This is a genomic window from Bradyrhizobium sp. HKCCYLRH3061, from assembly GCF_051168015.1.
Lineage (GTDB): Bacteria > Pseudomonadota > Alphaproteobacteria > Rhizobiales > Xanthobacteraceae > Bradyrhizobium.
The window spans coordinates 55,779-112,227 of record NZ_JBNPUE010000017.1; the positions used below are offsets into that span (position 1 = coordinate 55,779).

The following is a 56,449-nucleotide window of genomic DNA, read 5'->3' on the forward strand; positions in this document are numbered from 1 at the left end:
CCGGCTGGGAGCAGCTCGGCCTGGTCGAAAGCGGGCGTCAGAAGATCGTCCTGCGCGAGCCGCACAAGATCGTGCTGCTGGCGCAGCAGGGCGCCGGCGATGCGGCCGCATCGCGTAGCTGATCACGCGCAGGCACACAGCGCCGAGAGGAACGCGTCGGGATCGACGCCATGCTCGTGGCAGGCATCCGCGACGTTGTGAAAGCAGGCGATCGGGCAACCGACGCAACGCATCTGGAAAGCAAGAAAGACGCCGATGGTCTCCGGGCTTCGCCGCATGACATCGTCGACCAGTTCATCGAAGGAGATTGGCATGCGCGCCTCCATTCCAAGTCCAGCGCGAATGGTAGCGGGCATGCCGTTGGCGGTCTTTGTCGCGGCACAAGCACCGCGGCACCTCGACGGTCAGACCGCCCGGCTGTGCAGCTGCTTCGACGCGTCGAGATGCGCATCGAACGCCGCGGCGACACTGCGCACCAGGAACCGGGAATGCTCGGTCACCGCGAGCGCACCGCCGTTGAGCTCGACCACACCGTCGGAGATCAACGATTGCAGCCGCGGCGCCGATCTCAGCATGTCGTCGGTGTCCGTGCCATGGCGGGTGCAGATGACATCGAGGTCCACGCCGTAGTCGCACATGATGCGCTCGATGATGTCGGCCCGCAGGCGGTCGTCATCGGTCAGTCCATAGCCTTTCACGGTCGCGAGGCTGCCGGAGGCGATCTGCTGCTCATAGGCCCGGACCTGCGGCGCGTTCTGGACATAACCTTGCGGCAGCTGCCCGATCGCCGAGGCCCCGAAGCCGAGCAGCAGATCATTTGCATCGGTCGTATAGCCCTGGAAATTGCGATGCAGCCGGCCTTCGCGGAACGCGATGGTCATGGGATCCGTGGGCAAGGCGAAATGATCGAGCCCGATCTGCACGTAGCCTGCGTCCTTCAGCGCGTCAGCGATCGCGCAGGCCTGATCGTAGCGTTCCAGGCTGTCCGGCAACGCCGAGTCCTGAATCTTGCGCTGGTGCGTCTTGAACGATGGCACATGAGCGTAGCCGAACACGGAGAGCCGGTCGGGGCGCAGGTCGATGGCGCGCCGGACGGTGTCGAGACACGACTCAACGCTCTGATGCGGCAGTCCGTAGATCAGGTCGAAGTTGATGCCGGCAACGCCGGCCTGACGCAATCCGTTCGTCGCCGCCGCGGTCTGCTCGAAGCTCTGCACCCGGTTGATGGCCTGCTGCACCCGCGGATCGAAGCTCTGCACGCCCAGGCTGGCCCGATTGACCCCGCTCACCCCCAGCGCCGCGATCATCTCCGGCGTCAGCGTGCGCGGATCTATCTCGATGGCGATCTCCGCCGACGGCAGCACGAAAAAGGAATGGCGCAGCGATCCGACGAGATCGACAAAGGACTCCGGCGCCATGATGGTGGGCGTGCCGCCGCCGAAATGAATGTGCCCGACCTGCAGCCGCCGGCCGATCTGGCGCGCCACCATGTCGACCTCGCAACGCAGCGCCGATTCGTAGACCGCAATGGGCTCGTCGCGCTTGGCGACCATGGTGTTGCAACCGCAATACCAGCACATCGAGCGACAGAACGGCACATGCAGGTACAACGATGCCGTCGCGCTCGCTGGTATCGCGCGCAACCATTCTGCGTAGGTGGACGGGCCGACCGCGGCGGAGAAATGAGGCGCCGTAGGATAGCTGGTGTAGCGCGGGAGGCGCTCCTGTCCGTAGCATGCTGCAAGATCTGGTCTCATGTCCTGCCTGTCACCTGAGCGTATCGACCTGGGGTTGGGAGCTTCTTGACACAAGGCAAGAGGGACGGCCTTGAGCTTTCTCAAGGCGCGGCCGGCAGATACCCCGTTGGAACAGTAGAACGCCGGTGATCACCGCGAACTTTGCGCTTCCTCAAAGTGGCCGGCTCATTTCACGTCATTATTGATTCACCGACGATTCGAGGAAACCGCAATGGAAGCCCTGCAACTGCTGCTCCGTTCATTTGCTTTCCTCGCCGGCATCCGCGGCCATATCCCCCAGTCCGACGGCTTTGAATCGTTCCGCGACGAGTCGGGGCCAACGGGCCTGCTTGGCAACATCGCCATGTTCATGACCACGGTGTTTTGTATCGCGGCGGCAGTCGCCTTCGTCGTGTTGTTGGCGGTGCGCTGGCTGAGCTGATGAGTTCGGAAGCACATCGTCGGTCCAGAGTCCTGCTCTGAAGCAGCGCATCATGGCGCCCGCGATTCTCGTGCCGTGTGGACAAACGGATAGATCGCGTCTTATCGCGTAGTCGCGCGAGACAGCCTGCCCGCTTTGCTCCGCACCCTGTCCGGCCTCCCAAGAAACTGCGCGCCGATGCAACTCATTAGCGCTCTGCGCGGGTACAGTCGCGCCAATCTCGCTCGAAATCCGCCGTCTGATTCCGCAATTGCGAAGTTGCTTGTTGCAGCACAAACAAGCCGAGTTCCAACGGGAGCATGCTGATTGCGGCACTACAACAGATCCAATGAAGGAGCGATCCATGTTGACCCGCCGCACCGCCATGTTCAGTGCAGCCATCGCCGCGATGATGATTGCGGCTCCCGCTGTTGCCGAGGACCTCAAGCTGCCGCGCCAGAAGGTCGATCTGGTGGCTCCGCCGTTCGTGCATGCGCACGAGCAGGCGACCAAGCAGGGACCCAAGATCATGGAGTTCAAGCTCGTGGTCCAGGAGAAGAAGATGGTGATCGACGAGAAGGGCACCACCTTCCAGGCCATGACGTTCAACGGCTCGATGCCAGGCCCGCTGATGGTGGTCCATGAGGGCGACTATGTCGAGGTGACCCTGGTCAATCCCGCGACCAACAGCATGCCGCATAATATCGACTTCCACTCCGCGACCGGAGCGCTGGGCGGCGGCGCGCTGACCCTGGTCAATCCGGGCGAGCAGGTCGTGCTACGCTGGAAGGCGACGCGGACCGGCGTGTTCGTCTATCACTGCGCCCCGGGCGGGCCGATGATCCCCTGGCATGTCGTCTCCGGCATGAACGGCGCCGTGATGGTGCTGCCGCGCGACGGTCTCAATGACGGCCGCGGACACGCGCTGCGCTATGATCGCATCTACTACATCGGCGAGCAGGACCTCTACGTCCCGCGCGACGACAAGGGAAACTTCAAGTCCTACGACTCGCCCGGCGAAGCCTATAGCGACACCGAGGAGGTCATGCGCAAGCTCACGCCGACCCATGTGGTGTTCAACGGCAAGGCCGGCGCGCTCACCGGAAAGAATGCGCTCACGGCCAATGTCGGCGAGAACGTTCTGATCGTGCACTCGCAGGCGAATCGCGATAGTCGTCCGCATCTGATCGGCGGCCACGGCGACTATGTCTGGGAGACCGGAAAATTTTCGAACGCGCCGGAGACCGGGCTCGAGACCTGGTTCATCCGCGGCGGCTCGGCGGGCGCCGCGCTCTACAAATTCCTGCAGCCCGGCATCTACGCCTACGTCACCCACAACCTGATCGAGGCGGCCAATCTCGGCGCGACCGCCCATTTCAAGGTCGAAGGCAAGTGGAATGACGACCTGATGACGCAGGTCAAAGCCCCGGCGGACATTCCGACCGGCACGACGAACTGATCGGCCCAGGGGGGCCGGCGTATCCGGCCCCCACTCTCCTGAGTGTGCTGCCATGCTGCTCGCTTTCAAGATCAAGCTCACCATCGCCTGCGTCGTCGGATTGGCTGGCCCGACCGCAATGGCACCGATCCTTGCAGATCTGCCAAACCGCGCTGCGGGCCTCGACGGCCCTGCCCTCACCGAGATCGCACCCGGTGCGATCGCCTACCGCGACTCTGGTGACCATCTCCGCAGCGGGCGGCAGGCCGAAGCTCCCATCACGACGGTCCGCTTTGATCATCCGCTGACGATCATGACGAACCAGGTCAGTGCCGCAGACTACCACGCCTGCGTCCAAGCGCATGCGTGCCGCGCGCTCGATCGCAACGTTCCCATCGTCATCGATCGCCCGGCCGTGCAGGTGAGTTGGCACGACGCGGTGGCCTACGCTGAATGGCTCTCACGCCGGACCGGCCACAGCTATCGTCTGCCGACCGATACCGAGTGGGCCTATGCGGCGGGCAGCCGCTTCAAGGACGATGGCGTCTCGATCGACGACGCCGATCCCTCGCGGCGCTGGATTGCCCGCTACGAACGGGAAGCCGCCCTGCAAGAGGACTCCGAGACGCGCGGCTTCGGCGGCTTCGGCATCAATGAGCACGGCGTTGCTGACTTGGCGGGCAATGTCTGGGAATGGACCTCGACCTGCTTCACACGCAAGATGCAGGATAGTGCAGGTCGCGTCACCAAGACCGTCAGCAATTGCGGCGTGCGGCTGGCCGAAGGCGCGCATCGAGCCTACGTGACCGACTTCATCCGCGACGCGCGCGCCGGCGGCTGCGCCTCCGGCACGCCACCTGCCAATCTCGGCTTCCGCCTGGTCCGCGAACAGCCTTCATGGAGCCGCAGCCTGACGCAGCGCCTCAGCCGGCTCCTCGGCGCCATTCGCGCATGACGCGGCATGCTCAGCCTCAAGCACGCTCGACAGCAGCCGACGCCGGTGCCGGATCGGCGGTGCCCTGACACTGGCACAAATGACAGTCATACAAAATCAACTTTCGGTTGCGAGATGTAAGCTACAAACGTTAGACAATTTCCGTTGAGAGACGCGATGAGCGGACCAGGAGGCGAGTGTGAATTCTCGACATCCGCCGGTCTTCTTCACGTCCGACCTGCATGGTTACGGAATTGGCAACACCAGCTGGTTCGACGACGATTCGCCTCGCGCACTGGCTGGACGCTGCCTCATCGACGCGCTCGAATATCTGCGGACATCGCCTAAGTTCGCCGCCAAGGACTGGCATGTGGTGAATGCGGGCGCGGCGCGTCTCGTGCACCAATGTCTCACGGACGGCGCGCTGGCGCGCAAGGATATTCTGGATCGTGTGGCTCCCGCCATCGAACAGGTTTGCGCACGGATCGTCGCGAGCCGCCAATATCGCATTCCGTTCTATGGCGACGACTTCTGGGACTGGGCCAGTGTCGTCGACGGCTTGTTCGAGGTACAGCAGGTTTCGGTGACCGCGGCCCAGGTGGCAAGACGCGAGCTCGACCAGTTTCGCAGGACGGTCCACATCCGCATGCCCAGCGGTCTCTCGGTCGGCGACCCCGAGCACGAATGGTTCGGACCGGCGATCGCAACACGCGCCTATCGGCTGCTGGATTCCCGCGCATCGGGAATGGATCCCGACCTGCGCAACGAGTTGCAGGCACAATCGCTCGAACGCATCGAGCGCGGCAGGTATCGCGGGAGGCAGGTGACCCCGTGGCAATCGAGCTGGCACTACGGTCAGGTCGTCGGCGAATTTCAGCGTGCCGCCAGCGAGCAGGCCGCCGAGCTGGCTGATTTTGCCTGGCTCGCTGTTCCGCTCGAACTTGGCAAGCGCGCCCAGGTTCTCGCGCGCATCCTGCAAGGAGCCTACGCCGTCAAGGACCGCAGAACCGTCCTGCAGGCCTTGGAGGAGCTCTACCGTTGCGAGACACCCGGCCGCCCGCTCGGCCAGGGCGTGATCGGCGCCGGCATCGAGGCCTCTCTGGATGTGCTGGAAGCGCTGTGGCAGCAGCTCGACGGTCGGGAGAAGGCCAGCATCAACGCGATGCTCGACGCGCTGCGATTTCTCCATGCCAAAGCCAACACGATCGGTTTCGTGGTCGAAACGCCGGAGGATATCGAAGCCCTGGTCCAGGCCATGGGCCCGGACACACTGATTGAACAGCGCAACGCAGCGCGCGCCATCATCAGGCATTCCTGCTTCCATGCGGTCGTGTGCCTCGGCCGATCGATGGCCGAGGTGGCGAGCGCGGCCGCAGTGGCCATCGAAGAGCATGGGGCGCAGTGGCTGATCATGCCGGGACGGGCCGAAGCACTGGGCCCAGATCTCCCGCATGTCTCCCGCGGCCCGCGATTCGTCGGCGCCGGCCCCGGTGATCTCGTCATCGCCACCTCGGTCGCGCCCTTCCGGATTCAAACCAAGCTGCGCGACGCGCTCAGCATTGCCGAGCCGCCTTCGGTCGATGACAGCGGAATGATCATCCCGGCCGATCCCGAGCTTTGCCGCCTCGCGCACGAGGCCGTGGGTGGCATGCTGGATGACATCGGCGTGTTCTTCGAAGGAATGACAGTGACGTGCGATGACGACGGCACGGATGCCGAGATCTCGGCAGCGTTTCCAGGCGCGCTTGCGACGGATCACATGGCCTATGCGATGGGGCTGATCTGCCTCAGCCGCAGTGTGCCATGCCTCGTCATTCAGGCGCTGGCGGAGACCGCGCCGCCCGCTGCTGCGGGCCCGCCACGGCATGCGGCATGCCGGCTTGCCGTCAAGGTCGCGGAGATGCTGTGCCGGCGCTGGTAGTCGCGCCCTCAGGCATTCTTGAGCGCGACCCGGAACTCGGCTTCGGTCTTGGCCTTGACCTCGTCGAGCGTCACGCCATCGGCGAGCTCGATCAGGGCCATGCCGTCATTGCCGTGCTTGTCGATCGTGAACACCGCCAGATCGGTCACCACCATGTCGACCACGCGCTCGCCGGTCAGCGGCAAGGTGCACTGCTTGAGCAGCTTCGGGCCGTCCTTGGCGCTGTGCTCCATGACCACGACCACGCGCTTGACGCCGGCGACGAGATCCATCGCGCCGCCCATGCCCTTCACCATCTTGCCGGGGATCATCCAGTTGGCGAGATCTCCGTTCTGGGCGACCTGCATGGCGCCGAGGATCGACAGGTCGATGTGTCCGCCGCGGACCATGGCGAAGGATTCAGCTGACGAGAAATAGCTGGTGATCGGCAGCTCGGTGACGGTCTGCTTGCCGGCATTGATGAGGTCGGGATCCTCCTCGCCCTCATAGGGGAACGGACCCATGCCGAGCATGCCGTTCTCGCTCTGCAGCGCGACGTCGACGCCCGGCGGAATGAAGTTGGAGACCAGCGTCGGAATGCCGATGCCGAGATTGACGTAGTAGCCGTCCCGCAGCTCCTTGGCGGCGCGCGCCGCCATCTGCTCTCGCGTCCAGGCCATCAGACTTCCTCCCCGGCTGCAGCGGCGGCTTCACGTTTGCGCACGGTGCGTTGCTCGATGCGCTTCAGTTCGGTTCCGACCTGGATAATGCGCTTGACGAAGATGCCGGGCGTATGAATGTGGTCGGGATCGATCTGGCCGGCCGGCAGCAGATGCTCGACCTCCGCGACTGTCACCCTGGCCGCAGTGGCCATCATCGGATTGAAGTTGCGCGCGGTCTTGCGGTAGACGAGGTTGCCGGCGGTGTCGCCCTTCCAGGCGTGCACGATCGCCAGATCGGCGAACAGGCCGCGCTCCATCAGATATTTCTCGCCGTCGAACTCCCGCACCTCCTTGCCCTCCGCGACCAGCGTGCCGACGCCGGTCTTGGTGAAGAAGGCCGGGATGCCGGCGCCACCGGCGCGGATGCGCTCGGCCAGGGTGCCCTGCGGGCAGAATTCGAGCTCCAGCTCGCCGGCCAGATATTGCTGGGCAAACAGCTTATTCTCGCCGACATAGGACGAGATCATCTTCTTGATCTGCCGTGTCTCCAGCAGCCGGCTGAGGCCGATGCCGTCCACCCCGGCATTGTTGGAGATGACGGTGAGGTCCTTCACCCCGGACTCGCGAATGGCGTCGGACAGGGTTTCTGCGATGCCACAAAGACCGAACCCACCCGACATGATGGTCATGCCGTCCTTGAGGAGGCCAGCAAGGGCGGATTTGGCGTCCGGATAGACCTTGTTCATACGGAAATGACCTGATGCAGAGCGGCGACCGCGCGGATATCGACCGGATTATTAGGCGAAATCTTCGCAATGCGTCAATGATGCCTTCCCAACGCGCACATCCTGCTTTAGCTGTGGCGCCAGCCTGCGCCTCCGGGGCGATCCGGAGTCAGGAATATCAGGGATCCGCCGCAATCCGGCCACACCGGCGGCGTGGCCTTGAAAGCGTCAAGAAAGCGCATCAAGTTGTTGATGTTGGCAGGGGTTTTCGGCGCACCCTGCCCATCCCGCGCAACCAGCGATCCGACGATCCCAGGACATGTCCGTGACCATGGCCCAAGGAATGAGGCGCCTCGGCACACCGATCGCGGTGCTGCTGGGCATCGCGTTCGTGGCCCTGCTGGCGAGCTCCTGGCTGGTCAATCGCGAGGCACTGCGGCAGGCGGTGGAGCACCAGATCCGCGCCGTGACCGGGCTCGAGCTCGTCGTCAACGGACATATCGACGTCTCCTTGTTTCCGGGCAGCTACGTCTCGTTCCACGATGTCGGCCTGAAGGGCAGCGGCACCGAGGATCCGGCCCTGCGCGTCGACGTGCTGACCGCCAATCTGCAATTGCTGCCGCTGCTGTTGCAGCGGTTCGAAATCGCCGATGTCATGATGCTGCGGCCGCAGATCAACGTCACCCGCGAGGCCGACGGCAACAGCAACTGGACTCCCTTCATCGAGACCATCGCGCGCACGATGCGTCCGGGGCCCGACAGCCAGATGTCGTTCTCCGAGATCCGCATCCAGGACGGCATCCTGGTCTACGAGGACACCGAACACCATGCTTCCGAGCGGCTCGACGATATTGATCTGTCGCTCGCCTGGCCGTCGATCTCGCGCTCGTTCGCGGCGACCGGGCAGTTCGATTGGCGCGGCCAGCGCATCGAGGGCTCCATCAGCGTCAGCGACTTCCTGGCTGCGCTGTCGGGGGACCGGTCGGGCTTGAAGATGCGTCTCGCCAGCCCGCCACTGAAGGTCGCCTTCGATGGCACGGTCGCGAACCGCACCAGCGCGCTGATGGAAGGCACGTTGACCGTGGACAGCCCGTCGCTCCGCGATGCGCTGCGCTGGACGGGGCAGACGCCGCTCGGCGGCGGCGGCTTCGGGCGCTTCGCCTTGCGTGCCCGCGCCAACGTGGTCGGCGCCTCGGTCGCCCTCACCAATGTCAACGTCGAGCTCGACGGCAACACCGCCGAAGGCGTGATGACCTACGCCAATAACGGCCGGCAGACGCTGCAGGCGACGCTGGCGGCCGACGCGCTCGACTTCACCCCCTACATCTCGACAGTCCGGCTGCTGGCCAATGGTGCGCGCGACTGGAACCGGCAACTGTTCGACCTCAAGGCCTTGTCCACCACCGACCTCGACATGCGGCTATCGGCCGCAAAAGTCACGGTCGGCTCCTCGAAAATCGGACGCACGGCCTTCGGCGCCAACCTGCGCAACGGCGTGCTCGCCCTCTCGGTCGGCGAGGCTCAGATGTATGGCGGCATCGTGCGCGGCTCGTTCGGAATCGCCCGGGCCGACACCGTGGCCGACGTGAAGGCTGAGCTGCAATTCAACGATGTCGATCTACAGGCCTGCGCCAACGAGATGTTCGGCGTGTCGTCGCTGTCGGGACGCGGCAATCTCAACGTCTCGCTGACGGCTTCGGGCTCGAGCCCGTTCGGGCTCGCCCAGTCGCTCGACGGCAGCGCCAATTTGCAGGGCCGCGATGGCGCGATCTCCGGCTTCAACGTCGAGCAGCTCCTGAAGCGCCTCGAGCGCAGCCCGCTGTCGCGCGGCGGCAGCTTCCGCTCCGGCTCGACGCCTTACGATTCGCTGACGATCGCGGTCAAATTCTCCGAGGGCATCGCGACCGCGGAGGACATCCGCGTCGAGAGCCCGACCGCGCGCATCACGATGACCGGTACGGCCTCGGTGCCGACACGGGAATACGATTTCAAGGGCGTCGCGAGCCTGCTGTCGTCAGGCAATGGCAGCAACGGCTTCGAACTGCCTTTCGTCGTCCAGGGCCCCTGGGAAGATCCACTGATCTTTCCCGATCCGGAAAGCCTGATCCGCCGCGCCCCGGCCGCCGCCCCTCTGCTCGATGCAGTCAAGGACCGCAAGACGAGGGATGCGGTGCGCTCGGTGCTGGAACGATTCACTGGCGGCGGATTGCGCCCGGCCCAGCCGGACAATGCGCCGCAGGCTGACGCGCCGACGGGCGGCACTCCCACCAAGCAGAACTGACCAACTCGGCTTGCTTCGCGTGCCGAGACGCGGCCGCCGCCACGACCTATGTCTGATATATTACTTCTGGATCACGTCGGGTCCCTGGGCTAGTGTCCCGCCACAACCGATCGAGCAAGATCGGCGGATCAGGGAGAGACATGTGAAATCCAGGGGAATGGGTGCGCTTTCAATCGCAGTAGCCGCCGGGCTTTTTTGCGCTGCAGCACCAGCTATCGCTCAGGACACCATCACGATCTGGTGGAGCAAGGGCTTCTACAAGTCCGAGGACGATGCGCTGCTCAACGTCGTCAAGAAGTTCGAGGCCAAGACCGGCATCAAGGTCGAGCTGTCGCAATACGCAATCCAGGACATGATTCCGAAGACGGTCGCCGCGCTCGATTCCGGCACCGTGCCCGACGTAGCCTATGCGGACACCTACGACGTTCAGGCGCAGGGTAAGTGGGCCTACGAAGGCAAGCTCGAGGATCTCACCGACATCCTGGAGCCGATGAAGTCGGCGTTCGCTCCGAACACGCTCGAGACCGCCTACCTCTACAACAACGTCGCCAAGAAGAAGGCCTATTACGGCTTCCCGCTGAAGCAGCAGAGCATGCACGTCCAGATCTGGGGCGACATGCTGGGCAAGGCCGGCTTCAAGCAGAGCGACATCCCGACCAAGTGGGAAGACTATTGGACGTTCTGGTGCGACAAGGTGCAGCCGGCGATCCGCAAGGCGACCGGCCAGCGCATCTACGGCGTCGGCCAGCCGATGGGCGTAGAATCCACCGACTCGTTCCAGTCGTTCTACACCTTCATGGACGCCTACAACGTCAAGCTGGTCGACGACGATGGCAAGCTCTTGGTCGACGATCCCAAGGTGCGCGACGGTCTCGTCAAGGCGATGAAGGATTATACCGACACCTACATCAAGGGCTGCACGCCGCCCTCGTCCACGACGTGGAAGGATCCGGACAACAACGTCGCCTTCCACAACAAGACGATCGTGATGACCCACAATTTCACGATCTCGATCGCGGCCAAGTGGTTCGAGGACTCCACCAACCCGGCGCTGACACCCGAGCAGCGCGCGGCCGGCAAGAAGGCCTATGAGGAGGACATCATCACCGCGTCCTTCCCCAACAAGCCCGACGGCACGCCGATCAAGTACCGCTCCGACGTCAAGACCGGCCTGATCTTCGCCAATGCGCCGCACAAGGCGCAGGCCAAGGAGTTCATCAAGTTCCTGATGCAGGAGGAGAACCTCGGTCCCTACGTCGAGGGCGCGCTGGGCCGCTGGTTCCCGGTGACGACCGCCGGCCAGAAGAGCCCGTTCTGGCAGGCCGACCGCCATCGCAAGGCCGTGTACACCCAGTTCACCGGCGGCACCACGCCGTTCGACTTCACCAAGAACTACAAGTTCACGATCCTCAACAATGAGAACGTCTGGGCGAAGGCGATGAACCGCGTTGTCAGCGAGAAGGTGCCGGTCGAGAAGGCCGTCGACGAGCTGATCGCGCGGCTCAAGGAGGTCGCCGGCTAGTCTCTCGCCTCGCGAGGCACTGGCGAGATCCTGACAAGACACCAAATCCCGGCCGCAGCGCATGCGGCCGGGATGGCTTATAGGCGGGAAGAGACGACCCGGGAAAAACGACCATGGCGATCACGCTCTCAGCTTCCGATTCCGCGATCGTGGAGGCACCGCGCCCGGTGCTGCTGACACCGTCACAGGTGTGGGGCATCGTCATGCTTACCCCCTATCTGCTCGTCTTCCTCGCCTTCGTCGTCTATCCCGTCGGCTACGGCCTGTGGCTCGCCCGGGAGCCGGCCAGCTATGTCGCGCTGTATAACGATCCCATCTTCGCGCGCGCCGCCGTCAACACGCTGATCTTCCTTCTGGTCGGCATCAATCTGAAGATGGTGGTCGCGCTGTTCCTGTCCGGCTTCTTCATTCAGCAGCGCGGCTGGATCAAATGGCTGTCGGTCATCTTCATCCTGCCCTGGGCGGTGCCTTCGATCCCGACCATCCTGTCGGTGCGCTTCATGCTCAATCCCGAATGGGGCGTGGTGAACCAGCTGATCTTCAAGTTCACCGGCGATGACGGCCCGAACTGGCTGAACGATCCGACCGTTGCGCTGTCGATGGCGATCGGCATGCACATCTGGAAGTCGCTGCCGTTCTGGACGCTGATCCTGATGACGGGTCGGCTCGCGATCTCGCAGGACCTGTTCGAGGCGGCCGAGGTCGATGGCGCCACCTGGTGGCAGAAGTTCCGCTTCATCACCTGGCCGTCGATGCAGACGCTCTACATCACCTGCACGCTGCTCTCGATGATCTGGACGCTCGGCGACTTCAACAGCGTCTATCTCCTGACCGGCGGCGGTCCCGCCGATCTCACCCACGTGTTGTCGACACTCGGCATCCGCTATCTCCGGCTCGATCAGCTCAGCCTTGCCATGGCCTCGATCGTCTGCGCGATGCCGCTGGTGCTGCCCCTGGTCTATTTCATGATGAAGCGGTTGTCGCGATGAAGCTCCCCACCCTCCGCGAGGTCGGCACCGAGGCCCGGCTGCTGCTGATCGGCATTCCCGTCTTCATCTGGACGATGATTCCGATCTACCACATGTTCCTGTTCGCGATCTCGCCGAAGGAGGACGCGTTCTCGGGGAAGCTGTGGCCGGATCATCCGACGCTGCACAACTTCTCGATCGTGTTCCACCAGCAGCACTACTTCCTACGCGACTTCTGGATCCAGTTCGGCAACTCCGTCCTCATTGCCGCCGCCGTCGGCGCGCTGACCCTGGTGATCGCGACCTGCGCGGCTTACGCCATTTCGCGCCTGCGCGTACCCGGCAGCCGCGTGGTGATGAACCTTGCGCTGTTCACCTATTTCATCCCGGCCGCGTTCCTCGCGGTGCCGATGTATCGCACCATGGGCAAATACGGCCTTCTCAACAACGACTGGTCGCTGATCCTGGCGATGGTGACGATCGCCTCGCCCTATGCGATCTGGGTGCTGAAGCAGGCCTCCGACAAGCTGCCGGTCGAGCTGGATGAGGCCGCCGTGATGGATGGCGCCAGCCCGCTGCAGATCTTCCGCCTCGTCTATGTGCCGTTGATGATGCCCTCGCTGGTCGCGATCGGCACCTACGCCGTGCTGCTGGCCTGGAACGAGTACCTCTACGCGTTCCTGCTGCTGTCGAACGACAAGGATATCACGCTGCCCGTGGCGCTCGGCAACTTCCTGGCCGCCGACGATTCGCCGTGGGAGCTGCTGATGACCACCGGCTTCATCTACGCGTTGCCGCCCGCCGCGGTCTACTATGCCTTCAAGCGCTATATGGTGGGCGGGCTGACCGCGGGCGCCGTGAAGTCGTGACGGAGCGATGAGGGTCGGATTTCGTCAGGGACGGTTCGCCGACGCATCGCGGGCGAACTGGGATGGCGACGGGCCGCGACCGATCGACTGGTTCGCCTGGTACCCGGTCGCCGACGACGCCGAGGAGACGGCGCTCCCGCTCGCACCGTGGCCGCAGGGCTGGTTCAATGCGGGACCAGCGGCATTCAATGCGCCGCTCGCTGAAGGCGCGGACGCCTGTCCTCTCGTCGTGTACTCGCACGGCACCGGCTGCAACGGCCTGCAGTTCGAATGGCTGGCGCGCGAGCTAGCGGCCCGCGGCTTTGTCGCGGTCGCCGTCAATCATCATGGCAACAGCAACGCCGAGCCCTACCGCGCAGAGGGCTTCCTCTGCTCATGGGAACGCCCGCGCGACGTGTCCTTGCTGATCGACCACATCGTCGCTCATCCCGATTTCGAAGGCCGCATCAACCTCGACCGCATCTCCGCCGTCGGCTATTCGCTCGGCGGCGTCACCGCCACCGCCTTGCTCGGCGGCATCATGCTCCGCTCGCCGTTCGAGCCAGGCGCCAATCTGGGCCGCGGACCGCGCGAGTTTCCCGATCTCATCGATCATCTGCCGAGATTGATGGAGAAGAGCCAGATCTTCCGCGACTCCTGGGCGCGGATGTCGGCCTCCTATCGCGATCCCCGCATCAAGGCGGCGCTGCTGCTGGCGCCGGGCCGATCAGTGCAGGGTTTCTCCGACGAGAGCGTGACCGCGATCAGCATACCCACACGCATCATGGTCGGCGGTGGGGATGCCTTGCTGCCATCCGCGCGCTGGCTGTATGAGCGGCTCAGCGGCAGCACCTTTGATGTCGTTGCCCACGAGGCCGGCCACTATGTGTTCCTGCCGAAGAGCACCGAGCTCGGACGCAGTGCCGACCCGGCGTGCTGCGTCGATCCGCCGTCGGTTGACCGCGGCGCGATCCACCGCACGGTTGTGGCCGCCGCGTTGCAGCTGTTCGGCGCCTGAGCGACGCTGTCACAGCATTCTCCGTCATTGCGAGCCCCGCGAGGCAATCCAGAGTCATTGCGCGGCCCTGGATTGCTTCGCTACGCTCGCAACGACGGAGACTACAGCGGCGCGGCACTCTCGCCGCGGTCGCTCGACAGCTTCGACGCCAGCGAAGCGACAACGATCACCACCGCAATCAGGTCGATCACCAGCGTGCAGATCGCGTTGATCTCCGGCTTCACCCCGAGCCGTACTTCCGAATAGATCCGGATCGGCAACGTCGCCGAGCCCGGTCCGGTGGTGAAGCTCGCGATCACGAGATCGTCGAGCGACAGCGTGAAGGCGAGCATCCAGCCAGCGATCACCGCAGGGGCGATCAGCGGCAAGGTGACCATCACGAACGCGCGCAGCGGATCGCAGCCGAGATCCATCGCGGCCTCCTCCAGGCTGCGGTCGAGCGACACCAGACGCGACTGCACGACGACAGCGACGAAGCACATCGTGAGGGTCGTGTGGGCGATCGTCACCGTCCAGAAGCCGCGCTCGGCCTCCAGCGCCACGAACAGCAGCAGCAGCGACAGGCCGGTGATCACCTCGGGCATCACCAGCGGCGCATACAGCATGCCGGAGAACAGCATGCGGCCGCGAAAGCCCTGGCCGCGCGACAGCGCCACCGCGGCCAGCGTCCCCAGCACCGTCGCCGCCGTCGCCGCGGTGGCGCCGACACGCAGGCTCATCCAGGCCGCATCGATCATGGCACGGTCGTTGAAGAACTCGTGATACCAGCGCAGCGACCAGCCGCCCCACACCGTCACCAGCCGCGAGGCGTTGAACGAGTAGATCACCAGGATCAGAATGGGCAGATACAGGAACGCCAGCCCGAGCGTCAGCGAGGCGACATTGAAGCGAGAAAGGCGGGAGGCTTTAGGCATGAGCGCCTCCTCCGTCGTCCCGGGCGAAGCTTTCTCCGTTCTCTCCCCCCTTGTGGGGGAGGGTCAGGGAGGGCGGCCCCCAGCAAAGACTGCCGATGCGGACCCCTACCACCAACCCCTGCCCGCAAGGGGGAGGGGAGCGAGAGAGCGTGCCTCGCTGCACTCCAGCCATCATCACCGGCTCTCCTCCAGCTGCCGGCGTTGCAGCCGGTCGTAGAGCAGGAGCGGGAGCAGCAGGACGGCGAGCAGCACCACGGCGATGCTGGAGGCCACCGGCCAATCCTTGTTGGTAAAGAACTCGAGCCAGAGCGTCTGGCCGATCATCAACGATTTCGAGCCGGCGAGAAGGTCGGGAATGACAAACTCGCCGACGATCGGGATGAAGCACAGCAGCGCGCCGGCGCCGACTCCCGGCAGCGACAGTGGAAACGTCACCAGCCAGAAGGTCTCGCGCGGCGAGGCGCCGAGATCGGCAGCGGCCTCCTCCAGCGCCGGCTCCAGCTTCGTCAGCGTCGCAAACAGCGGCAGGATCATGAACGGCAGATAGGAATAGACGATACCGACATACATGGCGCTGTCGGTCGACAACCACACCACCGGCGCCGAGACCAGATGCAGCGCGAGCAGCACCTGGTTCAACAGCCCGTCATGCTGGAGGATGTTGACCCAGGCATAGATGCGGATCAGGAACGAGGTCCAGAACGGCACGATCACAAGCATCATCGCGACGCCCTGCCAGCGCCTCGGCAGCCGCGCCATGCCATAGGCGACGGGATAGCCGATCAGCAGCAGGATGGCCGTCGACGTCGCCGCGACGACGACGCTGCGCAGATAGGACGCGAGATACAGGTCGTCCGACAGCAGCAGACGGAAATTGTCGAGCGACAGCGCCGCAAATGCATCCCGGAGCGACGACAAACCATCAGCCAGCGAGAACACCGGCGTATAGGGCGGCTGCGCGATCGCAGTCTGCGACAGGCTGATCTTGGCGACGAAGGCGAACGGCACCAGGAAGAACAGCACCATCCAGACGTAGGGCGCGATCGCCGCGAAGCGGGCCGGACGCGAGAAGATGCGGCGCGCGCTCATCGCTCCAGCACCACACAATCATCGGGCGTGAACCAGGCCACGACGCGCTGGTTCAGCCCATAGCCGTCGGCATCGAGCCGGGCCGTGTTGGCCTGCGAGGCATGCAGGACAGCACCGCCGTCGAGCTGGATCTTGTACGCGGTCTTGCCGCCGAGATAGCTCGCATCGGAAATGGTCCCCTCGACACAGTTGATCGCGGCGGCATCGCCGGCCGGCCGGCGAAGCGCGAGACGGATCTTCTCGGGACGGATCGCGACCGCAACCCTGCTCTCGCTGACGGGAGTGACGGGCTGTGCCGCAGCGAGCTCGCCGGCCGAGGCAGTCGTGATCCGCAGCCGGTGCGGCTCCCGCGCGATCACCTCGCCCTCGAACAGGTTGATGTCGCCGACGAACTCCGCGACCCACCGCGACACGGGCTCTTCATACAGCCGGCGCGGTGCAGCGACCTGTTCGAGCCGTCCCGCGTTCATCACCCCGATGCGGCTCGCCACCGTCATCGCCTCTTCCTGATCGTGGGTGACGATGATGAAGGTCATGCCGAGCTTGCGCTGCAGCTCCATCAGCTCGAACTGCGTGCTCTCGCGGAGCTTCTTGTCGAGCGCCGCCATCGGCTCATCCAGCAGCAGCACCTGCGGCCGGCGCGCCAGCGAGCGCGCCAAGGCGACGCGCTGCTTCTGGCCCCCGGACAGTTGATCGGGCTTGCGCTTCTCCAGGCCTTCGAGCCGGACCAGCGCCACCATCTCGGCGACACGGGTGGCGATCTCGGCGCGCAGCGTGCCGGCACGCTTCAGGCCGAAGGCGATGTTGTCGCGCACGTTCAGATGCGGGAACAGCGCGTAGTTCTGGAACATCATGTTGACGGGCCGCTGATGCGGCAGCACCTGCGCGATGTCCTCCCCCGACAGCAGAATGCGTCCTTCGTCCGGCGTCTCGAAGCCGGCCAGCATGCGCAACAGCGTGGTCTTGCCGCAGCCGCTGGGGCCGAGCAGCGCGAAGAATTCGCCGGCACGGATGTCGAGCGAGACGCCATCGACGGCGCGGAAGCTGCCGAAGGTCTTGACGACGTTCTCGATCCGCAGGAGCGGCGGCTGAGGATCGGGGCGCGGATCCGGCGGTGGTGATGCTGCCGGCGCCTCGGCGGGTGCTGGATTTTCGATCTCGTCAGCCATGTCCCGATCTAATCACCCTGCCCGGCCACAACGTCGGGCCAGTCGGCAAGCTAGCCGCCCACGGATTGCAGCTCAACCGCACGGACCGGACTATCCCCGCTCGCGTCAGCCGCCTGCGGCGTGCTCCGGCCGCAGGTCGCAATGGCCATGAACGCGGCGAGCGCATCGCGTTCGGCGACGGGAAGCGTCAGGCCCAGCTTTGTCCGCCGCCACAGCACGTCGTCGGGAAACCGCGCCCATTCGCGCGTCATGAGGTAGCGGACCTCCGCCTCGGTCAGCTGCGGCCCGAACGCCTGTCCGAGATCGTCCCGGCATCTCGCCTCGCCGAGGATCTTCGCCAGACGGGTGCCATAGGCGCCGACCAGCCGCCGGGCCTCGGCTTCTCCGAGAAAGCGCCAGCGGTCCCGTGCGTCATCGACGAGATCCTCGAACCGGTCCCAGGCGAAGTCGCCTCCAGGAAGCGGCGCGCTTGCAGTCCAGCGTGGCGACATTGGATAAAAGCGCCCGAGCCGGGAGACCGCCTGCTCGGCCCGGTGCCGGACCGTCGTGACGTCGCCGCCGCACATCGTCAGCAGCGGCGCCTTGGCGGGCTCCCTGGCGCGTCCGGCATCGAGGCACACGACCGTTTCCAACCGTCCGCTGTCGGCGGCGCGCAGCACCATCATGTTGGCGCCGGCCACGCTCCGGACCACGTCCGCAGGCTGAATGTCCGAGCGGAAATAGCGGTTCGCCGCCTTGCAGAGATAAGCCACGTCTGCCGCAGGCACCGCCACCACGGCTGGGTCGCCCTTGAAGCCGTGGGCCACCGTGCCGATCAGGGTGAAATCCTGCTCGTAGGGCTGGGCAAAGATCAGCCGTCCATCCGAATTCTGAAACACGTAGACCGCTTCGACATCGAACAGCCGCGGCACGATGATCTGGCTGACCTGCCGCACGGTGACCCACGGCAGCGGCTGACGCAGCACGGTTTCCGCCGTCGAGACGCTCCACGCGCCGGTGGCGTTGGCGAGCGCGCGCGAGGTGACGATGCGGCGATGGCCGCGGTCGATGATGGCGAGGCGCCATATTTGGTCGCGGTCGGCCCGCACGCAGCGGGCGCCGGTCCGGATCTCTGCGCCGCGCTCGGCGGCATCCATCGCGGTCAGGACCACCAGGCGGGAATCGTCGACCACGCAATCGGAATAGTCGAATGCCGTCCCGATCGGACGCTTCAAGGCATCGCCGACCGGATGATGCGTGACATCGAGCGCCGACGCGGCCGGCAGCCGGTTGCGCGCAGCGAGGCGATCGTAGAGCCAGAGCCCTGCGCGCAACTGCCATGGCGGCCGCTCATCGGCGTGAGCCGGAATCGCAAAACGGATCGGCCGCACAAGATGCGGCGCGACCGTGAGCCAGACGTCGCGCTCGGCAAGCGCGCGACGCACGCGCAGAAAGCCGCGGCGCTCCAGCGCCGCGAGGTCCCCGTGCACCAGCCGCGACGTGGCCGACGAGGCGCCGCCGCCGAGATCGCCCTGCTCGACCAGGATCACGCGCAAACCGCGGCCAGCCGCATCACGCGCCAGGCTGACGCCGTTCAGACCTCCGCCGATGATCGCCAGATCGTAGTCCGCCATACGCAAGGTCTTCGAGCGTGCCAGGACGAACGATCGTAGACCGGCGGAAATGATTCTCGTAGCGACCCAACTGTTACGAGTGCGGATAAATTCGCGCTGTTGCGCAACAGCCTCTGACCGGACTGCCAGGTCAGCCGGTCTTGCGAACGGACGCGACGTCGTCGTCGTCGTGAGCGCGACCGACAATGCCGTCATATTTGTCGATCGGCAGGGGCTTGCCGAGCAGATAGCCCTGAACCGAGTCGCAGCCCTGCTCGGCGAGGAAGCCGAGCTGCTCCGGCGTCTCGACGCCTTCCGCCACGATCGACATGTTCATGCCGTGACCCAGACCGATGACCGCACGAATGATCGCCGCCGATTGCGGGTTGCGGCCGATATTCATGACGAAGGCGCGGTCGATCTTGATCTTGTCGAACGGGAACGCCTGAAGGTAGCTCAGCGACGAGTAGCCGCTGCCGAAATCGTCCATCGAGACGCGAACGCCGAGCGCCTTCAGCCGGCGCAGCAGCGCGACACCGCGATCGAAATCCTCGATCAGCACACCCTCGGTGATCTCCAGCTCGAGCCTGCCGGGCGCGAGCCCCGTCTCGATCAGGATCGAGTGGACCAGCGCAACGAGGTCGCCATGGACGAACTGCGCCGGAGACAGGTTGACCGCGACCTGCAGCGGCTTCGGCCACGACGCCGCCTCGCGGCAGGCCTCGCGCAGGATCCACTCGCCCATCTCGACGATGAGGCCGCTCTCTTCCGCGAGCGGAATGAAGTCGCTCGGCGGCACGAACCCCCGGACCGGGTGCTGCCAGCGCGCCAGCGCTTCGAAGCCGATGATCTCGCTGGCGTCGACCGTGCGGCCGGAGACGGCCTGCGGCTGGAAGTACAGCGACAGTTCGCCATGCTTGATCGCGACAGACAGTTCCTGATGCAGAACGCGGCGGTCGCGAATCTGCTGATCCATTTCAGGCTCGTAGAAGGTGATGCTGCCGCGCGATTTGGCCTTGGCGCGGAACAGAGCGGCACCCGCATTGGCGAGCAGCGACGCCGGATCCGAACCATTGTGCGGGAACACCGAGATGCCCGTCGTCAGCGCGGTGCGGATCGACTTGCCCTCGATCTGGAAGTCCACCGCGATCGCCGCCGCCAATTGCTCGGCCAGGGCCCTGCCCGTTTCCGGTTGCTTGCCGTCGATGATCAGCCCGAACTCGTCGCCCGAGAGACGGGCAACGACGCCGCCCCGGGCAACGGCATGGACACGACGGGCGACCTCGATCAACAGCTTGTCGCCGATGGCGTGGCCGAAGACGTCGTTGACGTCCTTCAGGCCCTTGAGATCGACGTTCAGGACCGCGAACTCCTCGTCCGTATCCGCGCAGGCCTCGATCATCTGGCTCAGGGCCTGCAGGAACGCGGCGCGGTTAGGCAGATCGGTCAGGCCGTCGTGATAGGCCATGTGCGCCATCCGCGATTCGGTCTGGCGCCGATCGGTGACGTCCTCATAGGTCTTGATCAGATATTGCGGCTGGCCGGTCTCGCCCAGCACGGTTGCCCGCCGCGTCAGGAACAGCCGCAGGCCGTCCTTGGTCGAGATCGGATGTTCCTCAGTCAGAAGGCCGCGCTTCTTGATGGCGGCTTCGTCGCGCGCCGTGATCAGTCTGGCCTCGCGCGGATTGAAGATGTCGGCGGTGGTCAGGCCGGTGGCGTCCTCGCGCTTGCGGTTGAGGATGATCTCGGCGCTGCGGTTGGCGAGCAGATAGCGGCCGTCGCTGACGCTCTCGACGATGAGCGAAACCGGAATGTTGTCGACGACCAGTTCCAGGAACTTCTTGCTGTTCTCCAGCTCGCGGCTCAGCGATCGCCGCTCCGTGGCATCGTCGAACAGCGCGATGAGGAATTGCGGTTCGTTCTTGTCGTTGCGTGCAACGACCCGGTGGGCGTCCAGGATGCGCTTCTCGTCACCGCGTTGAACCACGAGTTCGCTGCAATAGGTGGTGCCGGGCGCCAGCATCGCTTCGCGATCGGCAGCCGCGATGTCGGCCGCGGTCTCGTCGCCGAACAGGTCGCTCGGGCGCCGTCCGATGATCTGATCCCGCGGCACCTGCGCGAACTGCTCGAACGCCCGGTTGGCGAAGATGTAGCGGCCGTCCTCGATGTTCTTGGCGGCGACGCAGACGGGAACCTGATCGACCACCGATTCCAGGAACTGCTTGGTCGAGGCGAGCTCGCGCTCCAGCCGGTGCTGCACCGTACAGTCTTCATGGATGCCGATCGATCCGCCGGTCGGAAGACGGAACATCTGGGCGCGCACCACACGTCCGCCGGGCAGCTCGGTCAGGCACCCGTCCGGCTGCCGCGCCTGGCGCGCATAGTCCTCGACCGTCAGATTGAGCAGGCCACGCTGCCGCCGCAACTCGACCAGATCCCGGCCGGTGCAGCCGGGCGGAATGTCGGCCCGGCTCATGCCGTAGATCTCGAGGAAGCGGTGGTTGTAGAAGACGACACGGTTGGCGGCGTCCGTCAGCATCAGCCCCTGGCTCAGATTGTTGAGCGCCGAGCTGATGAAAACGTTACGCCGCAGTTGTGCCCGCTTGGCGCGCCGCAAGGCCGAATGGATCCAGATCACGACCGACGCGAGGAAGGCGCAGACGACAACGCCGGCGATCAACACCTTCCAGAGCACGTCCGGCTCGATGGTGCCCAGGTAGCCGGAGGGCGAGAAATCGGATGAAGCGGCCCAGGCGCGCGTCGGCGCAGCCGCCCACGCTGCCATGGCGGCCACCGAGGCCGCAACGACACGCGCAGAAAACGCGTTTCGGTCGCTCGCCTGCCAATTCTTGCCAGCCATCAATCACCCGCGGTATTCGGCGACAGTATCTGGCTTCACCTATTGGGATCGGGTAAACGGGTTCCGCAAACTTCGAAAAAGACGAAGCAAATTTGGTCAATGGCCGCCCTATAATGAATGGTTTGCTAAGGGCAGGCGCACTCCGGACTGAAGTTCCACCCACCAGGGATTGCAGCGAGACATGACTTCCCCCAATCGTCTCAGGACTATGCATGGATAAAGTGGATTGCGTGGTCGTTGGCGCCGGCGTCGTCGGACTTGCCGTCGCCCGTCAATTGGCGCGGGCCGGACGCGAGGTCATCGTTCTCGAGGCGGCCGAGGGCATCGGAACCGTCACGTCGTCTCGCAATAGCGAAGTGATCCACGCCGGCATCTATTACAAGGCCGGGAGCCTGATGGCCCGCTTCTGCGTGGCCGGCAAGCGCATGCTTTACCGCTATTGCGACGAGCATGGCGTGCCCTACCGCAATTGCGGGAAGCTGATCGTTGCGACCAATCCAGCAGAGACCGAGAAGCTGCAGGGCATCCGCGCGCACGCCGAAGCCAATGGTGTCGAAGGGATGCGGCTGCTGTCCGGGTCCGAAGCGCTGGCGCTGGAGCCGGCCCTGGCCTGCCAGGCCGCGCTGCTGTCGCCATCCACCGGCATCCTCGACAGCCATGCCTTCATGCTGTCGCTGCGCGGCGAGATCGAGGACGCCGGCGGTGCCTTCGCCTTCCACACGCCGTTGCTGCGGGCCAAGGCGACGGGGGGATCGATCGAGGTCGATGCGGGCGGCGCGCAACCGATGACGCTGAGCTGCCGGCTGCTGGTGAACGCCGCCGGCCTCGACGCGCCCGAGCTGGCGCGGCTGATCGACGGCATGCCGTCGCCGCTGGTGCCGATGACCTATCTCGCCAAGGGCAACTATTTCAGCTGCAGCGCCCGGGCACCGTTCAGCCGGCTCATCTACCCGGTGCCGGAACCAGGCGGCCTCGGCGTGCACCTCACGCTCGACATGGCAGGCCAAGCCAGATTCGGCCCCGACGTCGAGTGGATCGACCGGATCGACTATACGGTCGATCCGGCGCGCGCCGAGCGCTTCTACCCGGCGATCCGCAAGTACTGGCCGTCGCTGCCGGATGGGGCGCTGATGCCGAGCTATTCGGGCATCAGGCCGAAGATCGTACCGCCGGCCGTGGCGTCGCAGGATTTCGTCATTCAGGGCCCCCGCGATCACGGGGTGCCCGGACTCATCAATCTGTTCGGAATTGAATCGCCTGGATTGACGTCATCGCTGGCGATTGCGGCTCACGTCCGCGATCTCGCCTTGAGCTGAAGACCCCGATATCGGGATGAACGGCGTGTGGCGATAGCGGGAGACAACGCAGGCAGATGCGCTCGCGTCATCGTCTATCGCAACTAAGTCTATCGCAACTAAGTCTATCGCAACTAATTTGATTGAAGTTGCGTCTGGGATGGACAGTCACCATCCCAGGCGCACGGTCTTACGATCGGATGGTACGGCGGGTGATGGTCACATGTCAGTGAAGTGTTTCGCTGGTTACCTGTCTCAAGCGCTCGATCTCGTCCTTCACCATCAGTTTGCGTCGCTTCAGTTCGGCAATTCGCAGGTCGTCCGTCGATGGATGCAGGAGAGCTTCATGCAATTCGCTTTCAAGAACTTTATGCTTACGCTCCAGTTCAACGAGATGCGCCTGAATGGCCATTCGAAACCTCCTCGGTAGGTGAACCTGAGATTCGACCAGGGCTAATGAGTGTACACAAGTCGCTTGACCTGTCGATGGGGCCAAAAGACCGCACATGCAAATTTGAGCGCCGTGTGTAACGAACCGTGAGCAGATCCGGACGAATCTAACGCCGGTGCCAACCTGAAATTCACGGGACAGCTGCACGGATCTTGAGGGGCGCGGCTTGCTTATCAGCTTCGCAGGCGCAATATTTGCGCCCGCCTTCGCAAGGCTTTCCACTTCCTTCCGCTTTTTTGCTATCATAAATCATGGCTGACCAAGACGAGCGCGAACTGCAGGCCGAACTCGCGCGCCTGCAGCAGGAGCACCGCGATCTCGACGCGGCGATCGACGCTTTGCATCAATCGCCCGCCCCCGATTTGTTGCGGCTGCAACGACTGAAGAAGCGGAAGCTTCTGCTACGCGATCGGATCGCCTTCATCGAAGACCAGATCACGCCCGACATTATCGCCTGAGGCGAAGCGTCAGCACGCCTGACCGTATGCACACAGGCAATATGCATCAGCGGTGCAGGATATGCCGAGGCGCCTTGACAAACAGAACAAAAAGAGAACAATCAAGTCATCCCTCGTCCCCTGACGACAACAAGGATGGTTGTGATGCCCGCCTCCTTCTCCCCACAGGATCGGCTCTACGAACAGGCCTGTGACCAGGCCATCGCGATGTGCGACGGCAATCTGCGCTCCACGATCAAGGCGCTGATCATGGCGAACGAGTATCTCGAGCTGGAGCTGCAGGAGCTGCGGGCCGCGATCTCCTGCGGCTGCGTGCCCAACACCGCTTCGGACGGTCCGGAGAGCAATGCGGCCTGAGCCCTGCCTGAGTTTTACCTGAGTCCTCGGGCCGTCGAGACTCTCCGGACGATTGCCACCGCGCTCGCTCGCAGCTTCGACGAAGGCCGGGAGGTGCGTGCAATGCCTGATATCACCTATTATGTCGCCATGCCGTTCAGACGGGACGAGGCAGGGATGCTGGTCGCAGGCGCGGCCGAGGAATGCCAGAGTTCGTCCGCAGCGCTGCGTCGTGCCGAAGCGATGTCGCGCCTGCCGGACAACATCGGCGCCATTGCCTTCAGCCGCAGCGGCGATCCCTTGATGGGGGAATTCAGCGACGCCCGGCTGCTGCACAAGTTCGGCGAATTGCCCGACGATCTCGGCGAGTTGTGAGCGCCGTGCACCACAAGCTCTGTCATCGGCGCGGATGGCCCGGGAGCGTCACCGCTGGTCGCCCGACCGGGCCGTTGCGTGCGCTGGGCTCTCGTACCTTCGCTGGGCCTTGCGCATGTACATCGCGCGGTCGGCTTCCTCCAGCGCACGCACCGGGTTGACGCGCTTGTCGAGCAGAGCAATCCCGGCCGACGCGCCGGCACGCACGGTCTGATCGCCGAAGGTGAAGGTCAGGCTGTCGATGGCCTGCTCCAGTTCCGCCGCCTTGGCATGTGCGTCCGCCGCGCTGAGATGCCAGAGCAGCACGCCGAACTCGTCGCCGCCGAGCCGGCCGATCACGTCGGAGGATCGGACATGCTCGCTGAGGACACGCGCAACCGCCTTCAGGACCTCGTCACCAGCGGCATGGCCGAACGTATCATTTATCGGTTTCAGCCGATCGACGTCGAGCACGACCAGGGCACCGGTCGCGTCATAGCGCTTGATGAAGGCGATCGAACGATGGAGCTCGCGGGCGAAGCCGCGACGATTGAAGATGTCGAGCAGGAAGTCGCGCTCAGCGGAGGCCGTCAGCTCGGCGATCCGGGCCTGTGCTGTCGCCAACTCGGCATTGAGGCGTCGGATCGTCTGTCGCGCGCCTGCCGGTACGGAACCGGGTTCAGGAGCCCGCGCGCGCCGCGAAGGCCGATGACGGTACCGGGTTCTTCGCTTCCCGGCTCGCCACGCGGCCGCCATGCGCTTCTTTTTCATCGGACACCTGCCGCGCCACCGTTTGGGCTTGCCGGGCTTGACCAAGACAGGATAGTCCATTCGGACCTTCATGCCATGGCTTGCCGCTGTCAGGACCGATCCTATACTCCGGCCCATGCTGATGGATTCCCGAGAAGAATTGAGGTCATGACCGCCCCGATCGCCATCATCATGGGAAGCCAGTCGGACTGGGATACCATGCGCCATGCCGCCGAAACGCTCGAAGCCCTGGGCGTGAGCTACGACGCCCGGATCGTCTCGGCGCACCGCACCCCGGACCGGCTGTATGCTTTCGCCAAGGGTGCCAAGGCGGCGGGCTACAAGGTCGTGATCGCCGGTGCCGGCGGCGCCGCCCATCTGCCGGGCATGACGGCCTCGCTCACGGAACTGCCCGTGTTCGGCGTCCCCGTCGAGTCGAAGGCGCTGTCGGGGGTCGATTCGCTGTATTCCATCGTCCAGATGCCGGCCGGAATTCCGGTCGGAACGCTCGCCATCGGCAAATCCGGCGCCATTAACGCAGCGCTGCTGGCGGCCAGCGTGCTCGCTCTCTCGGATTCCGCGCTCGCCGGCCGCCTGTCGGCCTGGCGGCAGGCGCAGACCAATGCGATCGCCGAACGTCCGGAGGGCACGGCGTGACCGGCTCCAATCGGGTGAAGCTCAAGCCCGGCGACACCATCGGTATTCTCGGCGGCGGCCAGCTCGGCCGCATGCTGGCGCTGGCTGCGGCGCGGCTCGGGCTGCGCTGCCAGGTGTTCTCGCCGGACCCGGACTCGCCCGCCTTCGACGTCGTGCTGAACGCCACCTGCGCTGAATATGCCGACGTCGAGGCGCTCGAGCTGTTCGCCAATGACGTCGACGTCGTCACCTACGAGTTCGAGAACGTCCCGTCGGCGGCCGCGATGGTGCTGGCGGCAAGGCGCCCGGTGCTGCCGAGCCGCTCTGCGCTGGAGACGACGCAGGATCGGCTGATCGAGAAGGATTTCGTCACCTCGCTCGGTATCCGCACGGCGAACTATGCCGACGTGTCCTCACTCGCCACGTTGCGCGAAGCAGCCTTTCGGATCGGCCTGCCGGCCGTGCTGAAGACACGGCGGTTCGGCTATGACGGCAAGGGCCAGATCAAGATCCGCCAGGGTGACGATCTCGATCGGATCTGGGCCGAGCTCGGCACCAAATCGGCGATCCTCGAGGCGTTCGTTCCGTTCGAGCGCGAGATCTCGGTCGTAGCGGCCCGCGCGGCCGATGGCCAGGTCGAGTGCTTCGACGTCACCGAGAACGAGCATCGCGATCACATCCTGAAGGTGTCGCGGGCGCCAGCCCGCATCCCCGATCCGCTCGCCGACGAGGCCCGGGACATTGCCAGCCGGATCGCCACCGCCCTCGATTACGTCGGGGTGCTCGCCGTGGAGATGTTCGTGGTATCCGATGGACCTGCGCCCGGCGTCCTGGTCAATGAAATTGCCCCCCGGGTGCACAATTCCGGCCACTGGACCCTTGACGGTGCCTCGATTTCCCAGTTCGAACAGCACATCCGCGCGATCGCAGGTTGGCCGCTCGGCAAGCCGCTGCGCCACGGCCACGTCACGATGACGAACCTGATCGGGGACGAGATCGACACCTACGAGCAGTGGCTCACGGTTCCCGGCGCCACCGTGCACCTTTACGGCAAGGGCGCCGCCCGCCCTGGCCGCAAGATGGGGCATGTGACCCAGGTCTCGCCCCTGCCGCCGAGGCAGGGCTGAAATAAACCGCTCGGGCGCGTTAAACTTGCGGTCAAGAGCCCGTCAGCGGGTGGACAGCGACGGTGTCCTCTGATACACGGGCGCCCTCAAGGTTAAGGGCGCGGCCATTTGCCAGCCCTGACTTCACCAGATTTCAAACCGATAGACTGAGAAAGAGGATGCCGCGTGCAGGTTCTCGTTCGCGATAACAATGTCGATCAAGCCCTCAAGGCGCTCAAGAAGAAGATGCAGCGTGAGGGCATTTTCCGCGAGATGAAGCTTCGCGGCCATTACGAGAAGCCGTCCGAGAAGAAAGCCCGCGAGAAGGCCGAAGCCGTGCGCCGTGCGCGCAAGCTGGCCCGCAAGAAGCTGCAGCGTGAAGGCCTGCTGCCGATGAAGCCGAAGCCGGTGTTTGGCGCTGGCCCCGGCGGTGACCGTGGTGCTGGTCGTGGTCCGGGCGCAGGTGCCCGTCCCGGCGCGCCGCGCTGATCTGGCCCGATAGATCTGACGTCGTCTGAAGCGCGGGCCTCTGGCTCGCGTTTTTGTTTTGGGCACCTCATTTTGATTTCGCGCCTCCCTGCCATCCGGCGTCCGGATCCAGCCGCGGTGTGCCCGCCCGTCGCTACGATGCAGAGCACGGCACGCCCCAAAGAAAAAGCGGCGGACCAGCAGGCCCGCCGCTCGATCTCGTTCGAGAGCAATGCCGATCAATTATTTCGGCAGCACCGAGTGGAACACCGATTTCGCCGCCGACATCATGTCCTGCGCCACGTTGGACATCTGGTCCTTGATCGAAGGATCGGACTTGTCGGCACGCAGGTCGAGCGGACGCAACTGCTGGACGGGGATCTCCGCGGGCGGCGTCGGGCGCCCGTCCGGCTGCAATGATCCCGTGTAGGTCGGGCTCGAGGCCGACGGCATGATGAAACCCTGCTCGGCCGGAGGCGCGGAGACCGTCACCGGAGGCGGCAGCGGACGAACCGGCGACACCTGAGGTAACGCGGTTGCGACGCGCGGCGCCTCGCCAGCCCCGCGGGCTGCATCGGTCGACGGCTTCTCGGCAGCCGCCTTGCCGGCACCTTCGCTCGCGCGCAACCGCTCGATCGCCGCGCGGGCAAGATCGGCAGCATCCCGGCGATCTTCCTGCTGGGTCGCTGGGGCCTCGGCCGAAGTGCCACGCACGATCAGCTTTTCCTTCGACGATGCAGGATGGCGCGAGGCCTGCGGATCGGCCGGGAGGCTCGCCGTTTCGGTCGGCTTCACTTCGACGGCCTTCTCGGCGGCCTTGTCGGCCAGCGACTTCTCCGACACGCCCTTGGCCTTGATGCCGGGAGCGGGAATGCTGGAGACCTCGTTCGACGTTTCCGCCGGCTTGGCGTCAGACTTGGGATCGGCCTTCGCGTCCAGCTTGGCAGGGTCGGTCCCCTTGCCCGTGGATTTCGGAGCGTCGCTCTTTGAGCCTGTGAGCTTGGCATAAGCAGCCGAGGCCACCGCCGCCATGGTCGATGGCGGCGAGTCGGGCTTGGTGTTGATGTAGTGATTGACGATGTAGGCCCCGATGATGGTGGCAACCACCGACGGGATGATCTCCATGGCGAACTTTGTGAGATATTTCAGCATGCTGACCACTCCCGCGCGGTATTTGCGGGAACTTTGAGGCACAATTAAGGGACCATCCCACACCTTCCGGAGCTCGCGGACTGCACTCCGTGCAGCCGCGACCGCCGAAAAGTCGTTTCCTGAAACCCTTCGAACCGGAGCCGTGCAGCAATCCGAGGGTGTTGCCACAGCTTCCGGATCGCCGGCTCAAGATACCACAATCAGCGGCATCCCGGTAAACAATTGGTTACGGCTTCAATTCAACTTCGAGGAAAACGATCTCGGAACCGGTCTCGTTCAGCACATCGTGTTCGACCCCGGCCTTTCGGAAATAGGATTTGCCGACCGCGAGCTGCGCCTTCGAGCGCTCGCCGGACGGCGCCACGATCGTCATCTCACCCGCGGTGACCGGCACGATCACGTAATCCATCTCATGAACATGGCGCCCCGTGGCACTGCCGGGCAATAGCCGCCACTCCGTGACGCGGACTTCGGGCGTATCGACCTGGACGTCGGACTGGGCGCTGAGCATGCTGGATCTCTTGAATCAGGGGACGACGAGCAGAAACAGGAATATCGCGAACACCACCATGTGCACCAGCCCGAACAGGATGTTCGTCCGTCCGGTGCCGAAGGTCAGCATGCTCAGGACGAAGGTCAGGACCAGCAGCACTATTCCCTGCGGGTCCAGCCCGAGGACGAGCTGCTTGTCGAGCACATGGGCGGCGACCGCCACTGCCGGGATGGTCAGCCCTATGGTGGCGAGCGAGGAGCCAAGCGCGAGATTGATGCTCTTCTGCAGGTCGTTGGCGCGGGCGGCCGAGAGGGCGGCGACACTCTCCGGCAGCAGGATCAACAGCGCCACGAGCACGCCTGCGACCGCCTGCGGCGCACCCGTTGCGGCAACGCCGGCGTCGACCACCAGCGAGAACTTCTTGGCAAGCAGGACCACAGCGAGCAGCGCGACCAGCAGCAGCCCGACACTGAGCAACAGCTTCGCGCGCGGCAGCCGGACATCGTCATCGGCGAACCCCACCGAGTTCCCGACGAAATAATCCCGATGGCGGGTGGTCTGCGTATACAGGAACACCGCGTAGAGAAGGATCGTCACGACGCTGACGAAGGCGATCTGCACGGCAGAATACACCGGACCTGGCGACGTCAAGGTATAATTCGGCAGCACCAGCGTGATGGTTGCCATCGTGAACAGTACGCTGAGATACAGATTGGCACCGGAGACCAGCACGTCCTGCTCGCGATAACGCAGGCCGCCGATGAAGATGCAGATGCCGGCCAGGCCGTTGCACACGATCATGACCACCGCAAACACGGTGTCGCGGGCCAGCGCCGGCGCAGCCTTGTCGCCGAGCATGATGGTGGCGATCAGCGCCACCTCGATCACCGTCACCGCCAGGGTCAGGAGCAGCGTGCCGAACGGCTCGCCGATCTCATGCGCGATCACCTCGGCATGGTGCACGGCCGCGAACACCGTGCCGAACAGGACCACCAGCAGCACCGCGGCGAAGACCACGCCAGCGGCCGAAGGCGTGAAGTCATAATGCGTCGCCGTGACGATCGTGACCAGCGCGACCGCCAAGCCGGGAAAGATCACCGATGATGCGGGCGTTGCGCCCTTCACGCTCATGATTCGCGTCCTTCGATCCGTTCTGTCCGACTATGCGCGACAGCGAGGCGATCGTCACGCGGTCCGGCCGTGACAGGGTCTCAACCAGGACGGTCTCTGAAGGTGCCGTCGATCAGGTCAATGCGGACTGAGCAGCGGATGAATCGGAAGCACGGTCAGCAGCACGAACAGCGGAATGAGGACGGCACCTGCCCGCAGCATGTAGCCGAAGAAGCTCGGCATCTGGATGCCCCGCTCATTGGCGATCGCTGCGACCATGAAGTTCGGCGCATTTCCGATATAGGTCAGCGCGCCCATGTAGACTGCGCCCATCGAGATCGCCGCCAGCGTTCCCGAGAGCTCGCCCATCAGCACCTTGGGATCGCCGCCCGCCAATTCGAAGAACAAGAGATAGGTCGGGGCATTGTCGAGGAAGGCCGACATCAGCCCGGTGGACCAGAAATAGGCGACCTCCCGCGGCGCGCCGGCGGGTGTCGTCACGGCATCCAACAGCCAGCCGAAAGAGCCACTGCGACCCGCATTCAGCATGGCGATGACCGGAACGATCGCGGTGAAGATCGCCGCGAACAGCTTGGCGACCTCTCGGATCGGCTCCCAGTTGAACCCGTTCGCCTCGCGGTGCTCGTCCGGCGTAAGCCAGAGCGACAGGCCGGCGATCGCCACGAGGACGGCATCGCGCACGAGATTCTGAAGCTCGACATGCGTGCCGAAGACGTCGAAGGAGATGCCCGGCTTCCAGGTCGCCGATACCAGCGTGTTGACGACGATGGCCGCGATCAGGACGACGTTGATGAGCCCGCGAACACGAACCGGCTCGCTCGTGCCATCCGTGCTCGAAGGCTTCTCGGCACGGAAGCGCCATGCGTCGATCGCGGCAAAGATCACGAGCAACAGGCCGGCGACGATCGCGGTCTGCAGCCAGAGGTGTTGCGTCGTCCAGAAGAAGTCGACGCCACGCAGAAAGCCGACGAACAGTGGCGGATCGCCGAGCGGGCTCAGTGCACCACCGACATTGGCGGCCAGAATGATGAAGAAGATCAGCACGTGCACATTATGCGGCCGGCTCAGATTGGCGCGGATCAGGGGACGCACCAGGATCATCGCGGCGCCCGTCGTGCCGACGACGCTCGCGATGATCGTGCCGAGCGCCAGGATGGCGGTGTTGGTCGCGGGCGTGCCCTTGATGTCGCCGGTCACCAGGATGCCGCCGGCGACCGTATAGAGGGCGAACAGCAGCACGATGAAGCTGAGATATTCGGCGAGCAGCGCGTGGACGAAGGCAGCGAGCGCCGTGCCAAGCCCTGCATTCCAGGTCAACGCCGCCAACGCCACCAAGGCCCATGCCGCGGCGATCTTTCCGTAGTGATGATGCCAGAACCTGGCAAACAGCAACGGCCCGAGCGCGATCGACAACAGCAGTCCCGCGAATGGCAGTGCGAACGGCCAGGTCATCGCCACGCCGTTCAGCCCGGCGGCATGCGCCTGCACCGGCAGGCTCCCAAAGAGCAGGACGATCCCGAGGAGAGCCGGCCACCGCGATCGATGGACGTTACAAGCCGTCGATGAAGCTCTTGGCCGTCTCAGTCGCACCGAAAAGATCCAGGTCATTATGTCCGCCGTTGGGAAACCGTACGAAGCGCTTGGGGTCATGCGCAAGTGCGAACAATCGTTCCCCGAAGCGGATCGAAATCGCCGGATCCCTTTCGCCATGCATGATCAGGAGCGGCACACGCACATCGGCGATGCGCCGATCGGAATGGAAGCTGTCGAGCATCAGCAGACTGACCGGAACCACCTTCAGCATCTCCGACGCGACATCGACCGTGGATGTATAGGGCGCTTCGAGGATCAGCTTGGCGACCGGATGCTCCGCGGCGATCGCGGTGGCCACGCCGCTGCCGAGGGAAAAACCCCAGGCCACGATCCGTCCCGACTCGTAGCGCTGTGTCGTGAACGCATAGGCGACTGCGGCATCTTGCAGCAGCCCGTGCTCACTGGGACTGCCGCTGGACCCCGCATAGCCGCGATAGGACAGCGCAACGAGACCGGTGCCGTCGGCCGTGAGCGCCTTGAAGCGCGACACCGCGCCCGCGAGAAAATCGCCATTGCCCGGGAAGTACAGAACGACCTTGTGGCCAGGCTTCGCCGGCACATGCCAGACGATGACCCTCTCGCCATCGACCGAGGTCAGCACGTGCTCCTCAGCCTGAGGAAACCCGGCTGCAGCCGGTGCCGTGCGGCCCACCGGCGGAATGGGGAACAGCACTGCACGCTGGCGGACGAATAGGGCCGCAAGCACGATGCCGTAGACCGCCGCCACGACGATCAGGAGCCATTTCAGAAACGTCATGGCTCCCGATGCCGCCGGCTACATGCCCTTGACGATGTTCTCGGTCATCTTCTTGGCGTCGCCGAGCAGCATCATCGTGTTGTCGCGGTAGAACAGCGGATTGTCGATGCCGGCATAGCCCGACGCCAGCGAGCGCTTGATGAACATCACGGTGCCGGCCTTCCAGACCTGCAGCACCGGCATGCCGTAGATCGGCGAGGACTTGTCCTCCTCGGCCGCCGGATTGGTGACGTCGTTGGCGCCGATCACGAAGGCGACGTCGGCCTGGGCGAATTCCGAGTTGATGTCCTCGAGCTCGAACACCTCGTCATAGGGAACGTTGGCTTCGGCGAGCAGCACGTTCATGTGGCCGGGCATGCGGCCAGCGACCGGATGAATCGCGTATTTCACCTCGACGCCTTCCTTCTTCAGCGTGTCGGCCATCTCGCGCAGCGCGTGCTGCGCCTGGGCGACCGCCATGCCGTAGCCGGGCACGATGATCACCTTCGAGGCGTTCTTCATGATGAAGGCGGCATCGTCGGCCGAGCCGAGCTTGGCCGGCTTCTGCTCGCCGGTGCCACCGCCGGCCGCTGCGGTCTCACCGCCGAAGCCGCCGAGGATGACCGAGATGAAGGACCGGTTCATCGCATGGCACATGATGTAGGACAGGATCGCACCGGACGAGCCGACCAATGCGCCGGTGATGATCAGCGCCGAATTACCGAGCGTGAAGCCGATGCCCGCGGCCGCCCAGCCGGAGTAGGAGTTCAGCATCGAGATCACGACCGGCATGTCGGCGCCGCCGATCGGGATGATCATGAGCACGCCGAGCGCCAGCGCCAGCAGCGTCACCATCAGGAAGTCGAAGCCGCCGCCCGTCATCACCAGGCGGACCACGAAGAAGACCAGCGCCACGGCGAGCGCGATGTTGATGATGTGACGCGCCGGCAGGATGATCGGCGCGCCGCTCATCCGCGCGGACAGCTTGAGGAAGGCAATGACCGAGCCGGTGAAGGTCAGCGCGCCGATGGCGACGCCGAGCGACATCTCGACCAGGCTCTGCGGATGGATGTTGCCGGGCGTGCCGATGTCGAACGCTTCCGGCGCGAAGAACGCGCCGGCGGCGACCAGCACCGCGGCCATGCCGACCAGCGAGTGGAAGGCGGCGACGAGCTCGGGCATCGACGTCATCGGCACCCGGCGCGCAATCACCGCACCGATGCCGCCGCCGATCGCAACGCCGAGGATCACGAGGATCCAGGCGATCGCATCCGCCGGTGGATGCCCAGCCAGCGTGGTGGCGACCGCAATCGCCATGCCGGCCATGCCGAAGAAGTTGCCTTGCCGGCTGGAGGCCGGGCTCGACAGCCCGCGAAGAGACAGGATGAACAGCACACCTGCCACGAGATAAAGGAGTGCCGACAGATTGGCGTTCATTGCAGATGCCCCGTTGTGCCTGTCATCCCGCGTCGTGCGGCGTTGTTACTTGGACTTCTTCTTGTACATCGCCAGCATGCGCTGGGTGACGAGGAAGCCGCCGAAGATGTTCACGCAGGCGAAGATCAGCGCGATGAAGCCGAACGCTCGCGCCAGACCACTGCCGCTCGACAGCATGGGAACGCCGACCGCCAGCAGCGCGCCGACAACGATCACCGAGGAGATCGCATTGGTCACCGACATCAGCGGCGTGTGCAGGGCCGGCGTCACCGACCACACCACGAAGTAGCCGACGAACACCGCCAGCACGAAGATCGACAGCCGGAAGACGAAGGGGTCGACGGCTTGGACGACATGTTCCATGGCTCTGCTCCTTAGGCCTTCGGCTGGAAGTTCGGGTGGACGATGGCGCCATCCTTTGTCAAAGCCGTGGCCTTGACCAGCTCGTCGTCCCAGTTCACCGCCAGTGTCTTTTCCTTCTTGTCGATCATCGTCTCGATGAAGGAGAACAGGTTGCGGGCGTAGAGGCCGGAGGCGGACGCTGCGACCCGGCCGGCGAGATTGGGGTAGCCGATGATCTTGACGCCGTCGATCTCGACGGTCTCGCCGAGCTTGACGCCCTCGACATTGCCGCCACGCTCGACCGCAAGGTCGACCAGGACCGAGCCAGGGCGCATCGACTTCACCATCTCCATGGTGACGAGGCGCGGCGCCGGACGGCCGGGAATCAGCGCAGTGGTGATGATGACGTCCTGCTTCTTGATGTGTTCCGCCGTCAGCGCCGCCTGCTTGGCCTGGTACTCCTTGGACATCTCCTTGGCATAGCCACCGGCCGTCTGCGCGTTCTTGAACTCCTCGTCCTCGACCGCCAGGAATTTGGCGCCGAGGCTCTCCACCTGCTCCTTGGTGGCGGGGCGCACGTCGGTGGCGGAGACCATGGCGCCGAGCCGGCGCGCGGTTGCGATGGCCTGCAGACCGGCGACGCCGACGCCCATCACGAAGACCTTGGTCGCCGGCACGGTGCCGGCCGCGGTCATCATCATCGGGAAGGCGCGACCGAACGCCTCGGCGCCCTCGATCACGGCGCGGTAGCCGGCGAGGTTCGCCTGGCTCGACAGCACGTCCATCACCTGGGCGCGGGTGATGCGCGGCATCAGTTCCATCGCGAACGAGGCAATGCCGGCATCGGCCATCGCCTTGAGCGCGGCATCGTTGCCGTAGGGATCCATGATCGCGAACACCAAGGCGCCGCGCCGATAGTTGGCGAGCTCGGAGGCTTCCGGCCGCTTCACCTTGATGATGATGTCGGCGTCCTTCAGCGCGTCGGTGCTGACGGTTGCGCCTGCCGCCGTGAATTCCGAATCCGGCAGGCCGGACTTGATGCCGGCGCCGGGCTCGACCGCGATCTCGGCACCCAACGCCTTGAACTTCTTCACCGTGTCGGGAGAGGCGGCGACCCGCGGCTCCAACGGGTCGATTTCCTTGGCGACGGCAATCTTCATGAGGCCTCCGGCGCGAATGCGCGCGCGAGCTTAAAAGGGCGGGACGTCCATGGCTTCAGCATGACGGCGGATCGGCCCGGCCAGTCAGCTGAAGGCCCGCCGGCGGAGATGCCGGCGGGCCCATAGCGACATTAAGCGAGGAAAATAGCCATCAAGATGACGATGAGAGCGACGCTGATCGTGCCGTACTTCACCAGCTTGATGAAGCCCTCATAGGTGGCCTCATGCGCCACGTAGTCGTTGCCGTCAGCCGTCGAGTAGGCGATCTCGCCATGGTTTGCCATCGGGGTCCCCCAAAGAAAAATTGCTTTGTTAAGGTCGCATACCTCAAAGCCGATGCAAGGGCAACGGCTGGCATGCAAGGCGAATTTATCGGTTTTTCCGATCGGGCTATTGGCCAGGCCAATTGTCACGGATCCAGCGCGTCAGGCTGGCCTCGCTAACCTCGCCGGCGGCGAGGGCGAGGATCATGGCAGTTGCCTGCGCTGGGTCGGGCGCGAACGCGATTTCGTTTCTGCGCAGAAACGTCATCATCGCCATGAACGCGATGCGCTTGTTGCCGTCGACGAAGGCGTGGTTCTTGGCGAGCCCGAATGCGTAGGCCGCGGCAAGCTCCGGCAGCGTCGCCTGCCCATAGCTCCATTTGTTGACCGGACGCTCCAACGCCGACCGCAGCATTCCTTGTTCGCGCAGTCCTGGCGCGCCGCCGAAGCGGCGCAACTGACGGGCGTGAATCGCGATCGCCTGCTCGTAGGTGATCCAAAGCGGCTCTTGCTGGTCGCTCATTTGGCGAGCGCGGCAAGGGTGTCGCGGTACTCGTCCATAATGTCGTCGGCGATCTCCATCGTCCGCTCGAAATCCGGATCGTAGGGGAGCGCCTGGAATCCGCCCCCGGGCAGTTCCACGATATGCAATTGCTGGCCGCGCTTGAGATCGAGCCGCTGCATCAACTCGCGCGGCAGCAACAGGCCATCGGAATTGCCGATCTTCTTGATCTCGATCTTCATGGTGAGGTCCGGTAGCGAGAAAGGGGCGTGTTATACAGACGTATAACGCGCCCCTTTCTGCCGTTCAACAAATGTTTAACAGCCCTACCCCATCGCCTCCAGCTCGTCGATCATGCCGGCGATGACCGACAGGCCGCCGTCCCAGAACCTGGGGTCCTTGGCGTCCAGTCCGAATGGGGCGAGCAGCTCCGAATAGTGCTTCGTTCCGCCGGCGGACAGCATCGCCAGATAGCGCTCGGCGAAGCCGTCGGCGGCGTGCTCATAGACGGCATAGAGCGAGTTCACGAGGCAGTCGCCGAACGCATAGGCGTAGACGTAGAACGGCGAATGGATGAAGTGCGGGATATACATCCAGAAGTTCTCGTAGCCCGGCTTGATCTCGATCGCCTCGCCGAGGCTCTCGGTCTGCACCGAGAGCCAGATCTGGCCGAGCCGCTCCGCGGTCAGTTCGCCATTCTTGCGCTCGGTATGAACCGCGCGCTCGAACGAATAGAACGCGATCTGCCGCACCACCGTGTTGATCATGTCCTCGACCTTGCCGGCGAGCAGCGCCTGGCGCTGCTTGGCATCCTTGGTCTCCGACAATAGCCGCTTGAAGGTCAGCATCTCGCCGAACACGCTCGCGGTCTCGGCGAGCGTCAGCGGCGTCGGCGCCATCAGCGCGCCGTTCCTGGCCGCCAGCACCTGGTGCACGCCATGGCCGAGCTCATGCGCGAGCGTCATCACGTCGCGCGGCTTGCCCTGGTAGTTCATCAGCACATAGGGATGCGCCGAGGGCGTGGTCGGATGCGAGAACGCGCCCGGCGCCTTGCCCGGGCGCACCGGCGCATCGATCCAGCTGTGATCGAAGAAGCGCTGGGCGATGTCGGCCATCTCCGGCGAGAAGCCGCGATAGGCCGTCAGCACCATGCTCTTCGCCTCCGGCCACGCGATGGTGGCATTGGCGGCGAACGGCAGCGGCGCGTTGCGGTCCCAATGCGCGAGCTTCTTCTTTTTGAACCAGCGCGCCTTGAGCTGGTAGTAGCGATGCGACAGTTTTGGATAGGCCGCGCGCACCGAGGCCACGAGCGCATCGACCACCTCGCGCTCGACGCGATTGTTCAGATGGCGCGAATCCGCCACATCCTGGAAACCGCGCCAGCGGTCGGAGATGTCCTTGTCCTTGGCGAGCGTGTTGGTGATCAGCGCGAAGGTTCGCTCATTGGCCTTGAAGGTCTTGGCCAGCGCCTCGGCGGCGGCCTTGCGCTTGGCGCCGTCACGGTCCTGCAGGAAGTTCAAGGTCGGCTCGATCGCGAGCTCCTTGGCCCCGACCTGAAACCGCAGACCAGCGATGGTCTGGTCGAACAGCCGGTTCCAGGCCGAATAGCCGGTCTGCGACTTCTCGTGGAATAGCTGCTCGACGCGATCCTCGAGCTGATACGGCTTGTCCTTGCGCAGGTCCTCGATCCACGGCCGGTAGTGACCGAGCGCGGGCGTCTCCATCGCGCGCGAGATCACGGCGTCGTCGATGCGGTTGAGCTCGAGCGGAAAGAACAGCAGATGCGTCGACGCGGCCGTCAGCCGCTCCGAGATGTCGCCGTAGAATTTGGAGATCGCCGGATCGACGCTGTCGCCGGCATGCGCGAGACCCGCGAACGAGCCGAGCCGTCCGGCAAGATCGTCAATCGCCTCGTAGCGCCGCACGGCTTCTGCGAGCCATTCGCCGCCATCCTCGCGCGCCACATGCTCGGCGAGCTTGCCCTTGTAGTCGGTCTCAAACGCGACGCATTCGGCATCCATCTTCGCGAGATCGTGAGCGATCTCAGGCGCGTCGATGCCCATATAGAGATCGCCGAGATTCCATTCGGGCAGCGTTCCGATTCCGGTCTTGGCCGCGACCACCTTCTTCGCCGGCTTTGCAGATGATTTGGCCGTCGCGCCACGCTTGGCCTTGGCGGCCGCCGGCTTCGACGGCGTCTTGACGACGGACGTCTTGGCCGGTTTGGCCTTGGCAGTCTTTGACGCGGTTTTGGGCGGAGGAGCAGCTTTGGTCGGCTTGCGAAGGGCAGAAGAGGCGCGCGAGGTCATCGGATGGGTAACCTGTTGTTCGAACGTTTATCCCGATCAGCGAGGTTTAAGGTTGCGTTAATCGGCGTCGGCGAGAGTGCCCCGATTCGAGACAGATAGTCGTAGCGTGCAAGGAAAGCCATGGCTGCCAGCATTTTGATTGCCGATGATGATCCGGTCCAGCGCCGGCTGGTGGAGAACATGGTGCAGAAATGCGGCTACGAGGCGGTCGTCGTCGAGACCGGCGACGCCGTCATCGAGAAGCTGACCAATCCTGACGCCGGCCCCATCGACGCCATCGTGCTCGACCTCGTGATGCCCGGCCTCGACGGCATGGGCGTGCTCTCGAAGATGCGCGAGATCGGGATTTCGATACCTGTCATCGTGCAGACCGCGCATGGCGGCATCGACAACGTCGTCTCCGCGATGCGCGCCGGCGCGCAGGATTTCGTCGTCAAGCCGGTCGGCATCGAGCGGCTCCAGGTCTCCTTGCGCAATGCGCTCAATACCTCGGCCCTGAAGGGCGAATTGCAGCGCATCCGGCACAGCCGCGAAGGCCGCCTGACCTTCGCCGACATCATCACCCGCGCTGAGGCGATGGCGCCGATCCTCCGCATCGCGGAGAAGGCCGCGGCCTCGTCGATTCCCGTGCTGATCGAAGGCGAATCGGGGGTCGGCAAGGAGCTGTTCGCCCGCGCCATCCACGGCACCAGCGAGCGCAAGACGAAGCCGTTCGTCGCCGTCAATTGCGGCGCGATTCCGGACAATCTGGTGGAATCGATCCTGTTCGGTCACGAGAAGGGCGCATTCACCGGCGCGACCGAGCGTCACATGGGCAAGTTCGTCGAAGCCCATGGCGGTACGCTGTTCCTCGACGAGGTCTCGGAGCTGCCGCTCACCGCCCAGGTCAAGCTGCTGCGCGCCCTGCAGGAGAGCGCCGTCGAGGCCGTCGGCGGCCGCAAGCCGGTCAAGGTCGACGTGCGCATCATCTCGGCGACCAATCGCCGCCTGCTCGACCGCGTCAAGGAAGGACATTTTCGCGAGGATCTGTTCTACCGGCTGCATGTGCTGCCGCTGACCATCCCGCCGCTGCGCACCCGCCGCGAGGACATCCCGCATCTGTTGCGGCATTTCCTCGCGCGGTTTGCGGCCGAGGAGAACCGCGCCATTTCGGGCATCACCGGCGAGGCCGTCGCCTATCTGACCAAGCTCGACTGGCCCGGTAACATCCGCCAGTTGGAAAACGCGGTCTACCGCGCCGTCGTCATGGGCGAGAGCGACCAGCTCGGCGTGGCCGATTTTCCGCTGATTCCCACCCACGCGCCGCCGGTCGAGCCTGCGCCGGCCCTCACCGTGGAGCGGCCTGTTCCTCCCCTGCCTGCGATGGTACCGGGTAGTGAAGTACCCATTGCCCCTCTGCCCTCGCATGGGTTCCTGCCGCTGCTCACCGCGAGCGGCGAGGTGCGGCCGCTCGAGGAGATGGAGCATGAGATCATCCGCTTCGCCATCGCCCATTACCGCGGCCAGATGTCGGAGGTGGCGCGCCGCCTCAAAATCGGACGCTCGACGCTCTACCGCAAGCTCGACGAAGCCAATGGCGAGACGCCCGCAACGGAAAGCCCGCCGCTCGGCTGAGCCGCGCGGATGCTCACCATGGTCGCGCTCGGCTGTCGTCCGAAAAAGGCCGCAAGTCTTGGCAACAATGGAACATCTGAACCGTTGCCTTGCGGTGACAGACAAAGGAAATAACGCGTGGCACAAACGCACGATCGGTTTGGCCGGGGTTTCCCAAGAGTCAGTTTGTCGTGAGTTGTCCCGTGTGGCGCTGGCCGCAGAAGTGGGGCTTGAGTATCGTTTGGGCGTGAATCATTGCGTGCAGACGTGAGCCATCCTCACCGGCGGTACCTACGCCGAAGCTGGCGGATCGACCTTGTTACACCTGTTCCAGCCGGGACAGATCATCCGAGGGATTGACGATGCGAGATTGTGTGACCACCCGTGGCGGATATGACCGCGTGCTCATGGCTGTCGCGGCGACCTTCCTCGCGGTGTCCTCGACCTCTGCTTTCGCCCAGAGCGATCCCCCCCGCAACAGCGCGGCCGAGCTGGCCATCGATGCGGCGATCCCGTTCCCCGAGCCGGCCAACGTGCCGCCGCCGACCGCCAGTGACTTCAAACTCGACACCACCAAATCCGACACCACCGCAACCGTGTCGCCCGAGCAGGTCAAGGCGCCCGAGACCACGGTCAAGCCGGTCGACTCTGCGGCGGCGCCTGCGACCGATCCCACCAAGACCGTCGCCACGCCGCCCGCAGCGGCTCCTGCCACCGCGACAGCCCCAGAGCCGGTCAAGGCCGCCAGCACCGTTCCCGCCGCCGACCAGCCCGTTGCCGACCGTCTGCGCGACCTGATGGCGACCAAGGCGACGAAGTATTTCGACCGCAAGGCCGAGCGCGCCGCCGTCGAGAAGTTCTACACCGGCCGCGACTATGCGCCGGTCTGGACCCAGGGCGGCAACCTGACCGCCGCCGCGAAGGGCGTCATCGCCCGTCTCAAGGATGCAGCAGCCGATGGCCTCAATCCCGGCGACTATCCGGTGCCGGACTTCGCGGCCGCAGCCTCCGCACCGGACGCACTGGCGGAAGCCGATCTCAGACTCACCGAGAGCATGATGGACTACGCGCGCCAGGCGCAGAGCGGCCGCATGCACTGGTCGCAGGTCTCGGCGGACATCCAGTATCCCGAGCATCCGGTCGACCCCAACGAGGTGCTGGCCAACGTCACCGGCGCCAAGGACGCCTCGGCGGCGCTCGAGAGCTACAACCCTCCGCACAAGCTCTACAAGCTCTTGAAGGCCAAGCTCGCCGAGCTGCGCGGCGTCACCGACGGCGCGCCCGTGATCATCGACGAAGGCCAGCCGCTGAAATACGCGCCTGCCCGCGGCAAGAATGCGCCGGAGGCCGAGGCGCAGATGTCCGACCCGCGCGTGCCAAAGCTGCGCGCCAAGCTCGGTCTCACCGAGAATGCCGACGACATCCGCTACGACGCCAAGGTCGCCGCCGCCGTCCGCAAGTTCCAGGAGAGCGTCGACCTCAAGCCGACCGGAGTGCTCGACGACCGCACGGTGAAGGCGCTGAACACGCCCAAGCGCGACAAGCAGATCGATACGGTCCTCGTCAACATGGAGCGCTGGCGCTGGCTGCCGCGCGACCTCGGCGCCCCCGGCATCGGCGACGCCTATGTGATCCTCAACATCCCCGACTACACGCTGAAGGTGATGCAGCACGGCGCGCAGGTGTGGAGCACCCGCGTGGTGACCGGCAAGCCCGGGCAGCATGCGACGCCGCTGCTCAGCGAGACGATGAAGTTCATCACGGTCAATCCGACCTGGAACGTGCCGCCGTCGATCATCTACAACGAGTATCTGCCGGCCCTGCAGCAGGATCCGACGGTGCTCGACCGCATGGGGCTCCGGCTGGAGCGCGCGCGCGACGGCTCGATCCACATCTCGCAGCCGCCGGGCGAGGCCAACGCGCTCGGCCGCATCCGCTTCAACTTCCCGAACAAGTTCCTGGTCTATCAGCACGACACGCCGGACAAGAACCTGTTCGCCCGTGACGAGCGCGCCTTCAGCCATGGCTGCATGCGCGTACAGTATCCGGATCAGTACGCGTCGGTCCTGCTCAACATCACCATGCCCGGCGAGCGCTACACGCCCGAGCGCATCCGCAGCATGTACGGCCGGAGCGAGATCGACCTGAAATTCCCGACGCCGATTCCGGTCAACATCACCTACCAGACCGCCTTCGTCGACGATGCCGGCAAGCTGCAATTCCGCAAGGACATCTATGGCCGCGACGCCACCATGATCGCGATCCTGAAGAACAGCCGCGGCAAGGATCTCGAGAACGTCGTCGCCCATGCCCAGCCGAGCTACGCGCGTCCGAAGGGGCCGCTGCCGAACTCGGTCAGCCTCAGCGACAACAGCTTCTCCTCCGGCCCGAACTTCTTCGAGCGGCTGTTTGGCGGCGGCGGCGCGCCGACGCCGCCGGCGCCGGTCGGCCGCCCTGCCCGGCGGGTCTTCACCCGCTGATCAGGCCGCCGATCACGGTCAAATTCCATTTTGAGATCAAAGGCCTCGCCGATCGGCGGGGCCTTTGCTTTAGGTTAACCACAATGATCAACCAAGATTCGATGGCTCTTTTTCGCCACACTCAAGAGTATATGTTAAGGGTAATTGGGGGGCGGGTCGGTGAGTATCCCTTAACCATCCCGCCTTAGGTAAGCGTTTCCTCTCTCTTCCGCCGGACGGGCCGCAAGAGGGTATTCGAGTAAACGCTCGTCGACGGGGTGGGCTGCATCTTGCTGTCTGTTTTCGCGCGCCAATCTGTTTCGCTCACGAGAGCGGGCTGGAAGGCTGGATGCCAATACGGACTGGCGGCACTGCTCCTGGTGCTGGGCGCCGGCTCGGTGCACGACGCCGCTGCACTGAACGAGACCAAGACGCTCTCCTTCCACCATACCCATTCCGGCGAAGATCTCACGGTCACCTTCAAGCGCGAAGGCCGCTATGACGAAGACGCGCTGAAGAAGCTCAACCATTTCCTGCGCGACTGGCGCACCCAGGACGAGACGGTCATGGACCGCCGCCTGTTCGACATCCTCTGGGAAGTCTATCGCGACGTCGACGCCAAGCAGCCGATCCAGATCATCTCGTCGTACCGGTCGCCCGCCACCAATTCGATGCTGCGCCGGCGCTCGGCGCATTCCGGGGTGGCCCGCCACAGCCAGCACATGCTGGGCCATGCGATGGACTTCTACATCCCTGGCGTGCCGCTGGAGCAGATTCGCTTCGCCGGCCTGCGCCTGCAGCGCGGCGGCGTCGGCTTCTACCCGACCTCCGGCTCGCCCTTCGTCCATCTCGACACCGGCAACATCCGCCACTGGCCGCGCATGACCGCCGAGCAGCTCGCCCGCGTGTTCCCGGACGGCAAGACCGTTCACGTGCCGAGCAACGGCGTTCCGCTCAAGGGCTATGAGCTGGCTAAGGCCGAGATCGAGAAACGCGGCAATGGCGATGACGCGTCGTCCAGCCCCAACCTGTTTGCGCGGCTGTTCCGCGGTCGTCCGAGCGAGGATGACGAGGAGTCGGGCGAGAGCGAGAGTAAGGCCGACGCCAAGCCGGTTCAAACCGCGGCACTCGCCGCCAAGCCGGCTGACAAGAACTCCGACAAGGACAGCCGGACCGCCGAGCGATCGGTGGACAGCAAAGCCGCCACCGCGCGTGGCAAGATCGTCAACGCCCTGCAGTTGGCCTCCGCGGATGCGCAATCTGCAGCTCAGCCCGTGGCGACCAAGCCGGAGACGAAGTCCGAAACGACGGGCGCCGTCGGCAGCAGATCCAGGGACGGCGCGCCGCAGAGCGTCGCCGACATCATCAATTCGCGCGGCTTCTGGGGTGACAATCCCGGCACGCCGAAGCAGGCCACCCCCGAGCAGGTTGCCGCGATCACGGCGCGCCGTGCGCTGTCGTCGATCGATCAGCAGCAGACCGCGAGCCTGATGCAGGCCATGGCCTTCGCGCCCCCGGCCTCCTCTCCGCTCGATCGCGCCAATGCCGCCTCCACGACCGTCATCCCGGTGCGAAATGCCCGCCCGGCGACCCGCAGCGTCGCGCCGGTGCCGGAGGCCGCGAAGAATGGGCAAGGTCAGGACGGCGCCATCACGATGGCGACGCGGATCTCGGCGGCCAAGGGTCCCGATTCGACCTGGATGCGGGCCATCATGCTGACGCCGAGCGCTTCATCCTCGATGTCCGTGACGAAAATGGGCGACGTGGACCTCACCGTGATGCGCAGCTATTTCGTCAAGCCGCAGGTCGCGCTGGCGATGAGCTTCGCCGCCGAGCCGACGCCGGGACTGAGCTACGACCAGTTCACGGGGCCGGCGATCATCAAGCTCGAAACCAAATCCTTCGCCATGCGCGCGGCAGCCTTGCGCTGACGCCGCGGCGGCCTGCTAGTCGTTCTCCTCAGCATCGACGGGTTTGGAGTGCGGCGTCGATCGCCGCAACATGCGCATGCCGCCGGCAAGCCGAGCCGGATCGGGAGAAAGCGAATGCCCCGTCAAGGGCAGCGGAGATCTCCTGCAGGTGAGCGAGGCCTGCTGCTCAGATCATTCCGAGCGCCTGCATATAGGTCTCGAGGATGCTTTCCTCTTCCTGGCGCTCGTTCGGGTCCTGCTTGCGCAGCCGGATGATCGTGCGCAGCGCCTTGACGTCGAAGCCATTGCCCTTGCTCTCGGCGTAGACGTCCTTGATGTCTTCGGAGATCGCCTTCTTCTCCTCCTCGAGACGCTCGATCCGCTCGATGATCGACTTGAGCTGGTCTACGGCAAAGCGGGTCGCGGGCGAGTCGTCGTCCTTCGCGGCGGCGGAGGTGGCCATCTGATACTCCTGAGTGGAACTCTGTGTCCAAGGAAGGCGCCAAAGGGCGCTACGTGTTCGCCGCGACCCTCAAATCTGGCGTGCCCTGCGTCAAGGCGGCATCGACCTCATCCACAGAGCGCCCACACCTTGTTGGCCTGCGCAGCGTCAAGCCTGCGCAAGCAGCTCGCGCCACTTGTGTTTCGTCGCCATCCCGCGCAGCACCCGATTCGCACATTGCCGCGCCGGACAGCGCGGCTCCTGCGCGTCTGATCAGTGGCCCGGATGCGACTTCTTGAAGGCTTCGCGCTGCTCGGCGCTGGCCTCACGCTGGTGTTTCGCCTTCCATTCCTCGTAGGGCATGCCATAGACCGCCTCGCGGCTCTCGTCCCTGGTCATTGGCGCTCCCTGGGCGTCGGCGGCGTCCTTCAGCCAGTTGGAGAGACAGTTGCGGCAGAAGCCTGCCAGATTCATCAGATCGATGTTCTGAACGTCGGTTCTCGTCCGCAGATGCTCGACGAGCCGGCGAAAGGCGGCGGCTTCGAGCTCGGTCCGGGTGGTGCTGTCCATCGTCATCTCTTTGTTCCCTGTTCCGCGCCGTGACGGATGTCTGCTATATAATGAGGCTTCGTCGCGGATTTGGCCATATCGCAGCACCGTCAGGAGGAGCGAGGCGCTCGATCGCAGCGGCTTCGCACGAGATCGTCATGGCGTTGACAGCTGCAGCCAAGCCCAGCGACATCGTTCAACGGTTGATATAGCGTCGCGCAATGATCCCGAAAATCTCCTCTCTCCTGCATCGCAATCCCTTCCGCCCCGGTTACGGACTGCTTTCGCTGCTTGGGCTGGCCGCGCTCTGTCTGTGGTCCTCCCCTGCGGCCGCCGATTTTCGGCTCTGCAACAACACCTCAAGCCGGGTCGGGATCGCCCTCGGCTACAAGGACTCCGAAGGCTGGACCACCGAAGGCTGGTGGAACGTGTCGTCACGCAGCTGCGAGACGCTGCTCAAGGGCACGCTGGTGGCGCGCTATTATTACATCTATGCGCTGGACTATGACCGCGGCGGCGAATGGTCGGGACAGGCCTTCATGTGCTCGCGTGACAAGGAATTCACGATCAAGGGCACCGACAATTGCCTGGCCCGCGGCTTCGACCGCACCGGCTTCTTCGAAGTCGACACCGGCGACCAGCGCGCCTGGACGGTACAGCTCACCGAGGCCAACGAGCAGCCGGCGCAGCAGCGCGTGCCTGGAATTCCCGGCACGCTTGGACCCGGAGGCAACGTCCCCGGTCTGCCGAATGGGCCGCAGGGCACGCCGCCGGCGGCCGCGCCGGCCCTGCCGCCAGGACAAGCACCCAAGCCATGAGGCGGCTGCGACGCATCAAGATCCTCGCCACGCTCGGTCCCGCCTCCTCGGACAGCGCGATGATTCGCAAGCTGTTCGAGGCCGGGGCGGACATTTTCCGGATCAACATGAGCCACACCCCGCACGACAAGCTGCGGGAGCTGGTGGCCACGATCCGCAGCGTCGAGGCGAGCTACGGCCGCCCGATCGGCATTCTGGTCGATCTCCAGGGCCCGAAGCTCAGGCTCGGCACCTTCGCCGAGGGCCCGGTTCAGCTCAACAATGGCCAGAGCTTCGTGCTCGATTCGGACAAGACGCCGGGCGATGTGACGCGGGTCCACCTGCCGCATCCGGAAATCCTGGCCGCCCTGCAGCCCGGGCATGCGCTGCTGCTGGATGACGGCAAGGTGCGGCTGATCGCCGAGGAGACCTCGCCGACCCGCGCCGTCACCCGGGTCGTGATCGGCGGCAGGATGTCCGACCGCAAGGGCGTGAGCCTGCCGGACACCGACCTGCCGGTCTCGGCGATGACGCCGAAGGACCGCGCCGACCTCGATGCCGCCTTGAACATCGGCATCGACTGGATCGCGCTGTCCTTCGTGCAGCGCGCCGACGACGTGCTGGAAGCCAAGAAGATCATCCGCGGCCGCGCGGCGGTGATGTCCAAGATCGAGAAGCCGCAGGCGATCGACCGGCTCAACGACATTGTCGACGTCTCCGATGCCTTGATGGTGGCGCGCGGCGATCTCGGCGTCGAGCTGCCGCTGGAGCGTGTGCCCGGACTGCAGAAGCAGATGACGCGGCTGGCGCGCCGCGCCGGCAAGCCGGTGGTGGTGGCGACGCAGATGCTGGAATCGATGATCCAGTCGCCGGTGCCGACCCGCGCCGAGGTCTCCGACGTCGCCACCGCGGTCTATGAAGGCGCCGACGCCATCATGTTGTCGGCCGAGTCGGCCGCCGGCAAATATCCGGTCGAGGCAGTGTCGACCATGAACCGCATCGGCGAGGAGGTCGAGCGCGACGTGGTCTACCGCTCCGTGATCGCGGCCCAGCGCCCCGAGCCCGAATCGACCGCGGGCGACGCCATCGCCGAAGCCGCGCGGCAGATTGCGGAGAATCTCGATCTGCCCACCATCATCTGCTGGACCTCGTCAGGTTCCACCGCCATCCGCGTCGCGCGCGAGCGGCCGAAGCCGCCGGTGGTCGCGATCACGCCCAACCTGGCGACCGGGCGCCGCTTGTCGGTCGTGTGGGGCGTGCACTGCGTGGTGGCCGAGGACGCGCGCGACCAGGACGACATGGTCGAGCGCGCCGGCTCGATCGCCTTCCGCGACGGCTTCGTCCGCGCCGGGCAGCGCGTCATCATCGTCGCCGGCGTGCCGCTCGGCACACCCGGCACCACGAACATGGTGCGGATCGCCTATGTCGGGCCGTCGAGCGACGCCCATATCTGAGACGAACGCTAACGCGTCGTCGACCCCAGTCCGGCGGTGGACGGCGCCTTGGCCCGCGCGATCACCGGACAAGCCTCGATCGCAATGCCGGCGGCGCCGGGGATGCGCTCGCAGCCGCGCGACGCATCGATCTCAAGGTTGTAGTCCGCGAGCGCCGCGAGCCGCGGCGGGTTGTCCTCCGGGCTGTTGGAGAAATACAGCGCCCAGACGCCGCCCGGCAACGGATCGGCCAGGCCGTTGCGAACGCGGCGATTGAGCACGCCGCCGGCCACGATCGGCACGACGAGCTCCGACAACTGATAGACGCGCGAGCCCTGGGGCAGGAACGACGTGACGTAGCCGAGCGGCTTCTGCAGCAGCAGGAACGTCGCCGGACGTTGCAAGCTGGCCGCGAGCTGCGGCCGGTAGGGATCCGACCACGGCCGCCGCATCCAGTCGGTCGGCTGCGATGCCAGCGCGATGCCGAGCGCGGCCATCACCGCGACGGCCTGCGTCATCCGCCGCGGCGGTGACACGTCCAAGCCAGAGCCCGCCTGCCAGGACTCAATCAGGCGGATGAGCAGCAGGACGATCAGCGGCGCCGACAACAGCTCGAGCGGCATCAGATAGCGCTGGATCGAGAAGGCCAGCATCCACAGGACGTAGCTGAGCCAGAAGAAGATCAGGAGCCGCCGCTCGCGCAGCGGCACCTCGCGCCGCTGCCACAGGCCGGTGACGATCAGCGCGACGAGCAGCACGATGACGACGGCGAAGCGCGGATCGCGAAACGGCCATTCCGACGAGGGATGCTTGCCGATCACCCAGTAGAACGGATAGGCGAGCGCATCGAGCAGGCCATGCGGCATGAAGCGCGTATCGACGATCGAGGCGAGCGGCGCTTCGGGCGACCGGAAGATCGTGTTGTAGAACGGAAACAGCGGGCTGCCGTAGTCGCGCGTCATCTTCAGCGCCCACGGCCCCGCAGTCACGATCACGCCGGCCGCACTGCCCGCTCCGAACGCGGCGATCGCGCGCCACGGCCGCGCCACCAACAGCAGTGACACGCCGGCTCCGACCAGAAACGTCGCATTGGTGAGCTTCAATCCCGTGGCCGCGCCGATCAGCAGGCCAGCGGCGACGAAACGGCGGCCGCGCTCATCGTGCTCCCCGAAGATCAGCGCGATGCCGGCAAGGATCGGAAGGGTCGTGAGAATGTCGGCGAAGCTGGTACCGACCTCGGACAGCGCCATCGGACTGAGGGCCGCGATGAGGATCGCCGCGCTGAGCGTGAACGCGTCCGCCAGGCGCCCGAGCAACACGCGCGCGACCCAGTAGACCAGCGCGAGATTGAGGCCGTGCAGCGCGCCCAGCGCGACGCCCCACCACGGCGCATCGAGCCCGTGGCGGACGGCATAGGGCAACACATAGATCAGCGGATTGAGGAAGCTCTGAAAGCCGCCGGGCGCCACATCGACATCGAAGCGGCCATGCAGCAGCGCGAAGCCGGCATAGTCGTGATAGTTCTGCCAGTCCCAGTTGATGTCCTCGCCGGCCAGATACGCATAGACGGCGCCGGCGGCGGCCGATCCGGCGATGACGAGGCGCGTCGCCAGAGGGTTGCGTGCAATCGACATCGTCCGAGGAGGCACCTGGAGTGGGGGCAAGGCGGTGCTCTCGCGGCACGCCAGCCTCACCATCGCCGCGCCGGGTGAATCCTTGCTTAAGCGCGGACTACGCGCCGACCAGGCTCCTGACCGGCAGCACGGCCTGCACGACGAGACCGCGCGCACGCGCATCCATGACGCCGACCGCGCGCAGCGCCAGCAGGGTGACCGCCTGAACGGTGTCGCGCAGTTTGGCGGGGTCGTCGGGATTCTCCGTCGCCAGCGGCCCCACCAGCGCCTCATGCAGCGCGCCGAGCAGCGCGGTCGCGGCCAACTGGGTGTCCTGCGCCGGAAGGTGGCCGGCACGGACGGCCGCGTCGATCCGCGAGGCGATCTCGCCGACGATCTCGCGGCGGCTCGCGATCCGTGACGCCGTCACGTCGACGTCGACGGGCTCGGCCAGGATGCCCCAGGCGAGCTTGCGCTGCGACAGGACGTGCACTGCGACCGTGGATACCGCGGCAGCCAGGGCCGAGGATGGACCGGGCGCGGCGTCGGCGGCGCGCCGGACGGCGGCGAGCTCGTCACGCGAGACTTCCGCGATCAGCTCCGAGATCAGATCGGCCTTCGAGGGAAAGTAGCGATAGACGGTGCCGGCTGCGACATTGGCCCGGACCGCCACCGGAGCGATCTGGACGGCCGACATGCCGCCTTCGGCGGCGGTCTCACGGGCGGCAGCCAAAATCGCGCTGCGGCGGGCCGCCAGCCGCTTCACGACCTGATGGGTTCGCCGATAGACCATGGCGTTTCTCGTCCCGGACGCGCTCGTCCAGGGCACCCGGCGAACGCTGGTTCAGTGTTTTTGGAGGATCGACCTCACAAAAGGTAGTAAGAACTGAACACCTGTTCACGAAGGAAGACAAGGGAAATCATGACCCTACCCGGCCCCGATCAGCGAGTCAGGCGCTCGCGAGCGCCATGTCGGCGGGCGCCGGCTGCCGACGCCACCACGAGCCGGCGCGCGCCAGCACCAGGCCGGCCATGATCAGGTTGGCGGCGAGCCCGAGCGGAATCCCGGACAGCATGAACGTGATCTGAAGCGCCGCGATGCCGCCGAGCGCGGGCAGCTCGTAGCGGCGAAAGCCCTCGGCGAGGCCGATCCGCACCAGCCAGGCCACGGCGACGGCCTGAACCATCATGTCGTACATGAACAGATACGGCGTCGTCAGCAGCAGCCCGACGGCAAGCGCCGCCGCCTTCAGCGCGTAACGTACCGGGCTGCGCCACAGCGTCACCAGCACGACTGCGACGGTTGCGGTCAGGACCCATTGGAAGGTCCAGCCGAGCGCTTCCGAGCCGCCGAAATAGCGGACCAGCGAAAACAGGCTCTGCAGCTTCCACCAGGTCGCCTTGCCCTCGGTCAGGAACGCCTGCGAGAACATCGGCAGCCAATGGAAGAAGGCCTGCCAGCTCTCCAGTCCGAAGGCGAGCAATGACAGCAGCGCCAGCACAACGGCGGTGACGCTCGCCGACATGAACGCGGCCCAGCGCTGGGTGGCGATCAGCACGATCGGGAAGAGCAGGCCATATTGCGGCTTGTAGGTCAGCAGCCCGAGACAGATTCCCGCCAACACCGGCCGCACCGGCAGCAGATAGAGTGTGCCGCCGACGAGCGCGGCGGTGAGGCATCCGTTCTGCCCGACCAGCGCGTTCGAGAACAGGGCCGGAAAGCCGGCGGCGAGCAGCAGGCCGAAACCGCGGCCGACGATCGCGCGCATCGCGAGCGCATAGGGAACGAAGCTGGCATAGACCCAGCCGACGAAGGCGAGCGTGTAGGGAAACTGCGCCAGGAACGCGGCGACGAACAGGAATGGCGGCGGATAGTGCCAGGCGAAGTAGCCCGGGAAATCCTGCCGCAGCAGATCGAGCTCGACCTGGCGCTGCACGTCCCAGTCCCAGGCCAGCGCCGGATGTCCCTGCAGCGCGAGCTTGCCGGCCGCCCAGACATTGACGAAGTCGGTGGGAATCCCGAGACCCGCCTGGTCCCAGATCCAGGTGCCCGACCACAGTCCGGCCGGGAAGAACGAGGCGTTGATGCAGGCGAGCGCAAAGCAGACTGCGAACAAGCCGAGCGGAACGTCACGGCGCTGCGATGGGATCGCGGCAGCATCAGGATTGTCAGCCATCTGGACCTCGCCCCGCGCCTGCATGGGCGCCTCCTCATCGAGACATAGGCGGGGACGCTTGAAGAAGGCTTAAGCGTGGGCGCGGGCGACGGCGCGCGGCTGCCGGCGCCGCACCGATTGTTTACTCGCGATCTGTATCGCAGGGGTCCGAACGCAACCGACGGCGGCAGGCCGGGGAGATTCCATGTTCGTTTATCGCGCTCTCATCGCGGTGCTCGTCTGCGCCATCTGGCCGACCGCAAGCCGTGCCCAGGACAAGGCTCCCGTCCGCGTCTCCTCCGACGTCAGCTATGAATATCTGGCCCGCTGGGACGTCGCCCGGCTGAACACCATCCTCGCCGTCGACACGCCGAAATTCGCGGGCGTTTCGGTGACCTACACCCCGGCCCGCAACGCCGTCAGGCTCTATCGCGTCACCTATGCGTCCGTCATCCCCGAGCGCGGCAACAAGCCGATCACGGCGAGCGGCCTGCTCGCGGTGCCCGAGACCGGCGAGACCAGCCTGCCGATGGTGTCCTATCAGCACGGGACGGTGTACGGGAAGCAGGAGGTGCCGTCGTTTCCGGAGCAGTCGCCCGAGACCCAGCTGATGATCGCGCAGTTCGCAGGACAAGGTTATCTGCTGATCGGCGCCGACTATTTCGGAATGGGCATCTCGACCGAGCCAGAAGGCTACATGGTGAAGGCCAGCCATCAGCAGGCCACTTACGACATGCTGCGGGCAAGCCGCGCCGTGCTCGAACAGATGAAGTTGACGAGCGCCAGGCTCGACATCGCCGGCTGGTCGCAAGGCGGCTTCGTGACCATGGCCTTTCTCGAGAAGCTCGAAAGCGCCGGCGTGCCGGTGACGGCGGCGGCGACCGCGAGCGCTCCTGTCGACGTGTCCGTGGCGCTCAACGGCTTCCTCAGCTTCCCGCGCAAGAACGACGCCGCTTGGGTCAATTCGCTGTTCATCCTGTCGGCGTTCGCGTTCGAGAACTACTATGCGGTGCCGGGGCTGGCGCGCTCGGTGATCAGCGACAGCTACTACGATGTCGCGCGCAAGGCCTATGAGCGCGAGCCCTTCAACGTCGCCGACGTCCCGACCGATCTGCACAAGCTGCTCAAGCCCGACTATTTCGATGCGGAGTATTTCGCGGCGTCGGCCTACGGCCGCCTGGTCGCGCAGACGCAGGCCTATCGCTGGATCATCAAGACGCCGGTGCGCAACTATTACGGCGAGACCGACGAGGCGATCTCGACCGGTCTGGGTCGGCTGGCGATGACCTACCAGCAGGCGATCGGGGCCGGCAACAGCAAGGTCGAGGCGGTGTCGACGGGACCGACCAGCCATCGCGGCACGTTCGCGACCGCCGTCCCGCAGTGGAAGGCCTGGTTCGACAAGCCGTAAGGCGCGCGGCGCCGCTGGATGCGGTCCGCGGCACTCCGTCAACCACCGACTTGGCAAGAGCTAACACGCTCATCACCCGCGGTTCGGACCACCGCCGGCACAGATCTCCAAACAAACAAAAGGCCCGGCTGCGAGCCGGGCCTTCGTTTCTCTTAGTCTTCCGGATCAGACAGGCTGACCGCCGGAAGCCTGTCGCGGCTATCAGCTCACGCCTGGGGCTGCGGCTCCAGGCCGGGATCGGGTCGCGGCCGCGGCTTGCCGGCCGGCGGCACGGCCGACGCGCGCGGCGTCGACGGCTCGATCGCCGATTCACGGTTCGGCTTCTTGCCCTTGAGCAGGTCGAGAATCTCCTCGCCGGTCAGCGTCTCGTATTCCAGCAGGGCCTGGGCGATCGCTTCCCAATCGTCGCGCTTCTCGGTGATGATGCGGCGCGCCTCCTGCTCGCCGGCCTCGATCAGGCCGCGAATTTCCGAGTCGATCAGGCGGGCGGTATCGTCGGAGATGTTGGTCGAGCGCGCCACAGAATGGCCCAGGAACACCTCCTGCTCATTGCTCTGGTAGCGGACGCGGCCGAGCTTGTCGGACATGCCCCATTCCATCACCATCGCTCGCGCGAGGTTGGTGGCCTGCTGGATGTCGCCGGTGGCGCCGTTGGTCACCTTCTCCGGCCCGAACTTCTGCACCTCGGCCTCGCGGCCACCGAACATCATCGCGAGCTTGGAGACGCACCATTCGCGGGTATGCGAGTGACGGTCGGCCTCGGGCAGCGACTGCACCATGCCGAGCGCACGGCCGCGCGGAATGATGGTCGCCTTGTGGATCGGGTCGTGGCTCGGGACGTTGAGGCCGACGATCGCATGGCCCGCCTCGTGATAGGCGGTCAGCATCTTCTCTTCCTCGGTCATGACCATCGAGCGGCGCTCGGCGCCCATCAGCACCTTGTCCTTGGCTTCCTCGAACTCGGACTGCGTGACCATCCGCTTGTTGCGGCGGGCGGCGGTCAGGGCGGCCTCGTTGACGAGGTTCATCAGGTCGGCGCCGGAGAAGCCGGGCGTGCCGCGGGCGATGGTCTTGAGGTTGACGTCCGGCGCCAGCGGCACCTTGCGGACATGAACCTTCAGGATCTGCTCGCGGCCGATGATGTCGGGGTTCGAGACCACGACCTGGCGGTCGAAGCGGCCGGGACGCATCAGCGCCGGATCGAGCACGTCGGGACGGTTGGTGGCGGCGATCAGGATCACGCCCTCATTGGCCTCGAAGCCGTCCATCTCGACCAGCAGCTGGTTGAGGGTCTGCTCGCGCTCGTCATTGCCGCCGCCGAGGCCGGCGCCACGATGGCGGCCGACGGCGTCGATCTCGTCGATGAAGATGATGCAGGGCGCGTTCTTCTTCGCCTGCTCGAACATGTCGCGGACGCGGCTGGCGCCGACGCCGACGAACATCTCGACGAAGTCAGAACCCGAAATGGTGAAGAACGGCACGTTGGCTTCGCCGGCCACGGCGCGCGCGATCAGCGTCTTGCCGGTGCCCGGAGGGCCGACCAGCAGCACGCCGCGCGGGATGCGGCCGCCGAGCCGCTGGAATTTGCCGGGATCGCGCAGGAATTCGACGATCTCCTGCAGGTCCTGCTTGGCCTCGTCGACGCCGGCGACGTCCTCGAACGTCACCCGGCCATGCGCCTCGGTCAGCATCTTCGCGCGCGACTTGCCGAAGCCCATCGCCTTGCCGGCGCCGCCCTGCATCTGCCTGGAGAGGAAGATCCAGACGCCGATCAGCGCGATGAAGGGCAGCCAGGAGACCAGCAGCGACACGAACCACGGCACGTTGTCGCCGGGCGGCTTGGCCTGGATGTTGACCTTGGCGTCGTACAGCCGCTTCACGAGGTTCGGATCGCTCGGCGCGTAGGTCTGGAACGACGAGCCGTTCTTGAAGGTGCCGTGAATCTCCGGCCCCTGGATCACGACGTCGCGCACATTGCCCTGATCGACCTCGGTCAACAACTGCGAGAAGTTGATGTCGGTCGACGACGCGCGTTGCCCCGGGTTCTGGAAGAGTGTGAACAGCGCCAACAGCAACAGGACAATAATGACCCAAAGGGCGAAATTGCGCAGATTGGCGTTCATCGATTTTCCTTCGTGGTCGCGCGGATCGCGGCCGTTAGTCCTCGGACTCATCCCTGGGTAGCCACGAGGGAATCCCCCGGTCGACCGTCTCGTAATCTAGGTACCACTCACGGCAATGCCAAGGGAACTAGAAAGGACTATTTATCGCATCCTAGCCCGATTCCCGCTCAAAAAATGGCGCGGGAAAGCGTCGCCAAGGCAGGTGGTTAAGCGTCCGCGAAGGCGGTGAACCGCTTCAAATCCCGCGCGACCGCCGCGGCGGCGCGGGCGTGATGCGGATCGTCTCTCTCGTCATGCTTACCAGTGCACCAGCCAGGGTCTGTTTTAGCCTGCCCGGAGCAGACGTACCACCATCTGCGATCCCCGCAAGAGTCCGGTCCAGCCTCGCCAGCAGCGACTCTGCCTTGCCGAGTTCCACGGGACCTTCGGTTCCAATGCGATTGATCGCGCGGATCAGCAGCCTCAGCCTGATTTCGGCTGGAAGTGCGACAAAGGCGCGCGCCTCGAAGGTCTCGCCGTGAACCCCGCCGACCGGCCTGCTTCCGGCCGCGCGCAGTGCGAGATAGCGTTCGGCGCCATCCACCATCAATTCGATCGCGGCGTTGGCCCGTCCGAGCCGGTCGGCCAGCGTCGCCAGCGTCCGGGCATCGCCGCCCTCCGCGGCCAGGGCCGGCATCAGGGCGCGCAGCCGCGGCCGGGTGAAGGCGGGATCTTGATTGGTCGGGTCATCTGCGAACGGGATTCCGGCCGAGCGCAGCGTCGCTACCAGCCGGACTTTGGCAACGTTCAGCAGGGGCCGCGCCAGCAACACCCCTTCACGCTCGCTGAGCGGTGCCATCGCCGCGAGCCCCGCAATGCCGCTGCCGCGCAACAGCCGCATCAGCACCGTCTCAGCCTGGTCGTCACGGGTGTGG

Annotated in this window: 53 protein-coding genes (2 of these 53 only partly in view); 23 read left to right on the top strand and 30 right to left on the bottom strand. The window is 65.2% G+C overall.

Going from position 1 to position 56,449, the window contains the following annotated elements; all coding sequences use genetic code 11:
• Positions 1-122, top strand: partial view of a Crp/Fnr family transcriptional regulator gene (locus ACQR2C_RS24795; protein WP_315802629.1) — the end only. 598 nt of this gene lie to the left of the window's left edge; the window shows 122 of its 720 coding nt (coding positions 599-720); its start codon lies beyond the left edge, outside the window; its stop codon occupies positions 120-122.
• On the opposite strand, the gene ACQR2C_RS24800 is transcribed toward ACQR2C_RS24795, so the two are convergent.
• The gene (locus tag ACQR2C_RS24800) at positions 123-326 is read right to left on the bottom strand and encodes a DUF1858 domain-containing protein (RefSeq protein WP_409997929.1); all 204 of its coding nucleotides are present in this window, start codon (positions 324-326) and stop codon (positions 123-125) included. It lies immediately after the preceding gene.
• Between the two features lie 78 nt (positions 327-404).
• Complete coding sequence (gene hemN / locus ACQR2C_RS24805; RefSeq protein ID WP_434882323.1) at positions 405-1,757, bottom strand: oxygen-independent coproporphyrinogen III oxidase; 1,353 nt, start codon at positions 1,755-1,757, stop codon at positions 405-407.
• A gap of 211 nt (positions 1,758-1,968) precedes the next feature.
• Between hemN and ACQR2C_RS24810 the strand changes: the two genes are divergently transcribed.
• From ACQR2C_RS24810 to ACQR2C_RS24825, 4 genes are all read left to right on the top strand, one after another.
• On the top strand, positions 1,969-2,178 hold the full coding sequence (locus ACQR2C_RS24810) for a hypothetical protein (RefSeq protein ID WP_434873592.1): 210 nt from the start codon (positions 1,969-1,971) through the stop codon (positions 2,176-2,178).
• A 343-nt stretch (positions 2,179-2,521) separates the two neighbouring features.
• Positions 2,522-3,616: a copper-containing nitrite reductase gene (gene nirK / locus ACQR2C_RS24815; protein WP_315802627.1), complete on the top strand. Its 1,095-nt coding sequence runs from the start codon at positions 2,522-2,524 to the stop codon at positions 3,614-3,616.
• A gap of 52 nt (positions 3,617-3,668) precedes the next feature.
• Positions 3,669-4,550 carry an SUMF1/EgtB/PvdO family nonheme iron enzyme gene (locus tag ACQR2C_RS24820; RefSeq protein ID WP_434882324.1) on the top strand — a complete coding sequence of 294 codons (882 nt, stop codon included), beginning with the start codon at positions 3,669-3,671 and terminating at the stop codon, positions 4,548-4,550.
• A gap of 178 nt (positions 4,551-4,728) precedes the next feature.
• On the top strand, positions 4,729-6,450 hold the full coding sequence (locus ACQR2C_RS24825) for a hypothetical protein (RefSeq protein WP_434882325.1): 1,722 nt from the start codon (positions 4,729-4,731) through the stop codon (positions 6,448-6,450).
• Between the two features lie 8 nt (positions 6,451-6,458).
• Here ACQR2C_RS24825 and ACQR2C_RS24830 read toward each other — a convergent pair whose 3' ends face one another.
• Both ACQR2C_RS24830 and ACQR2C_RS24835 read right to left on the bottom strand, forming a co-directional pair.
• A complete protein-coding gene (locus ACQR2C_RS24830) occupies positions 6,459-7,109 on the bottom strand; it encodes a 3-oxoacid CoA-transferase subunit B (protein ID WP_315717539.1) in 651 nt (216 codons plus the stop codon).
• A complete protein-coding gene (locus tag ACQR2C_RS24835) occupies positions 7,109-7,837 on the bottom strand; it encodes a CoA transferase subunit A (RefSeq protein WP_315802623.1) in 729 nt (242 codons plus the stop codon). Before ACQR2C_RS24835 ends, ACQR2C_RS24830 begins: the two co-directional genes overlap by 1 nt.
• A 310-nt stretch (positions 7,838-8,147) precedes the next feature.
• Here ACQR2C_RS24835 and ACQR2C_RS24840 point away from each other — a divergent pair, with 310 nt between their 5' ends.
• From ACQR2C_RS24840 to ACQR2C_RS24860, 5 genes are all read left to right on the top strand, one after another.
• Positions 8,148-10,097: an AsmA family protein gene (locus ACQR2C_RS24840; RefSeq protein WP_434882370.1), complete on the top strand. Its 1,950-nt coding sequence runs from the start codon at positions 8,148-8,150 to the stop codon at positions 10,095-10,097.
• A 142-nt stretch (positions 10,098-10,239) separates the two neighbouring features.
• The gene (locus tag ACQR2C_RS24845; RefSeq protein WP_315802622.1) at positions 10,240-11,619 is read left to right on the top strand and encodes an ABC transporter substrate-binding protein; all 1,380 of its coding nucleotides are present in this window, start codon (positions 10,240-10,242) and stop codon (positions 11,617-11,619) included.
• A 113-nt stretch (positions 11,620-11,732) separates the two neighbouring features.
• Positions 11,733-12,608, top strand: a complete 876-nt coding sequence (locus tag ACQR2C_RS24850) for a carbohydrate ABC transporter permease (protein ID WP_434882326.1) — start codon at positions 11,733-11,735, stop codon at positions 12,606-12,608.
• On the top strand, positions 12,605-13,456 hold the full coding sequence (locus tag ACQR2C_RS24855) for a carbohydrate ABC transporter permease (RefSeq protein WP_315802620.1): 852 nt from the start codon (positions 12,605-12,607) through the stop codon (positions 13,454-13,456). Before ACQR2C_RS24850 ends, ACQR2C_RS24855 begins: the two co-directional genes overlap by 4 nt.
• A 7-nt stretch (positions 13,457-13,463) precedes the next feature.
• Entirely contained in the window at positions 13,464-14,453 is a 990-nt protein-coding gene (locus ACQR2C_RS24860) for an alpha/beta hydrolase family protein (RefSeq protein WP_434882327.1), read from the top strand.
• A gap of 101 nt (positions 14,454-14,554) precedes the next feature.
• Here ACQR2C_RS24860 and ACQR2C_RS24865 read toward each other — a convergent pair whose 3' ends face one another.
• From ACQR2C_RS24865 to ACQR2C_RS24885, 5 genes are all read right to left on the bottom strand, one after another.
• Positions 14,555-15,367, bottom strand: coding sequence for an ABC transporter permease (locus tag ACQR2C_RS24865; protein WP_434882328.1), 813 nt, complete (start codon positions 15,365-15,367; stop codon positions 14,555-14,557).
• Between the two features lie 174 nt (positions 15,368-15,541).
• On the bottom strand, positions 15,542-16,456 hold the full coding sequence (locus ACQR2C_RS24870; RefSeq protein ID WP_315802617.1) for an ABC transporter permease: 915 nt from the start codon (positions 16,454-16,456) through the stop codon (positions 15,542-15,544).
• The gene (locus tag ACQR2C_RS24875; RefSeq protein WP_316236977.1) at positions 16,453-17,625 is read right to left on the bottom strand and encodes an ABC transporter ATP-binding protein; all 1,173 of its coding nucleotides are present in this window, start codon (positions 17,623-17,625) and stop codon (positions 16,453-16,455) included. The genes ACQR2C_RS24870 and ACQR2C_RS24875 overlap by 4 nt, the downstream gene beginning before the upstream one ends.
• A gap of 50 nt (positions 17,626-17,675) precedes the next feature.
• Positions 17,676-19,238: a glycerol-3-phosphate dehydrogenase gene (locus ACQR2C_RS24880; protein WP_434882329.1), complete on the bottom strand. Its 1,563-nt coding sequence runs from the start codon at positions 19,236-19,238 to the stop codon at positions 17,676-17,678.
• A 130-nt stretch (positions 19,239-19,368) separates the two neighbouring features.
• Positions 19,369-22,077, bottom strand: coding sequence for a sensor domain-containing protein (locus ACQR2C_RS24885; protein WP_434882330.1), 2,709 nt, complete (start codon positions 22,075-22,077; stop codon positions 19,369-19,371).
• 212 nt (positions 22,078-22,289) lie between these two features.
• Here ACQR2C_RS24885 and ACQR2C_RS24890 point away from each other — a divergent pair, with 212 nt between their 5' ends.
• Positions 22,290-23,393, top strand: a complete 1,104-nt coding sequence (locus ACQR2C_RS24890) for an NAD(P)/FAD-dependent oxidoreductase (protein ID WP_434882331.1) — start codon at positions 22,290-22,292, stop codon at positions 23,391-23,393.
• Between the two features lie 205 nt (positions 23,394-23,598).
• Here ACQR2C_RS24890 and ACQR2C_RS24895 read toward each other — a convergent pair whose 3' ends face one another.
• Positions 23,599-23,784: a YdcH family protein gene (locus ACQR2C_RS24895; protein WP_315802612.1), complete on the bottom strand. Its 186-nt coding sequence runs from the start codon at positions 23,782-23,784 to the stop codon at positions 23,599-23,601.
• A 290-nt stretch (positions 23,785-24,074) separates the two neighbouring features.
• Between ACQR2C_RS24895 and ACQR2C_RS24900 the strand changes: the two genes are divergently transcribed.
• From ACQR2C_RS24900 to ACQR2C_RS24910, 3 genes are all read left to right on the top strand, one after another.
• Positions 24,075-24,281, top strand: a complete 207-nt coding sequence (locus ACQR2C_RS24900; protein WP_009028242.1) for a YdcH family protein — start codon at positions 24,075-24,077, stop codon at positions 24,279-24,281.
• Between the two features lie 144 nt (positions 24,282-24,425).
• Positions 24,426-24,638 (top strand): hypothetical protein, encoded by a 213-nt coding sequence (locus ACQR2C_RS24905; RefSeq protein ID WP_315802611.1) that lies wholly within the window; start codon positions 24,426-24,428, stop codon positions 24,636-24,638.
• A gap of 102 nt (positions 24,639-24,740) precedes the next feature.
• The gene (locus ACQR2C_RS24910) at positions 24,741-24,992 is read left to right on the top strand and encodes a hypothetical protein (RefSeq protein WP_315802610.1); all 252 of its coding nucleotides are present in this window, start codon (positions 24,741-24,743) and stop codon (positions 24,990-24,992) included.
• Between the two features lie 48 nt (positions 24,993-25,040).
• On the opposite strand, the gene ACQR2C_RS24915 is transcribed toward ACQR2C_RS24910, so the two are convergent.
• Entirely contained in the window at positions 25,041-25,742 is a 702-nt protein-coding gene (locus tag ACQR2C_RS24915; RefSeq protein ID WP_315802860.1) for a GGDEF domain-containing protein, read from the bottom strand.
• Between the two features lie 147 nt (positions 25,743-25,889).
• Between ACQR2C_RS24915 and purE the strand changes: the two genes are divergently transcribed.
• The 3 genes from purE to rpsU all read left to right on the top strand — a co-directional run bounded on the left by purE (position 25,890) and on the right by rpsU (position 27,952).
• The gene (purE, locus tag ACQR2C_RS24920; RefSeq protein WP_315802609.1) at positions 25,890-26,378 is read left to right on the top strand and encodes a 5-(carboxyamino)imidazole ribonucleotide mutase; all 489 of its coding nucleotides are present in this window, start codon (positions 25,890-25,892) and stop codon (positions 26,376-26,378) included.
• On the top strand, positions 26,375-27,484 hold the full coding sequence (locus tag ACQR2C_RS24925; protein ID WP_315802608.1) for a 5-(carboxyamino)imidazole ribonucleotide synthase: 1,110 nt from the start codon (positions 26,375-26,377) through the stop codon (positions 27,482-27,484). Before purE ends, ACQR2C_RS24925 begins: the two co-directional genes overlap by 4 nt.
• A 165-nt stretch (positions 27,485-27,649) precedes the next feature.
• Positions 27,650-27,952 (top strand): 30S ribosomal protein S21, encoded by a 303-nt coding sequence (rpsU, locus tag ACQR2C_RS24930; protein ID WP_011924350.1) that lies wholly within the window; start codon positions 27,650-27,652, stop codon positions 27,950-27,952.
• A gap of 222 nt (positions 27,953-28,174) precedes the next feature.
• Here the strand turns inward: rpsU and ACQR2C_RS24935 are convergent, their stop codons facing one another.
• From ACQR2C_RS24935 to ACQR2C_RS24990, 12 genes are all read right to left on the bottom strand, one after another.
• Entirely contained in the window at positions 28,175-29,083 is a 909-nt protein-coding gene (locus ACQR2C_RS24935; RefSeq protein WP_316217932.1) for a hypothetical protein, read from the bottom strand.
• Positions 29,084-29,309: 226 nt separating this feature from the next.
• The gene (locus ACQR2C_RS24940; protein ID WP_315717559.1) at positions 29,310-29,594 is read right to left on the bottom strand and encodes a cupin domain-containing protein; all 285 of its coding nucleotides are present in this window, start codon (positions 29,592-29,594) and stop codon (positions 29,310-29,312) included.
• Between the two features lie 15 nt (positions 29,595-29,609).
• Positions 29,610-30,707, bottom strand: a complete 1,098-nt coding sequence (locus tag ACQR2C_RS24945) for a calcium:proton antiporter (RefSeq protein ID WP_434882332.1) — start codon at positions 30,705-30,707, stop codon at positions 29,610-29,612.
• A gap of 117 nt (positions 30,708-30,824) precedes the next feature.
• Positions 30,825-32,159: a sodium:proton antiporter gene (locus ACQR2C_RS24950; protein WP_434882371.1), complete on the bottom strand. Its 1,335-nt coding sequence runs from the start codon at positions 32,157-32,159 to the stop codon at positions 30,825-30,827.
• Between the two features lie 97 nt (positions 32,160-32,256).
• Complete coding sequence (locus ACQR2C_RS24955) at positions 32,257-33,057, bottom strand: alpha/beta hydrolase (RefSeq protein WP_434882333.1); 801 nt, start codon at positions 33,055-33,057, stop codon at positions 32,257-32,259.
• A gap of 18 nt (positions 33,058-33,075) precedes the next feature.
• Positions 33,076-34,473, bottom strand: coding sequence for an NAD(P)(+) transhydrogenase (Re/Si-specific) subunit beta (locus ACQR2C_RS24960; protein ID WP_315736336.1), 1,398 nt, complete (start codon positions 34,471-34,473; stop codon positions 33,076-33,078).
• 45 nt (positions 34,474-34,518) lie between these two features.
• Positions 34,519-34,836, bottom strand: coding sequence for a proton-translocating transhydrogenase family protein (locus ACQR2C_RS24965; protein WP_284420324.1), 318 nt, complete (start codon positions 34,834-34,836; stop codon positions 34,519-34,521).
• An 11-nt stretch (positions 34,837-34,847) separates the two neighbouring features.
• On the bottom strand, positions 34,848-35,975 hold the full coding sequence (locus ACQR2C_RS24970) for a Re/Si-specific NAD(P)(+) transhydrogenase subunit alpha (protein ID WP_434882334.1): 1,128 nt from the start codon (positions 35,973-35,975) through the stop codon (positions 34,848-34,850).
• Between the two features lie 131 nt (positions 35,976-36,106).
• Positions 36,107-36,259 (bottom strand): aa3-type cytochrome c oxidase subunit IV, encoded by a 153-nt coding sequence (locus tag ACQR2C_RS24975; protein WP_315736334.1) that lies wholly within the window; start codon positions 36,257-36,259, stop codon positions 36,107-36,109.
• Positions 36,260-36,365: 106 nt separating this feature from the next.
• The gene (locus ACQR2C_RS24980; RefSeq protein ID WP_434882335.1) at positions 36,366-36,761 is read right to left on the bottom strand and encodes a type II toxin-antitoxin system death-on-curing family toxin; all 396 of its coding nucleotides are present in this window, start codon (positions 36,759-36,761) and stop codon (positions 36,366-36,368) included.
• Positions 36,758-36,982, bottom strand: coding sequence for an AbrB/MazE/SpoVT family DNA-binding domain-containing protein (locus ACQR2C_RS24985; protein WP_315802603.1), 225 nt, complete (start codon positions 36,980-36,982; stop codon positions 36,758-36,760). Before ACQR2C_RS24985 ends, ACQR2C_RS24980 begins: the two co-directional genes overlap by 4 nt.
• A gap of 84 nt (positions 36,983-37,066) precedes the next feature.
• Positions 37,067-39,049, bottom strand: coding sequence for a M3 family oligoendopeptidase (locus ACQR2C_RS24990; protein ID WP_434882336.1), 1,983 nt, complete (start codon positions 39,047-39,049; stop codon positions 37,067-37,069).
• Between the two features lie 120 nt (positions 39,050-39,169).
• On the opposite strand from ACQR2C_RS24990, the gene ACQR2C_RS24995 reads away from it, so the two are divergent.
• The 3 genes from ACQR2C_RS24995 to ACQR2C_RS25005 all read left to right on the top strand — a co-directional run bounded on the left by ACQR2C_RS24995 (position 39,170) and on the right by ACQR2C_RS25005 (position 45,032).
• On the top strand, positions 39,170-40,663 hold the full coding sequence (locus tag ACQR2C_RS24995) for a sigma-54-dependent transcriptional regulator (protein ID WP_434882337.1): 1,494 nt from the start codon (positions 39,170-39,172) through the stop codon (positions 40,661-40,663).
• Positions 40,664-41,049: 386 nt separating this feature from the next.
• Positions 41,050-43,122, top strand: coding sequence for a L,D-transpeptidase family protein (locus tag ACQR2C_RS25000; RefSeq protein WP_434882372.1), 2,073 nt, complete (start codon positions 41,050-41,052; stop codon positions 43,120-43,122).
• A 269-nt stretch (positions 43,123-43,391) separates the two neighbouring features.
• Positions 43,392-45,032, top strand: a complete 1,641-nt coding sequence (locus tag ACQR2C_RS25005; protein WP_316236986.1) for a DUF882 domain-containing protein — start codon at positions 43,392-43,394, stop codon at positions 45,030-45,032.
• Positions 45,033-45,198: 166 nt separating this feature from the next.
• Here ACQR2C_RS25005 and ACQR2C_RS25010 read toward each other — a convergent pair whose 3' ends face one another.
• Positions 45,199-45,474, bottom strand: coding sequence for a DUF2312 domain-containing protein (locus ACQR2C_RS25010; RefSeq protein WP_008961835.1), 276 nt, complete (start codon positions 45,472-45,474; stop codon positions 45,199-45,201).
• A 252-nt stretch (positions 45,475-45,726) separates the two neighbouring features.
• Positions 45,727-46,023 (bottom strand): DUF1244 domain-containing protein, encoded by a 297-nt coding sequence (locus ACQR2C_RS25015; protein ID WP_316179843.1) that lies wholly within the window; start codon positions 46,021-46,023, stop codon positions 45,727-45,729.
• 200 nt (positions 46,024-46,223) lie between these two features.
• Here ACQR2C_RS25015 and ACQR2C_RS25020 point away from each other — a divergent pair, with 200 nt between their 5' ends.
• Both ACQR2C_RS25020 and pyk read left to right on the top strand, forming a co-directional pair.
• Entirely contained in the window at positions 46,224-46,820 is a 597-nt protein-coding gene (locus tag ACQR2C_RS25020; protein ID WP_315802598.1) for a DUF1036 domain-containing protein, read from the top strand.
• Positions 46,817-48,253 (top strand): pyruvate kinase, encoded by a 1,437-nt coding sequence (gene pyk, locus ACQR2C_RS25025; RefSeq protein ID WP_434882338.1) that lies wholly within the window; start codon positions 46,817-46,819, stop codon positions 48,251-48,253. The genes ACQR2C_RS25020 and pyk overlap by 4 nt, the downstream gene beginning before the upstream one ends.
• An 8-nt stretch (positions 48,254-48,261) precedes the next feature.
• Here the strand turns inward: pyk and ACQR2C_RS25030 are convergent, their stop codons facing one another.
• From ACQR2C_RS25030 to ACQR2C_RS25040, 3 genes are all read right to left on the bottom strand, one after another.
• Positions 48,262-49,866 (bottom strand): glycosyltransferase family 87 protein, encoded by a 1,605-nt coding sequence (locus tag ACQR2C_RS25030; protein WP_434882339.1) that lies wholly within the window; start codon positions 49,864-49,866, stop codon positions 48,262-48,264.
• A 97-nt stretch (positions 49,867-49,963) separates the two neighbouring features.
• Positions 49,964-50,638 (bottom strand): TetR/AcrR family transcriptional regulator, encoded by a 675-nt coding sequence (locus ACQR2C_RS25035; RefSeq protein ID WP_315802595.1) that lies wholly within the window; start codon positions 50,636-50,638, stop codon positions 49,964-49,966.
• 157 nt (positions 50,639-50,795) lie between these two features.
• Positions 50,796-52,022, bottom strand: a complete 1,227-nt coding sequence (locus ACQR2C_RS25040; protein WP_434882340.1) for a glycosyltransferase family 87 protein — start codon at positions 52,020-52,022, stop codon at positions 50,796-50,798.
• 184 nt (positions 52,023-52,206) lie between these two features.
• On the opposite strand from ACQR2C_RS25040, the gene ACQR2C_RS25045 reads away from it, so the two are divergent.
• A complete protein-coding gene (locus ACQR2C_RS25045) occupies positions 52,207-53,412 on the top strand; it encodes an alpha/beta hydrolase family protein (RefSeq protein ID WP_434882341.1) in 1,206 nt (401 codons plus the stop codon).
• 206 nt (positions 53,413-53,618) lie between these two features.
• Here ACQR2C_RS25045 and ftsH read toward each other — a convergent pair whose 3' ends face one another.
• Together ftsH and tilS are read right to left on the bottom strand one after the other, a co-directional pair.
• Entirely contained in the window at positions 53,619-55,535 is a 1,917-nt protein-coding gene (gene ftsH / locus ACQR2C_RS25050; protein ID WP_315802592.1) for an ATP-dependent zinc metalloprotease FtsH, read from the bottom strand.
• A 235-nt stretch (positions 55,536-55,770) separates the two neighbouring features.
• Positions 55,771-56,449, bottom strand: the 3' portion of a protein-coding gene (gene tilS / locus ACQR2C_RS25055) for a tRNA lysidine(34) synthetase TilS (protein WP_434882342.1). Its footprint extends 395 nt past the window's final position; only the last 679 of its 1,074 coding nucleotides appear in the window; the start codon falls outside the window, past its right edge; the stop codon is at positions 55,771-55,773.

Bases quoted from the DNA above. Each gene is read 5' to 3' on its own strand.
- ACQR2C_RS24800 (WP_409997929.1), bottom strand. From the start codon at position 326: ATGGAGGCGCGCATGCCAATCTCCTTCGATGAACTGGTCGACGATGTC.
- hemN (WP_434882323.1), bottom strand. From the start codon at position 1,757: ATGAGACCAGATCTTGCAGCATGCTACGGACAGGAGCGCCTCCCGCGC.
- ACQR2C_RS24810 (WP_434873592.1), top strand. From the start codon at position 1,969: ATGGAAGCCCTGCAACTGCTGCTCCGTTCATTTGCTTTCCTCGCCGGC.
- nirK (WP_315802627.1), top strand. From the start codon at position 2,522: ATGTTGACCCGCCGCACCGCCATGTTCAGTGCAGCCATCGCCGCGATG.
- ACQR2C_RS24820 (WP_434882324.1), top strand. From the start codon at position 3,669: ATGCTGCTCGCTTTCAAGATCAAGCTCACCATCGCCTGCGTCGTCGGA.
- ACQR2C_RS24830 (WP_315717539.1), bottom strand. From the start codon at position 7,109: ATGGCCTGGACGCGAGAGCAGATGGCGGCGCGCGCCGCCAAGGAGCTG.
- ACQR2C_RS24835 (WP_315802623.1), bottom strand. From the start codon at position 7,837: ATGAACAAGGTCTATCCGGACGCCAAATCCGCCCTTGCTGGCCTCCTC.
- ACQR2C_RS24840 (WP_434882370.1), top strand. From the start codon at position 8,148: ATGGCCCAAGGAATGAGGCGCCTCGGCACACCGATCGCGGTGCTGCTG.
- ACQR2C_RS24850 (WP_434882326.1), top strand. From the start codon at position 11,733: ATGGCGATCACGCTCTCAGCTTCCGATTCCGCGATCGTGGAGGCACCG.
- ACQR2C_RS24855 (WP_315802620.1), top strand. From the start codon at position 12,605: ATGAAGCTCCCCACCCTCCGCGAGGTCGGCACCGAGGCCCGGCTGCTG.
- ACQR2C_RS24860 (WP_434882327.1), top strand. From the start codon at position 13,464: ATGAGGGTCGGATTTCGTCAGGGACGGTTCGCCGACGCATCGCGGGCG.
- ACQR2C_RS24865 (WP_434882328.1), bottom strand. From the start codon at position 15,367: ATGCCTAAAGCCTCCCGCCTTTCTCGCTTCAATGTCGCCTCGCTGACG.
- ACQR2C_RS24870 (WP_315802617.1), bottom strand. From the start codon at position 16,456: ATGAGCGCGCGCCGCATCTTCTCGCGTCCGGCCCGCTTCGCGGCGATC.
- ACQR2C_RS24875 (WP_316236977.1), bottom strand. From the start codon at position 17,625: ATGGCTGACGAGATCGAAAATCCAGCACCCGCCGAGGCGCCGGCAGCA.
- ACQR2C_RS24880 (WP_434882329.1), bottom strand. From the start codon at position 19,238: ATGGCGGACTACGATCTGGCGATCATCGGCGGAGGTCTGAACGGCGTC.
- ACQR2C_RS24885 (WP_434882330.1), bottom strand. From the start codon at position 22,077: ATGGCTGGCAAGAATTGGCAGGCGAGCGACCGAAACGCGTTTTCTGCG.
- ACQR2C_RS24890 (WP_434882331.1), top strand. From the start codon at position 22,290: ATGGATAAAGTGGATTGCGTGGTCGTTGGCGCCGGCGTCGTCGGACTT.
- ACQR2C_RS24895 (WP_315802612.1), bottom strand. From the start codon at position 23,784: ATGGCCATTCAGGCGCATCTCGTTGAACTGGAGCGTAAGCATAAAGTT.
- ACQR2C_RS24900 (WP_009028242.1), top strand. From the start codon at position 24,075: ATGGCTGACCAAGACGAGCGCGAACTGCAGGCCGAACTCGCGCGCCTG.
- ACQR2C_RS24905 (WP_315802611.1), top strand. From the start codon at position 24,426: ATGCCCGCCTCCTTCTCCCCACAGGATCGGCTCTACGAACAGGCCTGT.
- ACQR2C_RS24910 (WP_315802610.1), top strand. From the start codon at position 24,741: ATGCCTGATATCACCTATTATGTCGCCATGCCGTTCAGACGGGACGAG.
- ACQR2C_RS24915 (WP_315802860.1), bottom strand. From the start codon at position 25,742: ATGAAAAAGAAGCGCATGGCGGCCGCGTGGCGAGCCGGGAAGCGAAGA.
- purE (WP_315802609.1), top strand. From the start codon at position 25,890: ATGACCGCCCCGATCGCCATCATCATGGGAAGCCAGTCGGACTGGGAT.
- ACQR2C_RS24935 (WP_316217932.1), bottom strand. From the start codon at position 29,083: ATGCTGAAATATCTCACAAAGTTCGCCATGGAGATCATCCCGTCGGTG.
- ACQR2C_RS24940 (WP_315717559.1), bottom strand. From the start codon at position 29,594: ATGCTCAGCGCCCAGTCCGACGTCCAGGTCGATACGCCCGAAGTCCGC.
- ACQR2C_RS24945 (WP_434882332.1), bottom strand. From the start codon at position 30,707: ATGAGCGTGAAGGGCGCAACGCCCGCATCATCGGTGATCTTTCCCGGC.
- ACQR2C_RS24950 (WP_434882371.1), bottom strand. From the start codon at position 32,159: ATGACCTGGCCGTTCGCACTGCCATTCGCGGGACTGCTGTTGTCGATC.
- ACQR2C_RS24955 (WP_434882333.1), bottom strand. From the start codon at position 33,057: ATGACGTTTCTGAAATGGCTCCTGATCGTCGTGGCGGCGGTCTACGGC.
- ACQR2C_RS24960 (WP_315736336.1), bottom strand. From the start codon at position 34,473: ATGAACGCCAATCTGTCGGCACTCCTTTATCTCGTGGCAGGTGTGCTG.
- ACQR2C_RS24965 (WP_284420324.1), bottom strand. From the start codon at position 34,836: ATGGAACATGTCGTCCAAGCCGTCGACCCCTTCGTCTTCCGGCTGTCG.
- ACQR2C_RS24970 (WP_434882334.1), bottom strand. From the start codon at position 35,975: ATGAAGATTGCCGTCGCCAAGGAAATCGACCCGTTGGAGCCGCGGGTC.
- ACQR2C_RS24975 (WP_315736334.1), bottom strand. From the start codon at position 36,259: ATGGCAAACCATGGCGAGATCGCCTACTCGACGGCTGACGGCAACGAC.
- ACQR2C_RS24980 (WP_434882335.1), bottom strand. From the start codon at position 36,761: ATGAGCGACCAGCAAGAGCCGCTTTGGATCACCTACGAGCAGGCGATC.
- ACQR2C_RS24985 (WP_315802603.1), bottom strand. From the start codon at position 36,982: ATGAAGATCGAGATCAAGAAGATCGGCAATTCCGATGGCCTGTTGCTG.
- ACQR2C_RS24990 (WP_434882336.1), bottom strand. From the start codon at position 39,049: ATGACCTCGCGCGCCTCTTCTGCCCTTCGCAAGCCGACCAAAGCTGCT.
- ACQR2C_RS24995 (WP_434882337.1), top strand. From the start codon at position 39,170: ATGGCTGCCAGCATTTTGATTGCCGATGATGATCCGGTCCAGCGCCGG.
- ACQR2C_RS25000 (WP_434882372.1), top strand. From the start codon at position 41,050: ATGGCTGTCGCGGCGACCTTCCTCGCGGTGTCCTCGACCTCTGCTTTC.
- ACQR2C_RS25010 (WP_008961835.1), bottom strand. From the start codon at position 45,474: ATGGCCACCTCCGCCGCCGCGAAGGACGACGACTCGCCCGCGACCCGC.
- ACQR2C_RS25015 (WP_316179843.1), bottom strand. From the start codon at position 46,023: ATGGACAGCACCACCCGGACCGAGCTCGAAGCCGCCGCCTTTCGCCGG.
- ACQR2C_RS25020 (WP_315802598.1), top strand. From the start codon at position 46,224: ATGATCCCGAAAATCTCCTCTCTCCTGCATCGCAATCCCTTCCGCCCC.
- pyk (WP_434882338.1), top strand. From the start codon at position 46,817: ATGAGGCGGCTGCGACGCATCAAGATCCTCGCCACGCTCGGTCCCGCC.
- ACQR2C_RS25030 (WP_434882339.1), bottom strand. From the start codon at position 49,866: ATGTCGATTGCACGCAACCCTCTGGCGACGCGCCTCGTCATCGCCGGA.
- ACQR2C_RS25035 (WP_315802595.1), bottom strand. From the start codon at position 50,638: ATGGTCTATCGGCGAACCCATCAGGTCGTGAAGCGGCTGGCGGCCCGC.
- ACQR2C_RS25040 (WP_434882340.1), bottom strand. From the start codon at position 52,022: ATGGCTGACAATCCTGATGCTGCCGCGATCCCATCGCAGCGCCGTGAC.
- ACQR2C_RS25045 (WP_434882341.1), top strand. From the start codon at position 52,207: ATGTTCGTTTATCGCGCTCTCATCGCGGTGCTCGTCTGCGCCATCTGG.
- ftsH (WP_315802592.1), bottom strand. From the start codon at position 55,535: ATGAACGCCAATCTGCGCAATTTCGCCCTTTGGGTCATTATTGTCCTG.